The sequence below is a fragment of the Chryseobacterium viscerum genome, from assembly GCF_002899945.2.
GTDB lineage: Bacteria > Bacteroidota > Bacteroidia > Flavobacteriales > Weeksellaceae > Chryseobacterium > Chryseobacterium viscerum.
Genome location: NZ_PPEG02000005.1, coordinates 171,969 through 229,639, shown reverse-complemented (window position 1 = coordinate 229,639; position 57,671 = coordinate 171,969). Strand labels below are relative to the sequence as shown.

Genomic DNA, 57,671 nt, shown 5'->3' with positions numbered 1-57,671 from the left:
TCCTTTTACCACTTTTCCATCTGCCTGAGCAAGACCGATCCACTGAGATTCTTTAAGCTCTCCTCTTGTTACTTTTCCGATTGCAATTCTTCCTAAGAAAGAAGAGAAATCTAATGAAGTAATCTGCATCTGAAGATTCCCTTCAGTTATTTTAGGTTCAGGAACATACTGTAAGATCCCGTCTAATAACGGCATAATATCTTCAGTTTGTTCTAATGAAGTGTTGAACCATCCTTGTTTTGAAGATCCATAGAATGTAGGGAAATCCAACTGCTCTTCTGTAGCTTCAAGGTTGAAGAACAAATCAAATACCTTATCATGAACTTCGTCAGGACGACAGTTTGGTTTATCTACTTTATTGATCACCACTAATGGTCTCAATCCTAATTCCAATGCTTTCTGTAGTACGAATCTTGTTTGTGGCATTGGTCCTTCGAACGCATCCACTAACAAAATAACCCCATCAGCCATTTTCAATACTCTCTCTACTTCTCCACCAAAATCGGCGTGACCAGGAGTATCAATTACGTTAATTTTTGTGTCTTTATAAGTAACAGAAATATTCTTGGATAAGATTGTGATCCCTCTTTCTCTTTCAAGATCGTTGTTATCCATAATTAACTCCCCACTTTCCTGATTTTCTCTGAAAATATTGGTAGCGTGAATGATCTTGTCAACCAAAGTCGTCTTTCCGTGGTCAACGTGTGCGATAATCGCAATATTTCTAATGTTTTGCATAAAAGATTTTTACGGGTGCAAAAGTAGTGATTTTTAATGAAAAAATATTTACTTATCGAAATATTTAATATTTTGTTTAAATAACTTATTTACAAGATTATAAAAAAGAGTGTTAAAAAAACACCCTTTATTCTATTTATATACAGATTTGTACATCACATGGATCTACTGCAGGCGGTTCTCCACATATAATGTCAAACTCACCACAGTTACTGGAGAATCCGGTTCCCCACCCCCATCTTACGGCACATGTATCGGCATCTTTACATCTTACCATTCCCTTAACAATTCCTCCATGAACTGATTTCATTTCAATTCTGGAAATTTTTTTGAGATTTTTCATGTTGTTTTGTTTATTTGTTATTAGCATGATAAAAATATAAAAAAATCACAACAACAACTATTTTATTACCATATTTAACATTTAACGAAAACAATGTAACATTTTTTATATCAATGCCTTATCAATCGGTAAAAAAGAACCAGATTAATTAAAACCACAATGAAAAATTTTACAAGAAATGATTTTTTTGAAACTTTATGATTGAAAATAATCATTCCGGAGGCTGCCCCTACAACCCCTATAAGAGAAAGCCCCAAAAGAGTATTCTCGGAAATTCGCCACTGTTGTTTTTTGGCTTGCCATTTATCAAAGCCGAAGACTCCAAACGTAAATAGGTTAGTTATGAACAGGAAAGGAAGCATTTTAAAATTATTTTGCAGCAAAAGTAAAGTTTAATTTATATATGGGAAAATTTCAAAAATTTAATCCAAAACAAGGAAAATATTTGTAGTGCTATCCGAACAAGATTTTTTTACATTTGCCATTCATAAAAACAAATCAATGACAGTACAGGATCTTGCAGGAAGTTATTCTATCGAAGGAAGCAATCAGGAAGAGTCTTCACAGGCTTCTTATCACGGCATATTAACCTTGTCCATTGATGAAAACAACCGAATTATTGCCCAATGGCTTATTGGTGATCATCTGCAACATGGCACAGGGTTTTATAAAGACCATATTTTGGTGATCAACTTCAACTATGAAGGGGAAGATCATAACATTTATAAAGGAGTTGCGGTATACCGTTGCTTGAGTAAAGATGTGCTGGATGGATTCTGGTCTGAAAAACATGGTAATCCTTTGTACCTTGGAAGTGAATATTGTGTGAGAATTCAGAATTCGGGGATTTGGAATTGATTTCTTTTATCGTATTAAATAAAGAAAAACCGAAAATAAAATGAGCTGCCTTTATCAAGACAGCTCAGTAGTTATTACCATTTGAATAACTTATTTTTTAGCTTTTACATCGATAGCAATCTCGATATCTTTGCTGATCATCCATTCTGCAGGGTCTGCTTCAGAAGTACCGAATTTGATTCCCCAGTCTGCTCTGTTTACTGTAAATTTAGCCTGAACAGCTGCTGAGTTTTCTGTTACATCTACTTTAGCAGGGAAAGTAACATTCATTGTTTTTCCTGATAATGTAAGATTTCCGCTTACTGTTTTATTAGCTCCTGCTACTGCATCTTTTGGTGCTTCTTTCAAATCTGAAACACTTGTGATTTTGAAATCTGAAGTAGGGTTTTTCGCTACATCAAAGAAATCAGGATTTTTCAGGTGAGCTTCAAGATCTGCAGGTTTTTTATCTTTTTCTGTTACTGAAGCCGGATCTACTTTGATAGAGTTCATATCAATCACAAAGTTTCCAGCAGAAACCTGACCTCCTTCAACACTGATATCTCCTGATTTTACAGTAAGTGTTCCCCAACGTGGAGCCATACCTCCTTTGTGAAATGCTTTCCAGTTTACTACTGAAGCTGCTGCATCTACTGCTAATACTTCACCTTTGCTCTCAGCTACTGTTTGCTCCTGAGCCGTAGCTGCTGAATCTGCAGATTTTTGTTTATCACATGATGCTAAAAGCAATCCTACTCCTACTAATGCAATTACGCTAATTTTTTTCATATTGAACTGTTTAAAAAGTTTGTTTGAATTTTGTTGTTTTCGGGTACAAAAATAGAAAAACCTATTTGGAAGCACCTTATCATACATCAAGAAATACAAAATTCTATATTATTTGCAATTGTAAACCCATTTACGAGACACCTCTCTTCTATACTGCGAGTCATAACTGCTGGAGAATTCCTGGTTCTTTACCGTTTCATTTCTAAAGCAATCTGCAGCATTATCTTCCTGAAGATCTCCTTTGGCAATCCATCCTGTATCGGAGTAATCTGTATAGCTGCCATCATGTTCATTTTTTAATAGAACAACGCGTTCATACTCTTGTACCCTACATTTGCATATTTTAGGTTCTTCAGGCTCTCTTTGATAGCAAGATGCTAAAAAAGAACAGCAAATCAATAATGTAAATATTGTTCTCATGTTATTAGTTTTGATATTAAGAGAACATAAATAAGTAAATATTTAAATACAAAATCACAGTAAATAGAAATTTAAAAATTAGTTTTTAATCACTTAAGATTATATTCATAAAGACCAGGATGGGTTTTTAAATTATTTAATTGGTGATTAAGCCATATTGCTATTTCAATAACTAAAAAGATGGGTTTTTTGAAAGAATTAATGAGTCTAAATCTTTGACTTTTTTATATTTGTTAATTTGCTTGGTAGCAAACTTATCCAGCTCTTTACTTTTATAAACATACAAACAATTTCCAAATACAGATTTTCCTGCTTTTGCTTCAGAAATCTTGCCGATAGACCCTAATGAATCTTTCTTCATTTTGCTTATCTTGAAAGTTAAAAAAACATCTATCCCATCATCAAACAAAGCTATTGCAATGGGGTTATAGAGTGTTTTATCAATACTGTATATTTTATTTACCAACTCTTTATTTTCATACCCTTTTAACAGACACTTCTGAAAAGTTCTATCCTTGTAATTTTGTACTGTTAACTCTTCCTTAAAATTGCTTTTATTAACTGTGCATGAAACTAAAAAACACCCTGAAATTACAATTGCTATTTTTTTCATATGATTTTAAATTTATTGAAAATAATAAAGAAAATATTCAGAAACGTCCAGTTACTGTCTTAAAATATATCAAGAAATGATTTTTTTGTGCTTGGTAATTGAAATAACTTCTTCTGAGAAATAAATATTTACATTTTATTCTTTCATAGAATTATTGGTAACTGGAATTTATTTTATTTTTTAATTTCATTTATTGATCATGCCTCACTTATAATTTGAGGAAAATTTGGATGCTGAATATAAATCTCACCTTTTCCGTCAGAAAATTTAAATTCTATTTGTGATACCCTTTGTTCATACAAATTTGTTTTTCATTATGTGTGTTGAATTTAAAGTTATTTAGCTTTACTGGTGTAAATATATAAAATCATTAAATTATTCAATACAGGAAACCATAAACTTCCTCCTATGATTTGTCTAAACTCAAATCTTTATATCATCCTCATTGTTTTATATTTTCATTATTGCACATCACAATAAAAATGTATTTTTGGCGCTTCGTAAGAAAAACGCAAATTTTAATGGAATATGACAAAAAAACTAATAACACTATTAGCAGTAAGTACGATCTATTGTCTTAATGCGCAAACAAAGGCTGAAGAAGCTCTTAAAACATTTGAACAGAAATATCCTCAGGAAAAAATACATATATTACTGGACAAAAGTAATTATATCGCGGGGGAAAACCTGTGGTTCAAGTCTTTTGTATTTGATGGTTACACTACATCTGCTATTTCTACTACCTTATTTATAGAGTTGTATGACAGCAGCAAAAATCAGATCAGTAAAAAATTAGTCCCATTAATTAATGGAGAAGGAAGCGGAAACATTGCTCTTCCCGCTTCTTTGAAAGAAGACGTTTATTATATCAGGGCTTATACGGGTTGGATGGCTAATTTCAATGAAGATTTTCAACTTATAAAACCTATTGCTGTTTATAATCCCTCATCACCGGAAAAATTAATAGCCAACCCTACTCCATGGACTGTATCTGTATATCCGGAAAGTGGAAGTTTTATAGACGGAATCACTACAAAAGTAGCGGTACGACTACAATCCAACGGAACAGCACCTTCTGACTGGGAAGGATATGTCGTAGATTCTGATAATCCTGATACAAAAATCATAACATTCAAAGGGTTTGACCAAAATATCGGACTATTCAGCATCACTCCAAAAAGCGGAAAGAAATACCAAGTGATTGTCCAGGATAAAAACGGACAAAAGCAAAACATCATGCTGCCTGAAGTGTTTTCATCAGGGATAAATCTACAGGTGATAAGTGATAAAGACAACGTAAAGTATACTTTAAAGTCCAAAAATCCGGCTCAGGAATCTCAGTATTATACTGTTCTTGGAACAATTAATAATCAACTTGTTTACAAAGCGAAAATCAGCAAAATCAATAACGAGACTCAATATTCAATTTCCAATAACCAACTTGTCAGTGGAATTTTGCAGCTTACTATTTTTGATGATAAGGAGAATGTTGTTTCCAACAGACTTTCTTTTGTTCAGCCTCAGGTATTGCAGTTCAAACAACCAACACTGCAATCTCTTTCATTACGAGATGCACCTCGTGAAAAAAACTCATTTAACATTCCCAGAGATGCCAATTTTTCCAATTATACTGTTTTGGTGCTTGATGCCAATACAAAGAGTACCGAAGAAGATCAGAGTTTATTGAGTTCTTTATGGCTAACCGGAGATATTACCTCATCCATCACCAATCCTGCCCAATATTTTACGAAAACCCGCAATACAGACGCACTGGATGCATTGCTGATTTCAGAAAAATGGAAACGCTTCGAATGGAAATCCATCATGACAGGAAACTACCCGATGATCAAATATCAGCCGGAAAGTTATCTTTCTTATAAAGGAAAAGTAAATATTCAGGGGAAACCAGCTCCTAATACTGAAATAAATTTAATTTTCGGTTCGGAACCCGGATCCAGAATGTCTCAGATCAAATCTGATAACAATGGTTTCCTGACCTTGAATAATCTGGTTTTTGAAGACTCCATGAAATTCTTTTATCAATTAAATTCTGAGCCCAAGGATATTAATAATAATTATTCTGTTTACTTCCAGCCAACGTTTAGTTTTATTCCTTATAAAAAGAATCTGCCATCATCCTCTTATAAATTGGTTCAACGTCCTGCAGATGATAAACCTTCTGATGAAGTCAGCCGATCGCTTACAGCACTCAATGCCCAAAAAGTTATCAGTGAGAACATCACCAATATTGAAGAAATAAAATTGAAGGGAGAAGTCAAGAATAAGACAAAAAAATTAAATGAAGAGCTGAGCAGCCCATTATTCAGAGGAATTGATGAAAAAATTTATGATTTCATCAATGATTCACCAAATATTGTTGTAGGTGATATGCTGCGCTGGATACAAAGAATAGGTATGGGAATAAGGGTTCCTGAACGAGGCGCTCCTACCTTGAAAGGTCAAACAGTAAATTTATATGTTGATGAAATGCGGGTTGATGCTGGCCACCTTGAGAATATATCCACATCAGAAATCGCAATGGTAAAAGTAATAAGAGGATATTTTGCAGGAGGTTTGGGAGCTGTAGCAATTTATACTAAAAGAGGAATCTCTTCAGGAAATACTATAGACAAAAGCCTACCATCAAAATTAAGACAGATTACATTAACCGGATATGATAAAGAAACTCCATTTGAAGCTCCTTCTTATGAAAATGAAAAATTTAAAGGCGTTGCACAGGATACACGAAGTGTTCTTTATTGGAATTCCTTTCTTGAAGCGCTGCCTGATGAGTCATCAAAAGTACAGTTTTACAACAATGATGATGCGAAGAAGTATAAAGTAATTATAATAGGATATGATAAAACCAATGATACTCCGCTTTATTATAATGAAGTACTGCCTTAATTAATTTCAAGTTATTATACAGCCTGATTGCATTTTGTTATAATCAGGCTTTTTTTATTTATTAAGCATCAAAAATAACAGTATAATTTTGGTAAAGAATAAATCACTATCTTCGTGATTAATCACAGCAACTAATTTATGGAGATACTTATCATACCTGTTGTGAATTGCTTTCAAAAATTATTATCTTCGTGATTAGTCACAGCTACACAAACAATGGTGTTCTTTCACTATTCGTTGTGAATTGCTTTCAAAAATTATTATCTTCGTGATTAGTCACAGCAAATTGGATCTTTGCTATTTAATCTTTGAAGTTGTGAATTGCTTTCAAAAATTATTATCTTCGTGATTAGTCACAGCCGCTAAAATTAGTTTTAATGTCTTCATTGTGTTGTGAATTGCTTTCAAAAATTATTATCTTCGTGATTAGTCACAGCGACGGAATATCAACGGATGTTTTTTAGTTAGTTGTGAATTGCTTTCAAAAATTATTATCTTCGTGATTAGTCACAGCTTATTATTTTAATGACACATATCCAGTGCCGTTGTGAATTGCTTTCAAAAATTATTATCTTCGTGATTAGTCACAGCATTACCGGGATAATTCAGATGCTATTGCTGGTTGTGAATTGCTTTCAAAAATTATTATCTTCGTGATTAGTCACAGCAGAAAAATTATATTCGATATCACATTCTCTGTTGTGAATTGCTTTCAAAAATTATTATCTTCGTGATTAGTCACAGCGAGGTTGGAGAATTGGAAGGACTCCAATGAGTTGTGAATTGCTTTCAAAAATTATTATCTTCGTGATTAGTCACAGCGACTTCAAAAGTGATCTGGTAATTAATACAGTTGTGAATTGCTTTCAAAAATTATTATCTTCGTGATTAGTCACAGCCTGATTGTCATGTAGTTATGTTTTTATGTTGTTGTGAATTGCTTTCAAAAATTATTATCTTCGTGATTAGTCACAGCGAATGCGAAACATAGAGTTAGTAGTGTAGAGTTGTGAATTGCTTTCAAAAATTATTATCTTCGTGATTAGTCACAGCTGACAATGGAAATATCAGACCCTTATGATCGTTGTGAATTGCTTTCAAAAATTATTATCTTCGTGATTAGTCACAGCATCTTAAGGGCTTTTTCGTGTGTAGTCATCGTTGTGAATTGCTTTCAAAAATTATTATCTTCGTGATTAGTCACAGCTGATGAATATATTTATTTACCTAAAGACTAGTTGTGAATTGCTTTCAAAAATTATTATCTTCGTGATTAGTCACAGCGCCGGTGGCAACTTATACCCGGGGTACTGAGTTGTGAATTGCTTTCAAAAATTATTATCTTCGTGATTAGTCACAGCTTTTTATATTGTTTACCATATCTGAATATTGTTGTGAATTGCTTTCAAAAATTATTATCTTCGTGATTAGTCACAGCTACTCTCAACAATGAAATATCATCATTTACGTTGTGAATTGCTTTCAAAAATTATTATCTTCGTGATTAGTCACAGCTCTTGGTGAAAACCTAAAACAGATCAGAAGGTTGTGAATTGCTTTCAAAAATTATTATCTTCGTGATTAGTCACAGCTCTTTGATTAATGAGATGTTGAAAGATGTTGTTGTGAATTGCTTTCAAAAATTATTATCTTCGTGATTAGTCACAGCTTAAATGGAAAGTAGTCATTGATAAAGTTAGTTGTGAATTGCTTTCAAAAATTATTATCTTCGTGATTAGTCACAGCTTTATAATACTTTTTAGTCCATTCAGGATAGTTGTGAATTGCTTTCAAAAATTATTATCTTCGTGATTAGTCACAGCTTCAAGCCTAAAGTAACTTTTAATGATTCTGTTGTGAATTGCTTTCAAAAATTATTATCTTCGTGATTAGTCACAGCACTGATATTATTGTTGATAACACTGTTGAGTTGTGAATTGCTTTCAAAAATTATTATCTTCGTGATTAGTCACAGCAGAACAAGGATATCATATTTCTTGCTTTTAGTTGTGAATTGCTTTCAAAAATTATTATCTTCGTGATTAGTCACAGCCTCAAAAAACAATCTACTGAAAATCAGCAGATTGTTTTTGCTTTTAGGATTTAAAAATTTAGAATAATTCAAGCTGTTGAAAGGTTGGAGGTGGCTCTTCTTTATTTCTGGCAAAGAATATTTCAATATCACCAAACTGCTTGTCAGTGATGCACATAATGGCAACTTTACCTGCTTTTGGAAGCATCAACTTCACTCTTTTAATATGAACCTCAGCATTTTCACGACTTGGACAATGTCTTACATACATTGAAAACTGAAATAATGTGAAACCATCATCAAGTAAAGATTTACGAAAGCGGTTGGCATCTTTCATATTGGCTTTAGTTTCTGTCGGTAAATCATATAATACTAAAACCCACATAATTCGGTATGCATTAAACCTTCCGGCATTCATATCAGTTCAGGATAAGAGATCAGGCGTTTTTCCCCCGTATAACATTTATACAGTGATGTGGCGGTTGTTTTTACTGAAACCAACAATGGTCTGGTTTTATCATCTATTTTTACATCTTTGGTTGCAATCTGTAAAATGAAAGCTTTAAATTCTTTAGTTAATTCTTCAGTTTCAGGATTGACGGTCAGCCATTGCATGACTAATAAATCAACAAAAGGGCGATAAGGTTCCATCAGGTCATCGGCCAGACAGTAAGGGTTGTATTTATTTTTATGGAAAATTCCGAGAACAGGAAGTAATCCGGTCTCTACGATTGCTCTTGCAACAATGCTTCTTAGAACTGAATATCCGAAATTAAAAAACTGATTGGGCGAATCTCCAAAACGTTGCCTCAGAAAATCCAGACTAATAAGGTACTTCCAGTAATGTTGTGCAGCAATACCTTCCATATTGGTCATATCACCGCTTTTCACATTATTCTGATAACCTGTCATTGGTTCATGATAATTCCCTAACCGTTTTAAAACTTCTTTTTGGTTTTCAATTTTACATTCGACAGTTTGTTTCCAAAGTTGTTTTTTGAGGGGTTCACTGGCTTCTAATTGGTCTTTAATTCGATCTGAGTGCTCAGTATGTCCATACAGTGGAAGCATAATTCCGTGCGGTAAATGATGATTATCACAACTTACCACCACCACATTATTTCCCATCATTTTTTGAATTAACTGATGTGAAATCGTAATCTGAAAATGATCCAACATCAGCAACCCCAAATCTTCCACCGGAACTTTACCTTTCATTTCTTTAGTGGAAGGTTCTAAAATATACATTTGCTCATCTTTAAGTTTAAGATAAGCGGGATTGCCGATGTAGATGGAACGGGTGATCATTGGTTTAAATTTTTTGATAAAAATTATTCATTAGTGAACTTTTTAAGATCTTTTTCAATGTTATTTTTAATATATATTATTTATGCTTTTAAAACTTTTCCTAAACGGTCTATTTTCAGCTTGATACAACTTTCTTTTACCATTGATCCATCAATTGCCCGTTCCATTTTATTTAATGTTGAAAACTCTCCTTTATTAACAACTGATATAGCAATATCATGTCTTAAAAAAAATATCTGGCTTCCCGAAAAACTTACAACCTTATAAATTTTTTCATTTTGCTCTTTTGTCAAATTTTTAAATTCAATATTGCTTCCACTTTCAATTTCATCCCCTGAGGGAATATATACTAAATCATTCGGGCAGAGGAAAAAATCATTTGTACCTTTTAAATCAACAACAGATAATCCTTGTTTTTGTCTTTCAATAACTTCATTCAATGGAATAGTTTCGTAACTTCTCTTTCCATTTTTATCCTCATAAACCGCAAAAAATAAATTAGTTCCTTTAGCTGCTTCTACATATTTATCTTTTTTATTTCCGGTTTGGCCAACCTGAAATTTACTTCCTAATTCAAAAACCCTAACCTTACTGATAGGTTGGTGAGGTTTTCCATCGTTATATTTTTCGATATTTTTATTCATGTCTTCAATTCCTTCAGGCGAAAATGCAAGTTCTAAACTTCCTTTAAATTCCAGATAATTTTTAAGAATTTTCTGAATCCCGGTATCAGTAATTGAAGCAATTGATTTTAAATCAAAAGATGTATCCAGACTTTTTCTGGTTGCGGTTAAGATTTTTCCTTTCGGAACTTTTACCCAAGGCAAATCAATTTTTCCGGAAACAGTTTCTTTATGCATAGGCTTTCTTATTGCCCAATTCGTACCAGTCTGCTCTACTTTTTCTTTCACCTTCACATCATATTTTTCAACATATTTTTCATAATGATTTGTAGCTTTATTAATTACACGAAGATTTTGTTTAAAGCTTACAATGATTTTCTCTAAATTATTTTTAACTTCAACAGTAAAGTTTTCCCAAGGCTTCAAAAAATGTTTCGGTACTTCCCTTTCTATTCTTTCATTAGTTTGGGAATGATTATACACTGATTTTTCAAATTTCATCAGTTTCTTTTTCAAATCATATCGTTTCGTGTCTGATTTAGCCGACTGATTATTGAGTAAATTTACATGATCTTTAGTAGCACAAGCAATTACTAGCGCATCTAAAGCATGATGGCGATGATCTATTCTTTTTTTTGAAAACCCCTTTGAGAATTCTATCGGAACCGTTGGTAAAAATTTCTGATAATTTTCATTCCAGGTAGTAAAATCAGTTGAATTGGTCAATTGATTCATCCTTTCAAAACGTGGCAAGATCAATTCATTCCAAACATCATTCAGACCCCAATCTTGTTTTAATTGGGATGTTATTTTCCCATTTCCAGGCACAACATTTTTGGAATTTACTCCTTCATCTGTACCATCTTCTACTCTCACAATATTGGAAAGAACCCTTGAAATATATTTACTGATGTGACGTGTATCATTAAGCTGACGCTGAATCATTTCTTCTGGAATATCTTCTAAAAGTAGCTTATTCCTTTTCCCTCTATTATTGGCATAATGCTTTTTAACGAAATCTACATATTCTCCGGCTTCAAAAACTTTTACACTTTTTCCAAAACCACATTCAACGATCGTTCCTCCAAAATGTTTAATAAATCCTAAACCGATATAATTATCCTTTAGTTTATTAACCGCCGATTCGCAAATAATTTTATTGCTAAAACTGTCATCAAAATATCGGCTTTGTGGAATGATATGTTCAATTTCATATTCCGTTGTAAATAATTTATTTAATGGAATGATCTGTCCTGTATAAGGCGATTTATACTTCTGTTCCAACCAAAGTTTGTATCTCTTTAAATCAGATAACGAAGGTTGCGCTGTTTTGCTTATTTTGAGAATATCATCGTCAATTTCGATGTCTGATTTTAAAATTCCATCTTCATAAATTTTCAAAATCTCTTGCTGCATCGGAGAATAAGGACGAACATTTTCAACAGAATGGTCATTCATCATTTCGGCCAATAAAGCTTTGATGCGAAGATTGGTATTTTCATTTTCCGTTATTCTTTTTGTGGCATCTGCTCTTTCATCTTTTGTTTGTTTCATTTCTCTTCCTAACTCAATATGAATTTCATTGAAGAAATCTTTAGCTCCGTTTCCGTATTTCAACCAGATATCTTTTACCACACGAAGCGTTTCTATAATTACCTGTTCTACAATTGGGTTGCGAAGTGAATGTTGTTTAAATTCTTTTAGGAATTCCTCTAAATCATCTGCGGAATTCCATTTTCCAATCATTGATGCTTCTGAATGTCTTCCGTAAACAATGTATTGGGCCAACCATAATTGTAAACCCTGGAAATCATTTTCAGCCGTAAGATGAATTGCTTTTTCTCTCACTTTATCTTTGATATTTTCATCAAATTCGCCGGTAATAATTTTCTGAATCCTATCTTTTGAATGCTCATTGATATTTTCGTAATTCCAATATTTTCCTAGTCTCATTAAAGGCAACAATTTCTTAATGGCTTTTTCTGAAAAGGAACCGTATTCACTTTTAAAAGGAGGAAACTTTTTAAATGCTTCAAAGAAAGAATTTTCATCAAGATTATTTTTTCCTGCAAAAGATCTTAATGCTTTTTCATATTCTGTTTTGTCATTTACGGAATAGATGATGTGCCAGGTTTTCTGTTCGATTTCTCTAGTCAAAAAGTCATAAGAAATATTTTCCACCTTTTTCAATCTTTCATAAATCATTGTTTTCGTTTCATTACAAGGATATTTTTTGTCTTCAACGTAATTCCAACGATGCGTTTTCTCATTTAATTTAAAATATTTGAGTAAAGCTTTTTGATCAACTTCTTTTCTGTTATTTAAAAACTCAAACAGATCTTCAACATCTTTAGTAGTGTTTAAAAATTCTTTCGTAACATTATCATCATTATCCTTTTTATATATATTCAGATTAAAAATCCATTGCCAGATTCGGAATTCCTGATAATACGGATTGGATTTCGGAATGGCTTTTAAATATTGAGTGTATTCAACTCCATTTTCATCTTTGTATTTTCTAAACTCCAAAGTACAATTTGAAATAGACGATTTTTGACTTCTCAAAGGTCTTTGATAAAAAATAATATCCTCCATAAAAAGATGAACGAAATCTTTTTTGCTCAAAGTGAATTGATGTGCTTCATTATTCTTATATAACTCCCGAATGCAATCGTTGTAGAAATCATCACTTTGCAATTCATAGTGAAATTCTTTCTGCTTTTCTAAAATCTGTCTAAGCTCTTCTTTATAAAACTTTCTTTCTATGGTACGAACCAGTTTTCCTTTGATTTTCTGTTTAGGATCTTTAAGAAGAGTTTCGTAAATGTATACTCCAACGGTTTTGTGGGATCTGTCTATCTCCTGTTCAGTTTTAGTTTTTATTGCAATCCAATCTTTCTCTGAATCTACAGTTTTAAAAGTTCTTTTTATATCTCCATTTTTTAAAATAGATTCTGTAACAATAAATTCTTTCGTGCGCCTGATCCAATCTTCAGTTTTTACAATTTGCTTTTCATATTTCCAACCATTTTCAAAATACACATCATAAAGAGTTTTTCCTTTGACACTTTCTCCAGAATCAACAACCTTATCTACTTTTAACTTTACAAAAGCTTTATCTTTTTCTTCCTCAATATCTTCACCGCGCAATTGATAATATCCACGTTTTTGATTAAAATTCAAAAGAATCCAGGCCAGTTCTTCTTTTTCTATTTTTTGAGAAAGTGCTTTTTTACGGAGATAATAGATTGTCCAGTCGTATGGAACTTTTAAATCCTGTTCATTTGCCTTGAAATCTTCAAGCATCTCGTTGAAAGAGGTTTGAAATAGAAATGAAAATTGTCCTTCAATATTTTTCCAAGCAAGTTTTGGTTCGGTTTCAACTTTGAATTTTCCGAATCGTTTCACAAAATCAATCTGCGAAGCATAATGCTCTGGAAGGAAGTTCAAAACGTTTAAAACTCTATGAAGTCTTTCTCTTCGCAATAAAAATCTTTCACGCAGTCTTCTCACTCCTCTGTAATCAGTTCTTCCAGAAGTTTGTGAAACAGAATTTCCTTTTCCGAATTCGCCTAAAATATCCTGCGACATTGGGATTATCCGGCTTCCCATCCCAAGAATTTCGCCATACTTATTTTCAAAATCTTGTTTTATCAATGCCCACCCAATAGAGTTCGTTCCCAAGTCTAATCCAAGTATATTTTTGACCATCATTCTAATTTTTGATACTACATAAAAATAGAAATAAAAAAATCATTCGAATTACGGATTTCCATAATTATGATCAAGATTTTTTCTTCTATATTTGTAATAATAATTTTGAAAAGCAATTCACAATAAGGGTTATTCCGTTGTGAAAACATTCAAGGCGGGGTAACTCGCCTTTTTTCTTTTTAAAAACCCTATTTTAGCTATCCGAAAACAGAACAATGACGACCGTAGAATTTATACAAAAACAGCTCAATATTTCTGAAAAGAGCATCAACAATACTTTACAATTATTGGCAGAAGACTGCACTATTCCTTTTATTTCCCGTTACCGAAAAGATAAAACCGGAAATCTTGATGAAGTACAGATCGAACAGATCTCAAAAATCAGCAAGCAGTTTGAAGACATTGTCAAGAGAAAAGAATCTATCTTAAAATCTATAGAAGAACAGAATGCTCTCACTCCCGAGCTTCAGCAAAGAATTGAAGACAGCTTTGATATTCAGGAGCTGGAAGATCTATATCTGCCTTTCAAAAAACGTAAGAAGACCAAAGCTGATGCTGCCAAAGAAAAAGGACTTGAGCCTTTAGCCAGGATCATTATGAGTCAGAAAAATAACGACATTCTGTTTCTCGCTTCAAAGTATCTGAACAATGAGGTTGCCTCCGAGGAAGAAGCGCTTCAGGGTGCCAGAGACATCATGGCAGAGTGGATCAATGAAAATATGTATGTCCGTAAGAATCTCCGCAGACTCTTTCAGCGTAAGGCAGTTGTTACATCCAAAGTAGTAAAAGCTAAAAAAGATGAAGAAGATGCCCAAAAATTCTCTCAATATTTTGAATGGGAAGAAAGCCTTAGCAGGACCCCTTCTCACAGACTTCTCGCCATGTTAAGAGCTGAAACGGAAGGATTTGTAAAAACGAACATAGGAATAGATAAAGAAGAAGCCATTGATTTTATTGAAAAGGCTATTATCAAATCTAATAATGAAAGTTCGGACCAGATAGCACTCGCTATAAAAGACAGTTATAAAAGACTTTTAGAACCCGCTATTTCGAACGAAGCACTACAGGAAGCCAAAGAAAAAGCAGATCAAAAGGCCATTGAGATATTTTCCGGAAATTTAAGCCAACTCCTTCTGGCTCCCCCATTAGGACAGAAAAGAATCCTGGCTATTGATCCCGGATACAGAAGCGGATGTAAAGTGGTATGTCTGGATGAAAAAGGAGACTTATTACACAATGAAACCCTCTACCCTCACGCTCCGCAGAATGAAAGCGGAATGGCTATGAAAAAGATCCGTTCTATGGTCAATGCTTACAATATTGAAGCGATTTCTATTGGTAACGGAACGGCTAGCCGTGAAACTGAATTTTTCATTAAAAAGATTGCTTTTGATAAGCCTTTGCAGGTTTTTGTAGTTTCAGAAGCAGGAGCCTCGGTTTATTCTGCAAGTAAAATTGCAAGAGATGAGTTTCCTACGTATGATGTCACAGTGCGTGGTGCTGTTTCCATTGGAAGAAGACTTTCTGATCCATTGGCAGAATTGGTGAAAATTGATCCGAAATCTATTGGTGTTGGACAGTATCAGCATGATGTAGATCAGACTCAACTGAAAAATGAACTGGATTCTACGGTGATGAAGTGCGTAAACTCTGTGGGAATTAATTTAAATACCGCAAGTAAGTCTCTTTTAAGCTACGTTTCAGGAATCGGAGAGAAAATGGCTGAAAACATTGTCAATTACCGTGCTGAAAACGGAGCATTTGAAGACAGAAAGCAGCTTAAGAAAGTTCCAAGACTCGGAGAGAAAGCATTCCAGCAAGCAGCCGCTTTTGTAAGAATTACGAATGCTAAAAATCCGTTGGATAACTCTGCTGTACACCCTGAAGCGTATGGAATTGTAGAAAAAATAGCCAAAGACTTAGGAATTAAAACCGATGAACTTATCGCTAACAAAGAAAAAATAGCTCTGGTAAAACCGGAAAGCTATATCACAGGTGAAATCGGGATCTTAGGAATAAAAGATATTTTAAAGGAGCTTGAAAAGCCGGGTCTGGATCCAAGAAAAGCAGCTAAAGTATTTGAGTTTGACCCTAATGTTAAAAGCATTAAAGACTTAAAAGCAGGCATGATTCTTCCGGGAATTGTCAATAATATTACAGCTTTCGGATGTTTTGTAGATCTTGGAATAAAAGAAAGCGGACTGGTTCATATTTCCCAGCTGAAAGATGGATTTGTCTCTGACGTCAATGAAGTGGTAAAACTTCACCAGCATGTCCGCGTAAAGGTAACAGAAGTAGATGAAGCCAGAAAAAGAGTACAGCTGAGTATGATTTTGTAATTTAATGATTGTATTGTAAAGTATAAACCACAAAATATTTGTTTTGAGTACAAAGAACTTAATTTTTGACCTGGATGGTACATTATGGGACCCAAGAGCAACCATCATCAAAATATGGAATCAGGTATTGGTCAAACATCAGCTGATCCAAAGAGAATTGAAACCCGAAGATATGGATCAATACATGGGATTATTGGCTCATGATATTATGAAAGATATGATTCCCGGCATTTCTGATCTGCAGGCCCAGGAACTTCTTTCTGAAATTGTAGCCGAAGAGAATAAAGTCCTTCGCATACAGGGCGGAATTTTATATGAAGGGGTAGAAGAAACGTTGAAAAGCCTTGCTACTACTCATTCACTTTTTATCGTAAGCAATTGTCAGGATGGGTATATTGAATCGTTTTTAGAGTATTATCAATTCAACAACCTGTTTGTAGATTTTGAATCTCACGGAAGAACCCAAAAGCCGAAATCTGAAAACATACAGCTTCTGATGGAAAGAAACCAATTATCCACAGAGGATTCTGTATATATTGGAGATACCCAGACTGATTATGATTCCGCAGGTTCCAATAGATTACCTTTTATTTTCTGTAAATATGGTTTTGGTAAACTAAACAATTCTCTTTATGAACCATCTATTCTTACATTTTCAGATTTAAGAAACTCTGTTTCTGATACTATACAATAATGAAGATATCTGAGCTTAAAGAAAAGAGAATTATTCACAGACCTACCCGACATTTTGATGAATTGGGAAACAGGATCTATAACGAATTCGAATATGAGTTGCCTTACGTTCCTACTCATAAAGGAAATGAAACGGAACGCCTTTTTTCCAAAGTGATTGATATGATTCCGTTTTTCATGATATTCGTATTCATATTTCATCTGCCTGTCTTTTTAGGTATCGTCCTTTCCATTCCTTGTGTGATTATATCGGGAACATTTTGTGAATGGTATTTTGGAACCACTTTAGGCAAGAAAATTTTTAAGCTTAAAATCCTTGATGATCATGGAAATCAGCCAGGTTTTATAAAATCATTGTTAAGAAATATTTTGTGCCTGGCCAACTTTTGCCCGATTTTAACAGATTACACGCCTCCTCCCAGTCATACCTGGGAAACACAAGGCACTCAAATGAACTTCAGCATGCATTTGAATAATAAGATCTGTAAAACCCATATTGTGAAAGAAAATAAGATAAAAGAAATAAGAGAACTGCTTCAGCAGGAATCTAAAAAGGCTGCCCTTTAGGCAGCCTTTTTTATACTATTTAACCCTACTCTTAGAATAGAATTTTATTTATAATCCTTAGAGCTCCTTCTAGGCTCTTTTAGTTCCGGCCATTTTACCGTATCTCCTTTCTCGTCCTGAGGCATTACTCTTTTTTCTCTGTTGCTGAATTCTGGATCTTCAGACGCCATATATGCTAATGCAGCCGTTAGAATCACATTATTTTTCACCTCATCGAAAACGATTTTGTCATAGGTATCTTTTGTCGTATGCCATGTATATCCGAAATACCCCCAGTTCAGCGAACCTAAAGAAATTCCGGGTACTCCTGCTGCTACAAATGAAGCGTGGTCAGAACCACCGCCCCCCGGCATTCCTGGGAAATCAGTTTTAATATGGCTTTTTACCGCTTTTGGAACGCCATCAAGCCACTTCCCAACATAATCATACGCTTTTACAAATCCCTGACCGCTGATATTCACAACGCGTCCTGTCCCGTTATCCTGGTTAAAAGCAGCCTGTACTCCTTTTATAATCTGAGGATTATCTGCAACAAAGCCTCTGGAACCATTCAATCCCTGCTCTTCACTTCCCCAAAGTCCGATCACGATAGTTCTCTTGTTATTAGGATAATATTTTTTAAGAATCCTCATGGTTTCCAGCATGGTAATTGTACCGGTTCCGTTATCTGTAGCTCCCTGAGCTCCGTCCCACGAATCCAGGTGAGCGGATAGAATGACATATTCATCAGGCTTTTCTTTCCCTTTGATCATCCCGATTGTATTAAAACTTTTGGCTTCAGGAAGTATTTTTGACTGGGCATCAATTTTGATTTTAGGCTGAGCTCCTTTTTCTGCCATTCTGTAAAGCATTCCATAATCTTCTACATCAATATCAACCATAGGAATTTTGGTTGTTTTTGCTCCGAATATTCTGTTTGCCCCCATGATTCCAGTCCAGTTTGAAATAGCAATTCCTGCCGCTCCTGCTTTTTCCAGAGCATCCGGAAGACTGTTATTATCATATCCGATGTTCTTTACATAAGCTGTGAAATCTTTAGCAGCCTGATCTTTTTCTGCTTTAAGCTTTTCATACAGTTCCGGAGTAGCAAATTCTTTGATCTGCTCATCAGAACGTCCTATTTTCTGATATTGTGCCATCAGCACTATTTTTCCTTTTACAGAAGGAAGCCATTGCTCAAACTCAGCTTTTGAAGATACTTTAGGAAGAATAATTACTTCTGCTTCAATCGCTTTTTTAGTAGCCGGGCTCCACGCAAGCTGCGTTGCAGATAGAGATTTCATCCGTGGATAAGTCATATCAACATGAGTGGTACCTCTCTGCCATCCCTTCCATGTTCCGAATTGCTGAAGATTGGCATCTACTCCCCATGAACGAAGTTTACCTGCACTCCACTCGTTTGCGGCAAGCATTTCAGGAGTTCCTACAAGACGGGGACCAATACCGTCCAACAGCTCGTAGGCAAGATTTTCCAACTGGGAATTATTATTTACTTCATCTACAAAACTTTTTACGATAGGGTTTAACCTTTCTTTGGGGTCAACCTTTACCTGAGCCCAGGAAAACTGAGCAGCCAGCACTACGACAGGCACTGCAAAAAATCTATTTATCCTCATAATATATATTGATTGGTTTAAAGATAAAAGAAATTAGGGAGATGGTGAAAGATTGAGCCTAAAAAAGAGCCTTTTCATAGATATTATTAACTTTTTCATCCCTATTAAAGAACAAAAATCAAAGAATAACTATAATCCATAAAAAAAGACCATCAATAAGACAGTCTTTATGTATTTTTCTGAAGTCGAGTTCTTATTTTCCTTTAAGAAATAACTGTTCTTCTTCGGAAAGCAATGTTGTTCCCTTTTTTACCTCTTTTAAAGGTATATTATCCCAGATACTGATCTTAAAAAGTACAATTTAAAAAATTTCGCCCTATTTCAGATTCGGCAGGGGATAAAAAAACCGGCTTCAAAAGCCGGCTAAAGGTAAATTATTTCTTAGCTTCTTCTACAGAAACTTTTCTGAAATCTTTGAACAATTTGCTTAGTTCTAAAGCTGCTTTACGAGCTCTTGTACCAGCTGCTTTGTTTCCTTTTTCCGCTTGTTGGTTTGCCTCAGTTGTGAACGCCTCAAATTCTGCGTTAATTTTTTCAATTAGTTCTTTCATTTATTTAAAAATTTAGGCTGCAAATATAGGTTTTATGGTGATTCCAGCCTAATTGTGTTGAAAAAAAATAGTGGTTTTGATTATTTTTTTTGAGTCTTTCTTCAATTCAATTTAATTTTTAAAATAAAATCAAATGATGGCAGGAAATCGGATACCAATTTCAATCTGAAAACAGAATCCATTTTAACCCATTAAGAATCAATTAAAAACCTGTAAGAATTGAAGAAAAATAAGTCAATCATTCATTTAAAATTCATCTGATTTCTTACCCGTTCTTACTAACTTCATTATTCTTATGGGTTTACAACAATAGTTCCTTTGCTTTTCGTCCCGCATTTTCCAATAAAATAATGCTTTCAGAAGTAATTCGTTCTGCAAAAACAATCCGGAAATGATAGTGGTATTTATCCGTAAAAGAAAAGGTATCTCCGGGAGTAAATAAAATCTGATGTTTCTCACAATACTGATAGAATCTTTCCTTATCTATATTTGCTGGAAGTTGTCCCCAAATACTGTATCCACCCTGAGGTCTGTGAAAATAGGAATCTTCAGGAAAAGAATTTCTTAAAGCGTCCAATACCTGAACTGCCTGCTGGCTTAGCTTTTTCCGGAATGAGCGCAGATGCCTTTCATAGCTGCTCCCCTGCAGGAGCTTCAGAACCAGTTCTTGATAAATAGGAGAAACAGAGCGTCCCAAAGCAAATCTTGCTCTTTCTGATTTTGCATAAAAATCTCCTGCATACAGCCATCCTAACCGAATTCCAGGCGCTAATGTTTTTGAAAATGAGGAATAGGTCATTACTACCCCATTTTTATCAAAGCTTTTTATACTGCGTGGTCTTTGTTCCCCAAAATAAAGATCAGAATACATATCATTCTCAATGACACATAGCTGATGGAATTCTGCAATACTAATGATTTCTTTTTTCATTTCATCACTCATCATCATTCCTGTAGGGTTATGATAGTTCGGAGTAGTGACAAGAGCCCGGATATCATTTTCTTCACAGACTTTCCGCAGGTATTCCGTATCAAAACCACTTCTATAATGTATAGGAACCTCCAGCACTTTCAGGTCCAGATGGGCAATCACCTCCAGCACAGAAAACACACACGGACTATCAACAGCCACCACATCCCCAGCTTTAGTGACCGATTTTAAAGCGATTGTGAGTGCCTGCAAAGCGCCATCTGTAATAATGATTTCATCAGGATTGATGGTGCCGCCGTAAGCTCCCATTTGTTTTGCAATATGTTTCCTTAATGCTTCCAACCCGTTGGAAGGATAATATCTGAGCAAGGCTGCTCCTTTTTCACGAATCACTTCCTGCATAGTTCTCAGGACAAGCTTCTGCGGAATGAGCAAATCTCCCGGAACCGCTGTATTGAAAGAACTGAATTCTGAAGTTCTTTTGGAAGTCAGCATCATATTTTTCATAAACACCTCATCCCTCACAACCGCAGGCAGCGTTGTCTTCGCCTCCGGAATATTTTCTTCCTGAATTTCTGTAACAAAATAACCAGACCGAGGATTGCTCCTGATCAACCCTTTGATCATAAGATATTCAAATCCATTTTGTACTGAGCTTTTACTCAGCCTGTATTTTTCTTTAATCTCCCGAACAGAGGGAAGTCTTTCATTTTTTTGTAGGATTCCGTTGCGGATCTGCTCCTCTATTACTTTCGTAAAAACTTCATACTTATAAGGTTTCATCATAACACAACAACTGTACTGAACAAATTTACAAAAATACCTTTCTGTACTGGTTATATTTTAGCGAACTGTATCCCTTTTGAAAGGATTAAACTTATAATTTTGAATAAAAAAAAAGCCCCATGGATATCATTTCAAAATTTAAGGTAGGTTCTGAAGAGGGAATTTCTGATCTTATAACCATTATGGATTCTTCAATTTATACATTGCACAAGGAGTTTGTAAGTGAAGAGGACATTAAAAAATACATTCACCATGAAATAGATCCAAGAAAGATGATCAATGAACTGAACAATCTTTCTAACCAGCTCATTATGACCTATGCTGATCAGAAACCCATCGGGTACAGTATTATAAAAAGTGGTTCTCTGCATCCCGGAATACCTGATGGAAAAAGGGCTACAGAAATCAGTTTTGTCATTCCTTCAGAATTTGATTCAGCGGAGGTAAGGCTGTCGCTTTGGAAGAAATGCAGATCGGCTGTGAGTTTTACAGATATTATCTGGATCAATATGCTGGATCACGATCCGCTTCAGGAGTTTTTAAAAGAATCTGGTTTTATGTCTACAGTCAGTTCAAAGGCGGGTCCTTTTCAGCTTCCATCGCATATTTTAGAATTGGAGATTAATAAAAATTAGATTTTCAACTACAGATTTCTCAGGTTTACACGGATGTTTCTGTATATTTTATAATAAGTAAGACCCTTTTTAATATTGATATTATTGAAGTAAGCTATAATTCTCATTTTTATTATTTCACTTAAAATTAATGTAAGTGAACACGAGTTTGTTTATCTTTGATTTTTATAATTTTTACTTATGAGTGATCAACTGGAAACTATAGAAGACTATTACAGACGTATCCGTAAAAACGAGGTCAAAATGTTTGATTCGGAGGAGTTTGAAACAGGCAAGTCCCATTTCAATATTTCGATGCGGAGATATTGCAGCTTCAAGAGTCCCTATAACCGCCGTGATTATTATAAAATAAGTTTTATCATAGGAAAGGGCACCATTCATTATGGTACGCATCAGTTGTATATTGACCGTCCGGCTCTATTTTTCCCTTCTCCAAGTATCCCGTATTCCTGGGAATGTGAGAGTGATTTTCAGGAAGGGTATTTCTGCCTTTTCAATCAGGAGTTTTTTAATGGAAATTCAGAATTTAACCTGTTTAAAAAAACTTCGATGTTCAAGGAATGGAGCAAACCGGTTGTTTTTCTGACGGACGAACAGACCGAGCTGGCTACTCTTTATTTTGATCAAATCTACAGGATGAATAATTCTTCCTACCCTTTCCGTTGCAGCAGTATCAAAAGCAATCTGGCATCTGTTATGCATCTGGCACTGGAAAACCGTTTAGAAGATATCAATCCCAATGAGCTCCCCGGGAACGTACGACTCTATAAGCTATTTGACGAATTGCTCAATAAACAGTTTCCTTTGGATTCTCCTGCTTATCCACTCGCGTTAAAAAGTCCTTCCGACTTTGCCGATCATCTCAATGTGCATGTCAATCATTTGAATTCTTCCGTAAAATCTGTCACCAATCTTACTACAACACAGATCATTAAGGAAAAGATGTTTGAAGAGTCTAAAAACCTGCTGAAGTATACCAATTGGGATATTGCTCAGATAGGCTACACTTTAGGCTTTGACCAGCCGGCCCATTTTAATAATTTCTTTAAAAAGCATGCCCAGACTTCACCCTTAAAATTTAAGAATTTATCTTAATATTTGATTTTTGTAATTTTTACTTTGTCTTTTAAAATCCATATTTATATTTCTTGAGCTATTTTTGCATGGTAAAAAATGACTGAATATGTTGAAAGATGCATCTGAAAAAAGAATCAGATTAATTACTATTATGGCTTTCGTGTCAATTCCGCTTTCCGGGTTTGTCACGGATATTTATTTACCATCATTCCCTTCTATGGCTAAAGAAATGATGGTTTCAGAAAAAGATATCCAGATCACTTTAACTTCATATCTTCTGAGCTACGGAATTTCACAGTTATTTGTAGGAGGGATTCTGGACAGTATCGGCCGTTATCGTCCCAAATTGATAGCGTTGTTCCTATTGATTCTGACCAGTATTTTAATTACCATGACCAACAGTATTTTACTGATCTGTCTGCTTCGTATTCTTCAGGGAGCGGCTGTTTCTGTTCTTGTAGTGGCAACCCGTGCTATTTTTGTAGATCTTTATGATTCGGAGAAAGTGAAACATTATCTGAGTTATTTTACGATTGTATGGTCGTGCGGACCCATTCTGGCGCCTTTCTTAGGGGGCTATCTTGAAAAACTTTTTAACTGGCATGCTAATTTTTATTTTCTTGCTGCGTACGCCGGACTTCTTTTCCTCTTCGAATGGTTCTTCAGTGGCGAAAGTCTTCCTCAGAAAAAGAAACTGGATCTGTCAGAGAATATCAGCCTTTACAAAATGATGCTTAAGAACAGAATTTTCATGCTTGGAATTTTCATTTTGGGATTAAGCTACTCTATTGTGATGTTGTTTAATATTACCGGACCTTTTATTATTGAAAATACCTTTCATTTTACTCCGGTAGTCATTGGATATTGTACCTTGATTTTAGGTTTTTCCTGGATGATCGGCGGATTTATCGGAAAACGCAGACTGACTCTTGATTTTAAACCAAGAATCTTACAGCCTATCCTTCTGCAGCTGATCCTGATTGCAGGTTTGATCATCACCAGTTATTACGCACAAAGTCTTTTCATTATGATTCCTTTTGCTTTTTTCATTCATATCTGTTCCGGAATTTTATTTACCTCATTTTTTACGACAAGTATGCTTTACTTTCCTAAAAATGCAGGAACTGCCGGCGGACTGATGGGAGGATTGGTGTATGTGATTACTTCAATAACAAGTTTTATCATTTCAGTGAGCGGAACGGTAACTGATCAAAAAGACCTTTCCTGGCGTTATCTGATCATCGCCTGTTTCCTATTGGGGATTATCCTTATTATGAATCAAGCCGTTAAAAAAGAAAAAGCAGAGAATTAGTCTCTGCTTTTTTTATTTGATACCTTCAAGGAATAATCGGATGACAGAGCCCTTCATCTTTAGCGGTCTAATAATGTGATTTTTTCCTGATCTTTATATTTGAAAAGCGACTGCCAAAAGGCAGCCGCTTGTTATATAGATAAATGAGTAATTCTAAAAAGGTTCTGCAACCGTATTGTTCATATTTACTTCAAATTGCACATCAGGAGTTAAACTGGTTCCATTCAGATAGATCCAATCTGTTCCTGATTTATTATAGACCTGCAGATAATATGTATTTCCAACTCCTGTCGTATCCTTGAAAGCGACAATATCCCCATTTTCAATACTTTTTGAAAAATTCCCTGCCTTTTTCTTTACAATCTGAATTCTTAGGTTGTAAGTAGTCTTTCCATATTTTGGATAAAAATAATAACTTCCACTGCCTGAAGAATACCAATACCAGAAATGGTTGAGCCTTTCACTGCTCTCTACTCTTACATATCCTTCTTTCAGATCAAAATAATTGTCAGAATCTCCGATATTCACAATATTAAACCAGGTTCTTGCATCACTTGGCAGTACAGAAGTAACAGTCAGCCAGTCATTAGGTGTTGATAGATTTGTACTGATGTATTTTCCCGTGGATACAGATTTTAGCGAAATACGGTCGTATTTTCTGAATTTTAAACTTTTTGTAGGCGTTTTCTGATCCGAATAGACATTCCCTTCTACAGGATAATGATCTGAGTATTCTGTCCAATGATATTTAATTCCAGCTATATTCGTATAAGTCATAAGATTTGAAGATACAGGATCAAATACAATATTTTGCCAAGTTGGAGGTACAAGATGATCATTGGAAACCAAAATATAATCAAGATATTCTCGTTTATTTTCCGGATAGGGGTAATGATAGGAAGCCATTATATTGGTTTTTGTATCCCATGAATATTTTAATCCTTTGTATGTAGGTGCATTTACATTAAGGGTTTGCAGCATACTGGAATATTCGGGAGTATCTTTTATAATATTGAAATCTCCACCATAGATTACCATTTCATCTTCAGGAATATTCAATCGGTCAACAAATGATTTCATCATTCCCAACTGCTGTTTACGGATTTCCACCTCTTTTCCATTGCAAGATGGCTGTGTAGACTGTGCATGAACTGCAATAAAGTGGATACGTTTCCCTTCTTTTAATATTCGGGCGTAAGCAAAACCTTTCAGACAGTATCCATCATAAGAACATCCTGCCGGAAAGATAAACTGATCCATTCTTTCTATAGGATATTTACTGGCAATCATTACTCCTCCGTCTTCGAATCCGCCGGAGATGATCTCACGCCAATGGCCGAAAGTGTTATTCCAACCATCTTTTGTTCGTCCTACTATAGGAGTCTGATAAGGAAAACTGGGAAGAAGTTTTTCACGCAGTTTATCGGAAGCTGCATTGTCAAAGCACTCCTGAAGCATCAGAACATCATAGTTTCTCAAAAAGGAAGCTTCACCAATTTTCTGTGCTCTCGCCTGCTGAGACCATTGTGTCATACCAGACACGGCGAGTTCTTTCAACAAAAATGTATTGTAAGATAATACTTTAATATTCGGAAAAGCACTTCTCATGGCATTTTCCTGTGTATTAGACAGGGTTTCATCTGGCTGAAACTGATCTGATCTACACGATAAAAGGGTAAGAAGACATAGTACCGAAAAAATCCGGACTATTGAAAACATTTGATTCATAAGTTTTTGAGTTAAAATTGTTTTGTTTTTTCTGCGGCCAAAGTAGGATTTACCCCATAAACAAAAATGAACCCAATGTTATCTAAATAATAATTTTCAGATTCATCATTTAACTATTAAAAATTATAATAATCTAACGACCCAATTAGTTTTAATTAAAACTAATTTTACGTATATTTGTTAGGATAAGATATGCGATAAAATCTTTTCGATATGTATCTTATCCTGCTCTAATATATTGTAAAAGTATGCCTGTACAACAGAATAATATTTCGGAACTGGCTCTGGAGCTAGGCCTGGCCATGAGTGAAATGAAAAGCCGCCTTCGACAGAAGATTCAGACCACCATTAATGAATATGATCCGGATCTTTCTTTTGAACTTATTGAGATTCTGGGATTACTTTCACGCAATAATGGCATCAATCAGCAGGAAATAGGGAGTAAAGTAAGCAAAGACAAATCAAGCATCACTTATCTTATCAACAGCCTTGTAAAGCGGGATCTGGTAGAACGGATAGCATATAAAAACGACCGGAGGAATAAGCAGATCTTTTTAACTGTGAAAGGGAAACAGATTGTAGAAACTGTTTATCCGTGGGCATTGGACCTTTATAAAAAAGCGGCTGGAGATATTGATGAAGAAGAGATCAGCAAAGCTCTTCTGCTAGTAAAAAAAATGACAGTAAATCTGGAAGAATCAGGATCAAAAAATGATATATTATGAGAACAATCCTTGTACCCATTGATTTTACATCAACTACGGAAAATGCAGTAAGAGTTGCCGCAGACTGGGCAAAAACCTATGAATATCAAAACATCATCTTACTAAAAACAGCGGGAGAATCTGAGTTTGATTATCTGCATATTGCAGAAGGGCATTCCTTTGTGAATGAAGAAAGTCTGAATAATCTGCTTCAAAGAACAGAATTATTATTTGACCAGTTAAGCAGTATTATTACAGAAAAACACCCTGACCTCAAGGTTTCCAGAGTACTAAGTGACTGGGCTCTTACCAGAAGCATCAATGAGCTTTTAAAGAACGAACCGTCTGTAGAACTGATTATTCTTGGGAGTGACGACCCAACCTCTTCCAATGAAAGCTTTGTTTCTGATAATATTATAAGCATTGCAAGAACCAGCCCTGTAAAGACCTTAATTGTTCCCAACAGCTATCACTACACTCCTATTAAAAATATATTTATTCCTTGTGATATAAAGGGAATCAAAAGATTACAAAGATTATTTCATCATAAATCTGTTATTCACAAACAAGATGTCCGGTTGTTGTTTTTAAATATCAAGACCAGTGAAAAAGAGGATGAGGATAAAAAAAGGGAGCTGGAAGACTATATCCGCGAACATTTAACGGAAATTCCGAGCAGTATTCATTATTCTTATGATAAAGATGTTATTAATGGTATTCTGACTTTCGCCACCTCCAATGCTGCCGATCTTATTATTGCATTACCAGGCGAGCACAGCTTTTTGTATTATCTGGCCAGCAGAAGTATTTCTGAAGGAATTTACCAAAATACCCATCAGCCTGTACTGATCTTAAAATAAATCACTGAAAACTAATAATAAATTTTAGAGCTTTCAATTTTAACAAGTTTCTGTTCCTCCATTTTTTTGACATATCTGATCACCGTTTCTACCCGAAGACCGGTAAGAGTAGCTATTTGCTGTCTGGTATAGGGAATCAGGAATGAGTAAGCTTCTTCAAAACCGAAATAGCTTTTAATATGATCAAAAAGCTTCCTAAGTTTTATAATGGGATCCGAAATGGCCAGAAAACTGGAAATTAAATACCGGAAATGCATTCTGTCGGCTGTATATTTATTGATCTCCAGCATTAATGCAGGGTTTTCCAATAATAGCGGCAGGAATTTGGTTTTAGAAATCTTAATCACTTCACAGCTGGTAACTGCAATCGCATTGACTGCATAATGATGGTCTGTAAATAAGTAACTCTCACCTATGCAATGACCATCAAAGGGAAGCCCGTGAACAAATTCTTTTCCATCTTCTAAAAAAGTATTCAGTTTTGCAGTACCATACTTTATCTGAAAATAATATTTTGCCGCAGTTCCTTCCTGAAAAATAGCATCTCCAGCTTCATATTTTTCCAGACTGGCTCCCCAGGAAAATAATAAGTCTTCGCATATGATCATCTTATCATTATTAATTGATTAAAAGCATAATGAATGGTGCAACTCATAAAATACAGCAAAAGACACAGTATTTCATGGCACCCACCTACTCTTCTATTGTGTTATCAGGCTGTAATTTTCTTTTTATGTTTTACCCCCCAATCAGCCAGGGCAGCAATCACATCTTTCAGTGATTCACTGTATTCTGTAGGAATATATTCTACCAAAACGGGCTTATGATCGCTGAGAACTGTTCTTTCCACCAAATGGTTGACCTCCAGTTTTTTTAATTCGCTGGATAACACTCGTGCTGAAATTCCATTGATGGTCCGCTGTAATTCATTGAACCGCGTATGTCCGCCTAAAATAGCAATCATGACCCGGATCGTCCATCTCCCGCCAAGAACGTATAAAGCATCCTCAGTTGCAGACAGATGAGTGCTGCATTGTGGCCGTGAATACACTATTTTTTCTTCTTCCATTCTATTTTTTTCTATTGTTACTAACCTAAATGTTATTACTAACCTTTTGGTAACTACTATCTTTTTATTAGTAAATATAGATAATTTTGAAATATCAATTTTAAAAAATAAAAAAATGAAACAAGTACTTCATATTATCTCAAGCCCAAGAAGCGAATCATCAGTCAGCAAAAAACTGGGAAATGCTGTTGTAGAAAAAATTACCGCAAAATACCCTGACAGTATTTTCAAAAAACGTGATTTGACCAATCCTCTTTTTCCTCATTTGGAAGAAGCCCATATCAATGCATTCTTCACCCCGGCTGAAAACCGTACTTCTGAGCAATTGGAAACTGTAAAGCTCTCTGATATGGTAATTGCTGAGCTTCATGAGGCTGATATTATCATTATTGAAGCTCCGCTTTATAACTTCAGCATCACTTCTACACTGAAGTCATGGCTTGATCATATTGCAAGAGCAGGACAAACTTTCAGTTACAGTGAAAACGGTCCTGAAGGTCTGGTGAAAAACAAGAAAGTATATCTTGCTTTTTCAAGTGGCGGTGTTTATTCTGAAGGCGAAAGGCAGGCTTATGATTTTGTAGTTCCTTATTTAAAACAAACTTTAGGATTTATGGGAATGACGGATATTTCTGTTGTCCGTGCAGAAGGGCTTTCTGTTCCGGTTATTCAGGACACAGCATTGCAAAAAGGCATTGAAAGTATTGTTGTAGAGTAAAAAATTAAAAATGCTGTTCTTTTTGAGAACAGCATTTTTTATATAAAGTAAGCTTCTTTACCAGAAGTTTTGTTTAAATAGATCGTATTACAATAAAAGGTTAGTTGCTATTAAGACGCTCTATAATTAATGATGAAAAGCATTTCACTCCGGTTCTGATGCTTTCCTCGTCCACCTGAAAATTAGGAGAATGATTCATTGCAATCACTCCTTTTTCAACATTAGAACCACCAAGAAAGAAGTAAACTCCCGGTATTTTTTGTTGAAAATAAGCAAAGTCATCATTAAAAAACGGAACCTGCCCATAAGCTATAGCAACTGTATTTTTCCCAAACATATTCTGAAGGATTTCTGTTGCTGAACGGGTTAATTTTTCATTATTGATAACAGTTGGATTTCCCTGCGTGAATGAAACAGAGAGAAGTTGGTTTTTGTAACCATTATCCTCGATAATCTTTTGAACTTCTGGAATTATCTTATCTACATTAGATAAATTCGTCTCATATAGATAGTTTTCAAGAAAAGATTCATTATTTTTAGAATAAGTGGCAAATTTTCCGTCTATGAAAAGATAATCTTTGAAAATAGTATTCGGATTTGTCAGCCCGATTTTAGGATCAACCATAGAATGTATTTCCCATGGCTTACTTCCGGAAGAAGCACGAAATAAAGAATTGCTGATTTTTTTTGTTAATTCATTTGTCTGTTCTTCTGACAATTCATTTTTCAACTGAATCCTTATTCTCTTTTGATAGGCAAACATTTCATTAGGTTTCACCATGAGCTGTCCAGCCGGTATTGCAGTTACATGCAATCCATAAATTTCTTCAGGATGTATTCTGGAAAGCAACCCGTTATTCAACATTTCTTTTGCGCCTTTGAAAGTTTCCTCTTCAGGCTGAAATATGAAATAAACAGTTCCTTTTAATGACTTTTTATTTTTGGCAAGAACTTCAGCAATTCCTAGTCCAACTGCCATATGAATATCGTGGCCACAACCATGCTGAACACCTTTTACTTTCGATTTGAATGTCTCCGGATCCGGATAATCATTGGGTAATGCATCCATATCCGATCTCCATGCTATTTTTTTTCCTTCCTTATCCCCTTTCAGAATTCCTACAACACCATATCCATAAACATCCGTTTGAACTTCCAATCCTAAATCAAGCAGATACTGTTTAATCTTTTCCTGAGTTTGCACTTCCTTGCCTGCCAGTTCCGGATTTTCATGAAAATCTCTTCTGATAGTAACCAACTTATTAAATATCCTGTCTGTTTCGAGCTGAACAGATTGATGTATTGACTGTTCTTTTAGATTTTTGGACAAATGAGAAGCGGTTTCTTTTTTATCCTTCAGTCGTTGTGCAGATAAGGCAAAAGAGATCAGACATAGTATGGTTAAAGTAAGTTTTTTCATGGTCAGAATTAATTGATTTTTCTTTGGTAATTATTTAATCAGCGGCTTGCATCTATCTATTAGACACTTAAAACTATACTTTCGTTACACCTTAATTAATCATACTTCAAAGAATGTGTAATCCATAAATACAACAGATGCTTGTCAATGACAAGCATCTGTTTACTAAACATGATTATATTAAAATTATTTCACTTTCAATAAGTAGTATTATTAAATAATTCTTTTCAAAGAAATTCCAATAATAGTATTAGATGCGGCCGTGTTAAAAGCTGCATTTGTGGAATAGGCTACAATGGACATTCTGTAATACTTACCATCAGGAAAAAGTATTTCTACAAGATCCTGTTCCATATATTCATTGCTTGTGTATAGCCAATCATCACCATCAATTCTTGTACTGTAATAATTAGGAAGAATGGTCATATTGGGAGAATTCTGTAATGGGTTGCTTGTAGACAATGTTGCATAAGATATAGTAATATTAGAATTGGTTGTGTTAAAAAATCTTGGTCTTAAAACAGTATCCTCACCAGCTAAAACATCAATTCTTATTCCCTCAAAAAAAGGAAGCTCAGCAACATTCACAAATTCAGACAGAGCTTTTCTCTGAATTACCCCTGTTTGGGAAGCTGCTCTTCCTGTCATTTGATTTTTATTGGTATTTCCTGCAGAATTTTGAAATGTCCCTGTTACTACAAACCGATAACCTCTTTCTTCTCCCACCTGGAAATTTCCACCCCCATCAGCAATGCTTAATCTCGTCCATTTTGCTCCATCCCAATAATAATAACCTTTAGTTGTTAAACTTCCAGCTCCAGTGTTAAAAACAAAAAGCCCCGTGGCCGGATTGGGAATGGTTACAATATCTGTAGTAGAATTAAGGTTTATCCTAGGAGGCAAAAATCCTTTGTTGGAAGCTGTTAGATCCAAAATAGCCGAAGGGTCAGGATTGGGTGTTCCTATCCCTACATTTTGCCCAAATATGACTGATGTTACTAAAGTAGTGAATAAAAATAGTGCTTTTCTCATCTGTGTTTTTTAATAATGCAAAGTTTAATAATTTAAAAAGCCTACATATTTTTAGAAAGCCCAAATAAATATTGTTAATAAGTTCAGTACTTACATGATGAATCAGATAACAAAATATTGGGAATCAATACATCAGTAAATCCAACATATCCTACCACATTATTTAAATTAATTCTAAACTAGGTGAAAACAAAACTTCCACAAACCCTTTCGTATAAGGGATTATGTAAAAATTCACAAACAATAACTACTATAAATTACGTAGAAATACTGAATCTTATCTAACAGGATCTGATTAATTTCGATGTAACAAAAATTGATAACTATGGATCGCTTGAAAGACATGCATTCATTTCTGAAAAAAGAGATGGTATCTGAAAAATCCGGCAGCTGTAGATCAATCAGCATGAACATCTCCTGTTAAAAGGAGTTGAAGATATCTAACCCAAATTTTTAACGAAATGAACATTATTAACAAAATCCTCAACGTCGACGATTACTATTTCGACGTGTTTATGTCTATCTCGGAAGCGCTTGCCGGATTTACGGTCAACGAATTACAGTCTACTGGCTTGGCAGAAACCTATTACACTTACGTTCTCAAAAGCTTAGATGCTGCTACTTTTGTAGAATTTCTTACTGTTTCTAAAAATATTCTTGAAAGCTCTTCCGATAAAGATCAGTTAAAAAAAGCCATTCAATCCGAAATTATAGCAAAACCAGGGATGAATGATATTGCTGGGAAAGTCATTACAATGTGGTATCTGGGAACCTGGGAAGGAGCGTATATCAATGATCTTTCTTACAAAGAAGGCCTTGTCTGGAACCTGATGCATTCTCATCCACCCGGAGCAAAACAGCCTGGCTACAAATCATGGAATATTAAACCTGTAACAACAACTCATGAATAAGATCAACCATAAAAAAGATGTCATCATCGTAGGAACAGGGATCGCAGGATCTCTTATTGCAAAACTGCTGACCGACCACGTATTTGATGTAACCAAAGGAAAAATGATCCACCGTGCAGATGCAGGAAAATCTGACAACATCCGCGAAATATCAATCCTGATGTACGAAGCTGGATTAGAAGCCGGTCTGGAGCTGGATTCTGTGTCTTCAATGACTACATATAATGAGTATATGCGTACTTTTTATATGGAAGAAGCCAAAGTTCCCAATTCTCCTTATCCGAATTTAAAACAGGCCCCTTCTCCGAATGTACTCGATATGGAGCATATTATCCCCCCATTTCCTGATAAGAAAGGATATCTGGTTCAGTTTGGGCCAATGCCGTTTGCCAGTGATGCCATCAGAGTGGGCGGAGGGACTACCCTTCACTGGCTGGGAACTACTCCAAGGATGCTTCCGAACGATTTCAAACTTACAGAGAAATACGGAATTACAATAGATAAGCCGGATTCGAAAGAAAAAACACCCATTAACTGGCCTATAGACTATGAAGAACTAAGGCCTTATTATGAAATGGCAGAGTTTGAAATAGGGGTTTCCGGAGATGTTTCAAGACAGGAATATCCTATTTCTGAGAATATGGAAGAATATTACGGAGATTATGTGTTCCCGATGGAAGAAATTCCTCAGAGTTATATGGATCACAAGATCATTGAGGGTCTTAAAGGGACAAGTGTAGCGCTAAGCTCAGGAGAAATTCCGTTATTGATGGTACCATCTCCACAGGGAAGAAATTCTATTCCGAATCCCAAATACGGAAAAACAAAGATCATCAAAGCTGAACCTAAAGAAACGGGATACAAACTTGTTTTAGACAGCTCAGAAAAGGAAGAATACAAAGCTCTTGGTTCTGTATGGAATCCTTATATGGGAGAACGCTGCGAAGGAAATGCATCCTGTGTTCCGATCTGTCCGGTTCAGGCAAAATACAATGCTTTAAAAACATTGAAAAAAGCTTTATATAAAGTTAATGAGAATGAAAACCTTAAGCGCAATCCATACATGCAGATTCAGGCTCAGAGTGTGGTTTATAAATTAAGTGTGGATCAGGATAATCAAGATAAAATTTCCAAAGTTCATCTGAGAAGATATACTTCAAGGGAGAAAACTGATTTTGTTGAAGAAGCTATTGACACTTCAGACTCTATCGTAATTCTGGCAGCCAATGCTTTTGAAAATCCAAAAATTTTATTGAACTCCAAATATACCGTTAACAATGTTGTAAAAACGGCTGCTAACAGCAGTGACCAGGTAGGAAGAAACCTGATGGATCATATGGTAATGCTTACGTGGGGACTTTTCCCAGAACCGGTATATCCGTACAGAGGTCCTGGTTCTACCACGAATATTTCGTCTTTCCGTGACGGAAATTTCAGAGGTGAATTTTCAGCGTGGATCTCTCCGCTTGACAATTGGGGCTGGGGCTGGCCTGCATTTTCTCCAGGTTCTGATGTGGCCTACTTTATCAAAGACAAACGTTTTGGAGCAGAATTAAGAGAAAAACTTACCAACAGGCTTTCAAAGCAGGTTTTGTTCCATTTTGAGATCGAGCAGCTGCCAAACCCTAATAACAGAGTAACTATTAATGATCAATATCTGGATGTTCTTGGTATTCCACGTCCTGTTATTCATTATGAGCTGACTGACTACGAGAAGAGATCTATGGAACAGGCAAAAAGTGCTTCGGACCAAATGTTCAAAAGATTAGGGATTGAGGATTTTACAAAATATACTGTGGAAGACAAAAACTCTGTGATCTACAATGGAAAAAGATATTCTTACAACGGTGCAGGCCATATTGTAGGAACTCACAGAATGGGTTCTACAGCAGAAGATTCTGTAACCAACAGCTATTGCAAAGCCTGGGACCATTCTAATTTATATATCGTAGGAGCAGGAAATATGACAACACTGGGAACTTCAAATCCTACTTTAACATTATCAGCATTCACAATCCGTTCGGTAGAATCTATCCTTGCTGATCTTGAAATTCAACTTAAAAAATAAAAACATGAGACAAAGACTTATCAATAAAACAGAACAACCACAGGAAACATTATTAAAAGGATCCAATCTGGCAGGCAGAAGTGCTGTCGTAGCAGAGCCTATTTCATTGCCTACTTTATTGTTTGATTCAACGCTCAGCAAAGAAGATTGGGTTGAAGGAGTAAAACATCACAGCAAAATGATGACAAGCCTTTTGCTCAATGATCAGATTAAGGAATTTAATGCTTATCTGGAATCTCAATCAGGTTCAGGAATTTCAGAAGTAAAAAAAGGCTTAGCCGATGTGGATTACCGCCCGGTTTTACAGGACCTTTTACAGACAGCAATTCTTATCGAACACTCTACCATTCCTCCTTATCTTACTGCTTTGTATTCAATAAAGGATGGAACCAATGCTCTGGCTTCCCAGATTATCAGAAGTGTTGCGGTGGAAGAAATGCTTCACCTGATTATGGTTTGTAATGTCCTGAACGCCATCGACATCCAACCCTCTGTCAACCAGCAGAAGAACTACCCTACCTATCCTATGAAATTACCTATGAATGTTAATTTCTATGTTGGGCTGGAAACCTTCTCCTCAAACAGCATTGCAACATTTATCGCTATAGAAAGCCCAAGCAATCCTTTGGTAAAAGCTCCTAAATATGATCATGAAACTGATTCTTCAGCCTTCTATTCTCAAAGAGCTGCAGTATCGGAGAACAATTTCTGGACTCTTGAAAACATGAAAGGTTTTATTATGGAAGACGTACATACCATCGGTGAATATTATGATATCTTATTCTTCTATATTGTCGTTTTCCAAATCAGTGCTTATTACAAAGAACATGGAAGCCTTCCTAAGAATTTCGAGGAACTCAATACAGGAGGAATTTTCACAGGAGACTCTACAAAGCAGATCCGCCCTGAGCAATATTACGGAAGCGGCGGGAAGCTACACTTTGTAGAAGCTCTGGCTGGAGTAATTGCCGTTTTCCAGGAAATCAAAGGACAAGGTGAAGGAGCTGACGATTCTATTTTCGATGTGGACCCGTCACAGTTTGAAGAAGGTGTGGAGTTGGCTCATTATTTCAGATTTAAAGAAGTTTTCCATGAGCATTTTTATCTTGGAGGAAACTACGAACCCTTTATGGATGAAAACGGCATGATGCCTGTCACTACGCCACCCACAGGAAAAGATTTACCTGTAGACTGGAATCAGGCATATCCGATGAAACCTAATCCTAAGCTGGCAGACTATAAAGAGAACAAAGAACTATATGCCCAGGGCGTTGAGTTTAATAAAACCTATAAGCGTTTATTAGATGCTATTCAAAGTGCTGTGGAAGGAAATCAAAGAGAACTGGAAAAATCCATTATGTACATGTATGCCCTGAAAGAGCAGGCAGTAGGTCTGATGAAACAACCATTGGATTCTCAGACTAATGCAGGTCCTACTTTCGAATACATCAATTTATAACCCTAAAAAAAACGATACATCATGCTTAAAAGAAAAAAAGAAAGTCCCGAAGCGGGAGGTGAACAGTTATTCCGTAAAATGCCAGGTCAGAACCAGGAATCTTTGGCAGAATTAATGGACGGATATTCAAAACTTCTTATCGATGATCCGGTAAGACCGTTTAGAGAAGAAAATCTGCAGGCAATAGAAGATAGTGTAGACTATGGAATTCTTGAAGCACTTGACGGAACCTGGGTAAGTTATAATGTAAATTACAATAAAGACATTACCAAACCTTCATTAGCGAGCGGAGTGCATACTACCATTATGCCTTCTCCTGGTACCAATTCCGGTACCATTCCCGGTAAATTTGCTTTTGACAGTGAAGAATATATTGAGAAGCTAACATTTTCTATCGTTCCCGGTGGAGTTCGTAACCGTGGTGGTGCAAGTGAGCTTTTCTGCGGAGCTGTTAAATACGAGCAAAGTATCAAAAGTGTGAATACTGTAGAAGGACAAGACGCTTTAAAGTACACCCCTATTCATGAAGAAAACGGGATGTATCTATGGCTGAGTGATGTCTACAATCATGCTGCAACGAAGGAATCTATTAAAAGAGACCGTGGTATTCATGCTTTTTCAACAGAAGATGCTGAAAAGTATGGATATACAGGGGAATACAGAGATGAACCTTTGGTAAGGGTAACACCAGACGGGGAAGAAAAAAAGTATATCCTTCTGAGCCAGCTGGAACCGGGACAGCCTTATTATGAGATTATTCCGGCACAGGAAATAAAGCCGGGAGCAGGAGTTGATGGTCCTTATTTTATTCCGGACTACTCTATTTCGCGAAGTGGTGTCATTCCTCATGGAAGTACCATTACTTTACTGGGAGATATTGCTGCTCAAAGAAATTCTGAAGGTGACACCATTTATTTAATTGACGGTTCCCCTAAATTCCCTTATGGTAAAGAAGCATGGGACACTAACCATCTCGCCATTTCACGCACGATGGGTAACGCGGGAGTAACACCTGACGATATCATTGATCTTGATAAGCCTGCACCGGACTGGGTACATGAGACTTTAAATGATAAAAATGATCCGGGTTCAAACAAAATTTATACCCAGAGAATATTGGCAGACGATTTATATCCTTATTCTGTAAGACCGGATCTAAGGCTTAGAGATACATTAAGAGGTCAGGAAGTGAGCAATTACGTTCACGTTAAGATGTCATCCAAAATGAAAACCGGAGCGCAGGGAGGAGTTTTAAACGTTCCTTTTGTGAATCGTTTTGTTCCTACTGTTGAAGTGGATATGGATATGTGGATTGAAACGGTAATTGAAGACGGAAAAGAAATTCTTCAGCTTCAATACGAGCAAATTGTATTTTTCGAATTTGATTTCGGAAACGACGGAGGTACTACAAGCTGGCCTCATATCCAGGTAAATACGCTTCGTAAGCTGAAAGATATTCCTGAAGACCAGAGAAAAGTAATAGAAGATCAGTTCTTTGCTCCTGCCGGAACTTCTCATGCTGCTTCGGGATGTCCTTATCATAAAGGGTAATATTGAAAAAATTTGTGGTATCTAACTGCATCAATATCCGGAATAAAAAATAGGAGGCCTTTGTGGTCTCCTATTTGTGTGAAAAACCTCTTCGTATAGGATTATTTACCTTTACAAATACCATTTTCCCCATATCAAAAAATAACATAAAACCATGATTTACTGCCTGTTGATTTCAGATCGTTTATAGCATTAGCACTACGGTTTGAACGGGTAGTAAAAAAAAATAGATTACTTCAATCTAATTTTTATATTTGCAGAGTTTGATTTTGGATTTCAAGGCCCATTTTAGCCTCGGAAAGATCAGATACAAACAAAAAAGACTACCCAACTATGAACAAAAAAATAAAAAATGGATAAGAGTAATTTATTAATTATTGTGACAGTGATCTCTCTGTTCGTTTCATTTTTTCTTGCATTTTTTCTCATTACAGTCAAAACAAAGCATAAAACGAGCAATTATCTTTTGGCGTTTTTTCTCATCATCACTGCAATAGACACCAGTGAACCTTTATTGAGTTTAATAAGTGATGTTCCTTCCAATCTTGGAATGTTCAGAAATACGCTTGCCTTTCTACAGATTCCCGTTTTTTATCTGTATGTCGTATCAGTTTGTTATTCTGATTTTAAATTTAAACCTAAATATCTTTTACACCTGCTTCCTTTTTTAGCCGCAAACATCGCTTTGATCCCCCGTTTTTATTCAGTGGATACGGCTTCTAAAATTGATTTCATTATGAATCGTCAGCATATGATAGAACTCCAGTTCAATCATATTCTTTTTCATATACAGGCATTTACCTATTTTACTGCCGTTTTTATACTTTTGAGAAAGGCAAAAAAACTATATCTCGAGAATTACTCCGGTACAAGCATCAATTCCTATAGCTGGCTGTTCCAGTTTACCAGTGTACTGGCTGTTATTTATTTAACGGTGCTTTTAAAAAACATTTTAAAATTTTCAGATTATCCATACCTCTCTGAGCTGATAAAAATTGGCATTCAGGTCGCCCAGCTGTTTATTGTTTGCTGGTATTTATTCAAAGCACTCAACAATCCCGGTTTATTCAGAAGCATTAATTCAAAATTAAAGCTTGTCTCCGATATTGTTTTAGAGGAAGAAAAGAACGAGCCTGAAGCGGTACAGGAAAAAGAATACAATGAGGAGCTGTCTAAATTAAAGAATTATATGGCCGCAGAAAAACCGTTTCTGGATCCTTCTATCACAATCCAGAATATTTCTGATCATATTGGAATTCCTACCCGTGAATTGTCTGTTTTGATCAATCATAAGCTGGGACAGCATTTTTATGATTTCGTGAATACCTATCGTATAGAATATGCTATGGATATTTTAAAAGATGCTACAAAAACTAAGGTAACGATTCTTGAAATCTTGTATGAAGTGGGTTTTAATTCAAAATCTTCTTTTAATACTGCTTTTAAAAAACATACTGGAAACACCCCGACCACCTATCGTAAAACATTACAAAACAATACGTTGTAATTACTCGTACTTTTTTTTCAAAGTATCCGAACTCATTTTTCTGATCAAATCCGCCCGATTGCATGTACTCGGTCGCATAGGATAGGCTTCTTTCTCACATTTGTATCATAATAATGTTTAACCATCAATAACGATACAATGAAAACTTCATTCAACTTTTTAGCCGTGCTATTATTAAGCACTTTTACTTTTGGACAGAATATAAACCAAAAGATAGATTCATTAATAAAGGATAATTTTCAAAAAAATCCTGACGTAGGAATCAGCGTTGGTCTGATCAAAAATAACGAGAAATACTTTACCGCCTATGGTAATCTGAATGCAGAAACGTCTGCTAAAATTGATAAAAATTCCTTATTCGAAATTGCATCCATTACTAAAATTTTAACGTCTAATTTAATTGCACAAGCTGCTCTTGACCATAAAATAAAATTGGATGATTATATAGACAATTATCTTCCCAAAGACTATGTTCTCCATAAAAACCTTAGAAATAAAATAAAAATTTCAGATCTGGCTTCTCATCAGTCTGGCTTACCGGATGTTGATTTTGGAAAACTCGTAGAGCTTAATCCACAACAACCTGTCAGTAGCGTAACTCAGAAAACATTAGCCGATATTATCAATAATTGCAGTGAACTTACCGATTATGGCAAGTACCGCTACTCTACTATTGGATATACCCTGCTGGGACAAATAGTAGAAAAAGTATATGGCAAGAGCTACGATGAAATCATCAGAATGAAAATAATAAAACCTTTACAGATGAATACTACCTTCACTAAAGATTTTGATGTAAAAAACAGAACTGTGGGGCATAATCCTGAGGGCGGTATTCAGGAGTTCTTCAAATGGAACATTACAGCTCCTGCCGGATTGGTAAAATCCAACGCTTCTGATATGCTTCTCTATTTAAAAGGGATTCTCAATAAGGAAACAACCATCGGTAAAGCTGCCATCCTTACAGAAAAGATCTTCTATAAAGATGAAAAAAGAGAAATGGGACTAGGGGTAAGTATTTCTACAGATGACGGTGACACCCTTTATTTAAAATCCGGAGATTCTATGGGACAGTCTTCAATTATATGCTACAACAGAGCTAAAAACTGGGGTTTCATCATTCTTCTCAATCAAAGAAATTCAAAAATGAGACAAAACCTACTGGCTAAAATAAATGATATCCTATTAAAATAATAAATGAAATGAGTGATTATTCGTCAACAATTGTTCGTCAATTACTCATCAATGATACAAACTAAGGGGCAGATGACTGCCTCTTTTTATTTTCTTACAGCATAATACCTTTCCAAATATTACAATCCCTCATACGTTTGATCTACCATAAAAGATATTGCTTTTTTAATATTAGCACGTCCTTCTGGCGTGTTGACATCTATTCCGCAAAAAATACTGCCATTCAGGGAAGCAAACATATTCAGATAATAAAGCCCTGAAACCATAATGGCCATAATAGAACGATACACTTCCATATTTTCTTTGAAACGGGATTCCATCAATAATTTAAAAATATATTCGCCGTTTTCTTCCTGAGTATCGATCAGTTTTTTTAATGATTTTCGGGGTTCAGATATCGTCCACAATAATAATTTCTGAGCTTCTTTATTAGTGTACACATAATCAAATTGTGACAGCAGCATATGCTCAATAAACTGTCTTCCTCCGTCTTCAAGGTTCGGCTTCATTTTTTCAACTTCTTCACTTGTTGCTTTCACCCAAAAATCTTGTGTACGGAGATATTCGTCCATTAGGCCATCCATTCCGCCAAAATATGTATAGATCATCTTTTTATCTACCCCAGCTGTCGCAGCAATATCATTGATTTTCAAACCTGCATATCCTTTCGTCTTCAGAATTTTCCCAACGGCATCTAAAAACTTCTTTTTACTGCGTTCTTTATTCCTAATACTCCCCGATGCTGACTTTCTTTCCATAATTCAAGTTTCTATCATACAAGTTTAAGAATTTTTTTTATCATTTTAGACACCAAGCAGTGTCTAATTACATCCAATTGTATATATTTGCACAAACTAATAACCATTTTATATAAAGTGATGATTGAAGTTGCATGATTAAGAGAGTTCAGATTGTACCGTTAGTTCCCTCAGTTTAAAATATTTCGAACATTAACAACTGAGGTAACAACAGAACCCAACGGCATCATTTTCTATAGCGATGCCGTTTTTTTATTTTTTGAAGAAAGTAAATAAATCTTTTAAAAGGATATTGTAAGCAACATGTGCTTTTTTGTGAATGAAATTGATATTTCAAGACTTAAAAAGACCTCATTATGTTGTTTTTGGGGATGTAAATGGGGAATTATTACCCGATATAAAGAGGTTTTACTTTCGATATTAAAAATATTAATGCTGAAAATCAATGATTTAAATATAAATTTAAAAAAAATGTCATTTTGGACACTTTATAGTGTCTTATTTATATATATTTGTAGAAACTAAGACCATCTATATATTAAAACACTATTCAGGTTGAAAAAATAAACAATTTAAATTGTATTATTATGTTCCCTTACTTTAAGACAATTTCGAACACGAAACAACTAAGGTAGAAACACAACCCATAACAAGCCATTAGATTTCTAATGGTTTGTTTTTTTTACCCTAAAAACTTTCCTTCTTTACGATCTCCATTCCTATTAGCCTGAACATTACAGGTTTTCATATGTATGGTCTAATAAAAAAGAAATCGCTTTTTTGATTTTATCCCTTCCTTTAGAGCTGTTGACGTCTATTCCACAGAAAATACTACCGTTTATAGCAGCATACATATTCAGATAATAAAGCCCTGAAACCATGATAGCCATAATAGAACGCACATCTTCTGCATTTTCTTTGAAGTGGGAATCCATCAGGAGTTTAAAAATATATTCACCGTTTTCTTCCTGTGTATCGGTCAGTTTTTTCAATGATTTTCGGGGCTCAGATAAGCGCCATAAAAGTAATTTTTGAGCTTCTTTGTTTTCGTACACATAATCAAACTGGGAAAGCAGCATATTTTCCATAAATGATTTGCCTCCATCATCTAATTTGGGTTTTATTTTTTCAATTTCTTCGATAGTTACTTTACTCCAATAATCCTGTGATCGGATGTATTCATCTATCAAGCCATCCATCCCTCCAAAATAAGTATAGATCATTTTCTTATCTACCCCGGCTGTAGCAGCAATATCATTCACCTTCAATCCAGTATACCCTTTTGTTCGAAGTATCTTTCCCACGGCATCTAAAAATTTTTTTATACTGCGTTCTTTGTTCCGGATACTTCCTGCTACTGACTTTCTTTCCATGGTAAACTTTCAATTCTACAAGTTTATGAAATTTTTTTCGTTTTTAGACACTTTTTAGTGTCTAAATTTATATATTTGCAAAAACTAATAACCATTTTTATTTAAAGTTACGATTGAAGTTGCATGATTAAGAGAGTTCAAATTGTATCGTTAGTTCCCTCAGTTCAAAATGTTTCAACATTCAATGACTGAGGTAAAACATTACTCAAGCAGCATCATTATCAAGGTAATGGTGCTGTTTTTATTTCTGAAAAGCTTTTTTTCGGATTTATAGTCAATGAACACCTCTACATTTCATTTTTTTTGAATTAAATCTATTTTTTTTTAATTCTGAAATCTGCTTTAAATACCTTCTAACATTGACTTTTATCGATGGGACGAAACACTAATTGAAATTTTTTTTCATTTTTTTTCATTTTTAGACACTACATAGTGTCTTAATTTGTATATTTGCTTCAAACTAATAACCATTTTATATAGAAGCACTATTTGAGTTGGAAAAAATGAAAATTTCGAACACAAGCAACTAAGGTAAAAACATTAAATGCGGCAGTATCATTAGATCTCTAATGATGCTGTTTTTAAATTATAGAGGTCATTAATATTGTAAAACCTAATAATCAGAGAAGAAAATCATGAAAAAAATTGTAATAGTAGCCAGTTTGATATTTTTAACTGCCTGCTCAAATCCTACCAGTAAAAAATATAATGAAGCGACAATAACTGAGGATCTTAAAGAAATCGGTGAAAGCAAAAAATGGAATGAGAAGGAGGCAGGATTATTTGCAGGATGGCTGATAAGAGCTAAATTAAAAGGCGAATCATTGGAAAACAAGACGTATCAGAATATCCTGGATGAAGCCAAAAAATTCAAAGCTGAAGAGGATGCTTTAGCAGAAAAAGCAAAAAAGGAAGCTGAGGAAAGAAAGCAGAAAATGAAAAATGCTGTTACCGTCACTATTTTTGCCAAAGAATATGTCCCAAGTAACTTTGATGCCGGAAGATTGGAGGATTACAATCTATTCAAATATGCTCTCCAGAACAAATCATCCAAAGAGATAAAAGCGGCGAAGATCAGTTTTAAGATTTTTAATGCTTTGGGGGAACAGATCGGAGATTCTTACAGCATGGATTTTACAGATGACAGAATTGCGGCAAATACTACTTTTAAAGGCGATGCTGCTTTCGATTATAACCAATTCTCCAATGATGATAAAAAAATAGCGTCTGCAAAATTTGAAGATTTAATTTTTGATTTTGACGTACAGAAAGTGGTATATACTGATGGTTCCGTGTTGGAATAACTGAGATATTCTTTTATACATTACCAAACATTTAAAAATTCCATGAGGTCCTGATATTGGGACGTTGTGGAATTTTTATTGATGGATACTAAAACTACTGTTTACTTATTCATCCATATTCTGATAACTTTAAGATTAATACATCATTACATAGGAAAAAATACTACTTTTACCCCACTTAATTGATAACAATGAACAAATTGTGTTTTATAATTGTAGTTTTTCTTATTTCAATCGGACAACCCCTTCATGCACAAACAGACAGTATCCAGAACTATGTAGTGAAAGCTCTTGATATTATGAAGGCTAAATCTGTGAATAAAAACCGTGTTAAATGGGATTCTTTATATTCTGACAGCCGCCGCAAAGCAAAGGACCTGAAGAACATCAAGTCTACCTATCCCATCATCAAAGATGCACTAAACGCCCTGAAAGACGCTCATTCCAATTTCTATCCTCCAGAATTGGTTAAGGCTTATGTTCTTGGATACAGAGCCACCGGTCAGGAGTTTCCTGTTATTGAATCAAAAATAACGAGCGGAAAGATTGCCTATATTAAAGTTCCCCCTATCGCCTGTTATAATTTCAAAGAATGGGACGAATTTGTAAATACATTTTATACAAAAATTGAAGAATTGGCCCTTCAAAATCCTAAAGGCTGGATCCTTGATCTCAGAGACAACTATGGCGGAATGCTTTATCCCATGCTCGCATCCATAGCTCCTATGCTGAATCAGAGCGATGTAATAGGAACTATAGATGCTACAGGAAGCCGCTTTTTTTTCAATTATAAAGACGGAAAGTTCTCGGAAGGAAAAACAGTTACCCACCAGTTTACCGTCAAAAAAGCACCCAAACCCATCACCCAGCCTATTGTTGTAATGGTCAATAAAAAAACGGCAAGCTCCGGAGAATTCTGTGCGATTGCTTTTGTAGGACAGAAAAATGCAACAATTATTGGGGAGAAAACCCAGGGATTAACATCCGGAAATCAGGAATACAAACTTTCGGACGGAGCTTTTATCGCACTGACTATAGGCAATACGATTGACCGGGATAAAAAAGAATATGATAAAGTAGGAGAAGGCCTGAAACCCAAGATCACTCTTGAAGACACCTCAGATACAGGATATATGGAAATGGCCGACAAAATAATCTTTAAAAAGTAATATCATCTTATATAAAAAACCCTTACAGATTTGTAAGGGTTTTTATTTTTAAAGAGTAAAGGCGATTACCCTTTTGCTTTTTCGTCTGTAAAAAACTCAAATCCTTGCTTTCTGTCAATGAGCTGCAGTGGATATAATGCGGGATTGTATTCCCCGTTTAACACTTCATTCAATGCATGTTTTTTGGATTCACCAAATGCGATAACCAGAATGTTTTCTGCTTTATTGATCAACGGTGCAGTCAGAGTGATTCTGAACATTTCCTGAGGTTTCAGATAATAGGCAGATACCCATTTTTCTTTTTCCTCCAAAACGGCTTCACCAGGGAATAAAGATGCTGTATGACCATCATCTCCCATTCCTAAAAGGATAAAGTCAAAAACACCTTCATCACCAAGAACATTTCTTATCTGCTGTTCGTATGAAGTTGCATAATCCTCAGGAGTTATTCCTTCAGCATACATAGGAAAAACATGAGCTTTATCAACAGGTACCAGACTGAGAAGCGCCTCATCCGTCATTCGGAAGTTGCTTTTATCGTCATTTAAAGGAACCCATCGCTCGTCGACCCAAAAGAAGTAGACTTTATTCCATTCAATCTGTTCAGCATACTTTTGGGTCGCCAATAGCTTGAAAATGGCTTTGGGAGAAGAACCTCCACTTAGCGCCACCACAAAACGGTCATTTTTCTGAATAGATTTTTTTGAAAGGTCAACAAAAGTATCTGCTGCCTTTGTGTACAGTTTTTCCAAGTCGTCAAATACTGTAATATTCATTTTTTTCTGTTTAAATTTTTATATTATACCCAGCTGTGTCCTTGTCTTTCAACCAAGGCATTACTATCTTCCGGACCCCAGCTTCCCGCTTTATAATTGGGGAAAGATAAATCTTTATTGTTTTCCCAGGCTTCCTGTATTGTTGTGACAACATCCCACGCCTCTTCCACCTGATCAGAACGCATAAATAGAGTAAGATCTCCTAAAAGAGCATCCTGTAAAAGGGTTTCATAAGCTTCCGGAGTATCATCCTGGCAGGCAAAATTATCAAAAATCATTTCTGCTGGTTTCAAATCTAATGTCAAGCCCGGTTTTTTTGTCATGAACTGCAATCTGATATCCATTGCCGGCTGAATGTTAATAATCAACCTGTTAGCTGACAAATGGTGCGGACTATCCGAAAATGTTGAATGAGGAAGCGGTTTAAACTGAATGGTAATATAAGAGTGCTTTTCTTTCATTTTCTTTCCGGTACGAACATAGAAAGGAACATCCTGCCACCTTTCATTATCCAGATAGAATTTTATGGCCGCAAAAGTTTCTGTATTGGAATCTTCTGCAATTCCGGTTTCCTGGCGGTATCCTTTTACTTCCGCTCCGTTTACGATGCTTTTCGCATACTGGCCGCGTACTGCATAATGATCAACCTGATCCGAAGAGATTCTGCGAATACATTTCAGAACATCAACTTTACGATCTCTGATCTCACCTGACTGCAATGATGCCGGTGGTTCCATAGCTACCATACACAGGATCTGTAACAGGTGATTCTGAATCATATCCCTCAAAGCTCCTGTCTGTTCGTAGAAAGCTCCCCTTGTCTCAACCCCTACTTCCTCCGCCACAGTAATCTGTACAGATTCTATATATTTATGATCCCATAATGGTTCAAAAATAGAGTTCCCGAATCTAAAAGCCAGGATATTCTGTACCGTTTCTTTTCCTAAATAATGGTCGATACGATAGATTTGTTCTTCTTCAAATGTTTTTGCCAAAAGACTGTTAAGCTCAATCGCCGACTGTTTATTATGACCAAAAGGTTTCTCGATAATAATACGGTCTCTTTTCGGATCAGAAGCTAATGATGTACTTTTGATATGGTTGGAAATCGTTGAAATGAAATTAGGTCCGATTGATAGGTAAAACAATCTATTGGCTCTTGTTCCGTAAACGGCATCAAAATCCTGTAATTTCTGCTGAAGAGACTTATAAGAATTCTCCTCATCCAATTGATGCTGGAAGTAAGTAATATGAGCCTGAAAACCAGCCCAATCTTCAGAAGTCACTTTCTTTCTGGAGAAACTCTCAAGATTTTCTTTGACGTAGTTTCTGAAATTCTCATCGGTATTCTCTGCCCTTCCCAAAGCAATAATATTGAAGCCTTTGGGCATTCTACCGTCGATATATAAGTTATAAAATGCCGGAAAAAGTTTTCTTTTTGCCAGATCTCCTGTAGCACCAAAAATAACAATATTTGTTGGCTGCAAGACTCTATTTTGATTCATTTTCTCCGAATTTTATTGGTTTGCAGTTTGCCAAGATGTATGGAAAACTCCTTCTCTATCAATACGTTGATAAGTATGAGCTCCGAAATAATCACGCTGAGCCTGAATCAGATTCACTGGTAGTGATTCTGTAGTGTAAGCATCAAAATATCCCAAAGTGGTTTGAATTCCTAAGCTTGAAATTCCATTGGCAGCAGCATAACTTGCTGTTTTTCTCAGGGCTTTAATTTTTGATTTTACAAGTTCAGAAATATCGTGGTCAAGAAGAATATTAGACAGATTAGGGTTTTGTGTATAGGCAGAATAGAATTTTTCCAATAATACCGAACGGATAATACATCCTCCTCTCCAGATTTTTACCACATCTTTCAATGGAATTTCAAAACCGTATTCTCCAGATGCTTTTACCAATAAAGATAATCCTTGTGCATAGCTGATCAATGTAGAAAGGAAAAGAGCATCTCCTACTTCCTTAATAAACAATTCTATATCTTCCGGTTTTGTTATTTCTTTTTCAGCGTATATTTTGGAAGCCTGAACTCTCTCTTCTTTATATGCTGATAAAATTCTTGAAGTTACCGCAATATCAATCGTAGGAATAGAAACTCCGATTTCCATAGCTTGCTCAGAAGTCCATTTTCCGGTTCCTTTTGCTCCTGCTTTATCTAAAATCTGATCAACAAGATATTGGTCTGTCAATGTATCTTTTTGTGTGAAAATATCTCTGGTGATCTCAATCAGGAAAGAGTTCATTTCACCGTTATTCCATTCTTTAAAAACCTGATAGAGCTGATCGTTATTTAAGCCTGCTCCTCTTTTAAGAAGATCATAAGCTTCACTGATAAGCTGCATGATGGCATATTCAATACCGTTGTGTACCATTTTCACATAGTTCCCTGCAGATCCTTTCCCCATATAGGCTGTACATGCTTCGTTGTCTACTTTTGCAGCAATCGCTTCAAGCATGGGTTTCAGAAGTTTGAAAGCTTCCAGATCACCTCCGGGCATGATACTGGGACCTGTTCTGGCTCCTTTCTCACCTCCGGATACTCCCATTCCCATAAAGTGCAGCTTTTTTGATGCCAGATCGGCAACACGTCTGTTGGTATCTTCGAAGTAAGAATTTCCTGCGTCAATCACGATATCACCTTCATCCAAAAGCGGGGTAATATTTTCCAGGACTGCATCTACAGGCTTTCCTGCAGGAACCATAAGAATAATTTTCCTTGGGGTCTCTAATGCTGATACAAAATCTTCTAAAGAGCCTGTACCTTTTACTTTCATTTCAGAAGCAGCTCCCTCTTCTAATTCTTTAACTTTCTCCTGATCTAGGTCGAATCCTGCGATTGAGAACCCGTTGTCAGCGATATTATAAAGAAGATTCCGCCCCATTACTCCAAGGCCAACCATTCCATAACTATATCTATCCATTATATTGGTATTATATGTATTTTGTTATACAGACAATAAAATTACGTAAATGCGAATAAGGAAAAAAATAAAAGAAAAGAAAAAATTCATTCTACCTCTGTTTCACCCTCATTTATAAGCTACTAATATTCACATTTTCATATACTTTTCCTTCAGAAGAATAAAATTCAATCATTATTATGGGAATGATCTATTAAAACAGTCTGTTTTTTGGCATAATTAAACTTATATTTGCGAAAATTTAAAAGTAATGCACTATAAACTTGAACTCAACACTCAGGAGCCAAATTCTAAAATTGTTTTTAATACCGTCATATTTGATTCGTTCAAGATTAATATAGTTGAAAGATATATCGGGTCAATGAGGGCTCGTCCAACATTATGTGAAGTTTTATTTAAAGTCAGAACTTTAGATAACGTAATTGTCAACAGAAGAGATGGTAATGTAAGAGTAAAGATAAAAGGTGATGATTTTGAAACGTATCAAAGATTATCCAGAGACCTGAATTCTTATGAGTACAAAAACAGATTGATCAACAGAAAAGACGTAGAAGAAAACTATGTTCACTTTATCCTGAGTTTAGTGATCGCCAATTATCAGCTTAATTAAGCTGTTCTGAATTATTATCCCTCTATAATTTTTTAGAGGGGCAATTCTCAAAAATGGTATTGCGCTAAAAACATACCGTTTTCAATATCTTAAATACTGAGAGTAACCCGGAGAAGAATATTTTATTTTCCAGCACTTGCGGCCTGAAAAATGGTTACAAAGGAAAGTTTAAATCAAATTATTTGTGATTACGTAGGATATTGCTTCTATAATATTTTTCACTCCAATTCTTTCAAACAATTTGCTCCCGTGAAACTTCACTGTACCAGGTGACACAAACAATTGTTCTGCAATTTCTTCTATTTTTAATCCCTGAAGATAGAGTCTTATAAATTCAATTTCTCTTATTTTTAAGGTAATTTTACATTCTTCAGACCATTTAATGGTCAAAAATTCATGCATATTTCTCCTCTAAGAAATTAATGATCGGTTTTCACTGGTAGAACTATTTCAATAATTTAGAAAACCATACGTAGATATCCATATCACCGGGAATATTCATTTTTTTTCGCAGATTGTATTTCTTGGTCTGAACAGTCCTTATTGAAGTGTGGGTATATCCGGCAATATCTTTTGTAGAAAAGTTCAGATAAATATAGGCACAGAACCTTATTTCTGAAATTTTTAAAGGAGAAATCTTAAGCAGTTCTTCGGAAAAACGCGGACAGTATTCGCTGAAACGAGTTAAGAATTCCGAATTATTTTCTTTGGCAAGCTGTATAACCTCATTAAAAATACACTCCTGTACCGGTGACTGATGAGGTATATCAATTTTATCCAGATTTCTGCTTTTATATTTTCTATAGTAATATAAAAAAAGGAATATGAAAAAAATACAAATTACAATACTGCTCAATAATATCAATATAAGTTTTTCTGTCAATCTCTTCTCATTCCTACTTTCAAGATCATTTTTTTTATCTATACTATCATTTAAATCATAACTTTGCTGTTCTTTGGCAGTTTGAATATTCAATAGTGCATTCGCATAGCAATCCGCACTGTCTTTGTCTTTCATTTCTTCATACAGATTCTTAAGCTCATTGGCCACAGATTTCTGATGGTATTCATCCTTAAAATAATTATTCGCAATTTTTTTACAGATCCACAGGTAGTACTTTACATTTTTAAAGTCTTTTATTGCTTTATAATATTTAGCTGCATGAAACGAAGTAAAAAACAACAAGCCTTTATCATTTATTTTTTGAAGATTAACAAGAGACTCCTTTACATATATTTTTGCTGAATCCGGTTTCCCCAGATCAACATATACCGCAGCTAAATAAGGAGTCGTCATATAGCTCCAGGCTACTTTGGTCTTATGTGTTTTGTATTGATTATTTTTATTTTCTCGGTATATTTTAGAATATTTATAGGCAATTTTAATTTTCTCCAATGCTTTTTCACTCTTATTCATTTCATTATAGAAACCTGCATACTGCCAATTGATCAGATAGGTATAGTAAGCATTTTTTTGCTCCACAGTCTTTTCATAAATTTCATCCACCTGCCGTAGTGCAGTAACCCTTTCTCCTAAATTATAATAAAGCAGTGATTTTAAAAGATGGAGATACAAGACAACTTCAAAATCTGTTTCTTCACTGATCAGGTTTTCTTTCTCTACTTTTTCGATATAATAAAATGCTTTTTTAATATCATTGTTTTTATTGTAAATATTGGCAATCTTAAGATATCCCAATGCAATACAATCCTGATAGGAATTCAATCGGCAAATCGTTATAATATTTTCAATTTTCTCTATTTCTTTTGAACCTGAGGTACAAAATTCAATATCAAAAAGAATATTCTTCAGCTCTTCTTCAGTTTGTTGTGCATAAAAAAGTGAAGAAATTAAAAAAAGCAGAAAACTTAGATTTTTTATCATTATTACCACATACTATTCAATGCAATATTAATACTATAATAATTCATAAAAAGACAAAACACATACGTATTACATACACAATAGATAAATATAACAATTAAACGCTATTTAAATTATACAATTAACAATTACTTTTGACCGAAAATCATTTCACTATTTAACTCTACAATAGAAAATTAATAACATCTTAATTCAATATATACCACATAAATTTTATGAAAAAATTACTACCTTATTTGTTTTTGTTCACTGCAGTATTTGTAAAAGCACAGAATGATAACTGTACTGGAGCTACTCCAATTACCGTGGGAACAAATTTTGTATCGGGAGCAGTCACTTCCAATAATACTGGTGCTACTACAGATGGTAATCTTCCTTCTTGTAATGCTGACGCAGTTGAAAATGTTTGGTTTAAAGTGGTTGTTCCGGCAAGCGGAAACTTAACCATAGAATCCAAATCAGCTTCAAATTCTCCGTTTGATGATTCTGTTATTAGTATTTATAATGGAGACTGTAGTTCTTTAACGGAAATTGCTTGTGATGATGATAGTGGAGAAGATTTATTTTCAAAAATCAGCGTAACTGGTCAGACTCCCGGAACAACTTTATATGTGGGTGTTTGGAAATATAGTTCAAGTACAGAAAATGGTGAATTTCAGGTTTCTGCATATGAAGTTTCTCCTCCTGCTAATGATAATTGTACAGGTGCGGTCTCTCTTACATTGGGAACAGATTTTACCTCAGGGGCCATCACATCCTCTAATCTGGGAGCTACTACAGATGGCAATCCTCCTTCGTGTAGTGTGGATGCCATTGAAAATACATGGTTTAAAGTAGTTGTTCCCGCAAGCGGAAAATTGACTATTGAAACCAAATCATCGACAAACTCTTCATTTGATGCCTCCGTGCTTACTGCTTATACAGGAGACTGTAATTCTTTAACAGAAATTGCTTGTGATGAGGAGAGTGGAGATGGTTCTTTTTCAAGGCTCAATTTAACCGGCAAACTCCCGGAGCTACCTTATATATAAGTGTTTGGAAACGTAGTTTAAGCACAGAGAATGGTGAATTCCAGATTTCTGCCTACGAAGCTACTCCCCTTATCAATAATAATTGTGCAGGAGCAGCATTGCTGACATTGGGAACAGATTTCGCTTCAGGAGCAGTTACATCTTCTAATCTGGGTGCTACTACAGATGGTAATCTTCCTTCTTGCAGCCCGGATTCAGTGGAAAATGTTTGGTTTAAAGTAGTTGTTCCGGCTAGTGGAAACTTAGCTGTAGAAACCCAATCGGCTTCAAATTCTGTATTTAGTGATTCTGTTATTAGCATTTATAGTGGAGATTGTAATTCTTTAACAGAAATTGCTTGTGATGATGATGGTGGAGAAGGTTCTTTTTCAAAAATCAACTTAACCGATCAGGCTCCTGGCACCACATTATATATAGGCGTTTGGAAGCGTAGCTCAAATACAGATAACGGAGAGTTTCAGGTGTCTGCCTATGAAATTTCCCCTCCTGCCAATAATAAATGTACAGGAGCGACATCGCTGACAGTAGGAACAGATTTTGCTTCAGGAGCAGTCACTTCCTCAAATTCAAACTCTACTACAGATGGTAATCTTCCTTCATGTAATCCGGATGCTACTGAAAATGTTTGGTTTAAAGTAGTTGTTCCGGCAAGCGGAAACTTAACCGTAGAAGCTCAGGAGGTTTCAGGCTCTTCATTCAATGCTCCGGTAATTTCAGTTTATAATGGAGCATGTGGTGCCCTGACAGAAATTGCCTGTGACGTTTACAGCAGTCCAAACTCTTTACCATTGATTTCATTAACAGGTCAGACTCCCGGAAATACGTTATATATAAGTGTTTGGAAATACGGATCTTCAACAGACAATGGAGAATTTCAGGTTTCTGCATATGATAATACAGCATTATCTACCCATGAGATTGTGAACAACAAAAATAATATCACAGTATATCCTAATCCGTTCAGTGATATTCTCCATATTTCAGACATCTCAAAAATCAAATCAATTGTTGTTATTGATGCATTGGGAAAACAAGTTAAAACAATTGAAAAACCGTCATCTCAGTTGTATCTGAATGATTTAAAATCAGGATTATACCTGATTACTTTAAAAATGATGGACGGAACTACAAAAACGATTAAAGCAATTAAAAAATAACATTTTTTCAGAATCATAAAATAGTTTTTAATATTTAGGATATCTTCTATCTGCAGGTTTGTGTTATTTTCCTGCAGTTTTTTTTAAAACTTTGAAAGTTCAAAACACATTATACTTTTTCACATTTGCACAGAGGCTATTTCATGAATGAGATAGCCTCTGTTTTTTATTGACAATTGTTATTTCAATAATTTGGAAAACCATACATAGATATCCGTATCAGGAGGAATATTCAGTTTTTTTCTTAAATTATATTTCCTTGTCTGTACAGTTCGCACTGAAGTAAATGTATAATCCGCAATTTCTTTGGTAGAAAAATTGAGGTATATATAAGCACAGAACCGTATTTCTGATATTTTTAAAGGGGAAACCTTAAGGAGTTCTTCAGAAAAACGCGGACAGTACTCATTGAAACGTGTTAAAAATTCAGGATTATTTTCTTTGGCAAGCTGTATGACTTCCTTAAAAACACTCTCCTGAACAGGTGACTGATGAGGTACATCCATCTTATCCAGATTTTTGCTTTTGTGTTTTCTATAGTAATACAGGAAAAGAAAAATGAAAAGAATACATACAGCAACACTGACTGACAATATAAAAAAGAGACTTTTCGTTTCTTTTTTTCTTTTGCTGGTTTCCAGTTCGTTCTGTTTATCAACCGTATCATTCAAAGTCTGGTATTGCTCACTGCTTGAAGACTCTATATCCAGCAGCCATTTAGAATAGTAACCAATACTGTCCTTTTGTCCCAGGCTCTCGTATAAAGCTTTAAGCTCATCAGCAACAGCTATTTGATAATTTTCGCTTTTATAATAATTCTTAGCAATATTTTTTGAGATCCATAAATAATGCTGAGCCTGCGAAACATTTTTAACGGCTTTAAAATATCTTCCGGCATAGAAAGCCGTAATATACTGTATCCCAATATCATCTACCTTTTTTTCATTCTGAATAGCTTCGTCAATATAGATCTTTGCTGAATCCAATTTATTAAGATCAGTATATATGCCTCCAAGATAGGCTGATGTCTTATAACTGTTACTCAACCTATTTTTGTCTATCCTATAACGCCTGCCTTTATTCTCTCTGTAAATTTTTGAATATTTATAAGCTGTTTTGTTATACTTTAATGCGAGATCCTTTTTTTTTAATTCATCATATTTACTGGCATATTGTCTATTAATCAAATAAATAAAATAAGCATTATCCGTTTTCATTGTGTCATCATAAATCTCATCCAACTGCTTAAAAGAAGCTACTCTCTCTCCCAATTTCTGGTATAAAAAAGACTTCTGCAAATGGAGGTAGAAGATGACTTCAAAGTCTGTATTAGAATTGATGAGATTTTCTTTCTCTATTTTACTGATATAATAGAAAGACTTTTTCGTATCATTAAGTTTATCATAGATATTGGCAATCTTAAGATACCCTAATGCAGTACAGGTATTATAGGAACTTTTTTTACATACCTGAATAAGACTGTCAATTTTTTCTATTTCTTTAGGTCCGGCTTTAGAATAATCTACATCAAAAAGGACATTCTTTAGCTCTTCCTCTGTATGCTGTGAGTACAAAAAGGAAGAAATCAAAAAAAGTAAAACAATTAGTCTTTTTACCATAATTCCACTAAAATATAAATATAATATTAATAACCGCATTATCGCAATATCACCTAAAATACATACGTATTACATACTACACATAACAAAACCCCAATCAAACATCGTTTGAATTACAAAATTAGCAATTACTTTTGACTACTCGAATTTTATATTCATTCTTCAAATACCATTATTAAATACCTAAATTTTTAAAATGAGAAAAACTCTATTATCATTATTTTTGATATCAGGCTTCTGTCTTTCCAATGCCCAAAGATGGGAACCTGCTTCACAGAAAACATCAGACATCAGAAGAGAGGTTAAAATCAAATTTGCTTACAAAACTGATATTAATGCATTGATACAGTTATTAAAAAATGCTGAAGAAACCGGGGCTAATGCGCAAGCTGTGACAATACAGCTTCCCACTGCGGAGGGGACCATAGAAAAGTTTGCCGTATACAGCAATCCTGTCATGGAAAAATCTATGGCAGAAAAATATGGATTAGGATCTTATGTAGGGATTGGAATTGATGATCCGTCCAAATATGTAAGATTCAGTACATCGCCTACAGAAATTCAGTCTATGATTATCAAAGATGGTATTTTCCAGTTTATAGAACCCATTACAACGGATAAAAAAACCTATGGAGTATTCTATAAAACAGAAAGAACAGATTCTGAACATGGCTTTAGTTGTAGCATGGAAGGGAAAAAGGAACTGGATATTAAATCTTTAAAAAAATCCGGGAAAAACAAACTTGCCGGAATCAATATTACCGGAAGACCTGCTGCATCAATGTACAGAACTTATAGGCTGGCTTTGTCTGCAACTGGCGAGTATACAACGCTTTTTGGAGGTGTTGCAGGTGCACTTGCCCAGATGAATAATACCATGACCCGTGTGAATGGTGTTTTTGAAAAAGAATTTGCCATTCATCTTACTATACAGAATCTTCCCAATATCATTTATGCTAACGCAGCAAATGACCCTTACACTAATGATTTGAATGGGCAGCTTCAACAAACCTTAACTGCCCAGGTAGGTAATGCTAATTATGATATCGGACACGTCTTTAATGCGGCTGGAGGAAATGGAAATGCAGGCTGTATAGGCTGTATATGTACCGATCCAACAGCAGCAGAACCATTAGGTAAAGGTTCTGCATTTACCCAAAATCAGAATCCTGTGGGAGATACATTTGATATTGATTATGTAGCCCATGAGATGGGACATCAGCTTGGGGGCAACCATACATTTTCTACGGTTACGGAAAGCTCGGATGTTAATGTAGAACCTGGAGGAGGTACAACAATTATGGGATATGCGGGAATCACTGCCAATAATGTTCAGATGAACAGTGATGCCTATTTCCATTATTCATCAATCAATCAAATCCTTACCAACCTAGAAGGTAAAGTCGGATGCGGTGCAGCTGAAAACATTGCCAATAATGCTCCTGCCATCACTCCGCTTATTTCTTATCATATTCCTAAAGGAACAGCGTATTACCTGGATGCCAATGCAGTTGACGCCAACGGAGATCAGTTGACTTATAACTGGGAGCAGTATGACAGTGTGGGCTCAACCAGTTCAATATCAGGAGATAGCGGCTGGGGCTTCAATCCTGAAGGATCTCTTACCCGCTCTTTTCCTGCAGTGGTCACCGGAAGAAGATATTTTCCAAGTCTGCCTATTGTAATGGGTGGTAAATTAACCAACAAAGACACCTGGGAGACAGTTTCATATATCCCTAGAGTCTTACATTATGCTGTATCGGTGCGTGATAATAATGCGAATCACCCATTAACTATTTCTGCTGAAAATACGGTTACGGTTGGAAATGACGGACCCTTCAAATTTAAAGGACTAAACGCTTCTTCTACTCTGTATAATAATGCTTCCAATACGATTTCCTGGGATGTAGCCAATACAAACCTGGCCCCCTATAACGTTGCCAATGTAAAGATTGAATATACAGCTGATCTAAATAATGGATCGGCATGGACGGAACTGGC

The 57,671-nt window shown here is 35.2% G+C and carries 48 protein-coding genes and 1 CRISPR repeat array (2 of these 49 cut by a window edge); of the genes, 23 read left to right on the top strand and 25 right to left on the bottom strand.

What is annotated here, in order from left to right:
• The 3 genes from typA to C1634_RS12920 form a co-directional block, all read right to left on the bottom strand.
• Nucleotides 1-738 carry the beginning of a translational GTPase TypA gene (typA, locus tag C1634_RS12930; protein ID WP_103232727.1) on the bottom strand. The gene continues 1,068 nt to the left of window position 1, outside the view, so 738 of the gene's 1,806 nt are visible here — the first part of the coding sequence; the start codon lies at nucleotides 736-738; its stop codon lies beyond the left edge, outside the window.
• A gap of 136 nt (nucleotides 739-874) precedes the next feature.
• Nucleotides 875-1,081 (bottom strand): bacteriocin-like protein, encoded by a 207-nt coding sequence (locus C1634_RS12925; RefSeq protein WP_103232728.1) that lies wholly within the window; start codon nucleotides 1,079-1,081, stop codon nucleotides 875-877.
• Nucleotides 1,082-1,191: 110 nt separating this feature from the next.
• Complete coding sequence (locus C1634_RS12920; protein ID WP_103232729.1) at nucleotides 1,192-1,443, bottom strand: DUF1294 domain-containing protein; 252 nt, start codon at nucleotides 1,441-1,443, stop codon at nucleotides 1,192-1,194.
• Nucleotides 1,444-1,582: 139 nt separating this feature from the next.
• Here C1634_RS12920 and C1634_RS12915 point away from each other — a divergent pair, with 139 nt between their 5' ends.
• Nucleotides 1,583-1,939: a hypothetical protein gene (locus C1634_RS12915; RefSeq protein WP_109738540.1), complete on the top strand. Its 357-nt coding sequence runs from the start codon at nucleotides 1,583-1,585 to the stop codon at nucleotides 1,937-1,939.
• Nucleotides 1,940-2,029: 90 nt separating this feature from the next.
• Here C1634_RS12915 and C1634_RS12910 read toward each other — a convergent pair whose 3' ends face one another.
• The 3 genes from C1634_RS12910 to C1634_RS12900 all read right to left on the bottom strand — a co-directional run bounded on the left by C1634_RS12910 (nucleotide 2,030) and on the right by C1634_RS12900 (nucleotide 3,740).
• Complete coding sequence (locus tag C1634_RS12910; protein ID WP_109738665.1) at nucleotides 2,030-2,707, bottom strand: YceI family protein; 678 nt, start codon at nucleotides 2,705-2,707, stop codon at nucleotides 2,030-2,032.
• A gap of 108 nt (nucleotides 2,708-2,815) precedes the next feature.
• Entirely contained in the window at nucleotides 2,816-3,127 is a 312-nt protein-coding gene (locus C1634_RS12905) for a hypothetical protein (RefSeq protein ID WP_109738539.1), read from the bottom strand.
• Between the two features lie 172 nt (nucleotides 3,128-3,299).
• Nucleotides 3,300-3,740, bottom strand: coding sequence for a hypothetical protein (locus C1634_RS12900; RefSeq protein ID WP_103232732.1), 441 nt, complete (start codon nucleotides 3,738-3,740; stop codon nucleotides 3,300-3,302).
• 528 nt (nucleotides 3,741-4,268) lie between these two features.
• On the opposite strand from C1634_RS12900, the gene C1634_RS12895 reads away from it, so the two are divergent.
• Nucleotides 4,269-6,647: a hypothetical protein gene (locus C1634_RS12895; protein ID WP_109738538.1), complete on the top strand. Its 2,379-nt coding sequence runs from the start codon at nucleotides 4,269-4,271 to the stop codon at nucleotides 6,645-6,647.
• 159 nt (nucleotides 6,648-6,806) lie between these two features.
• Nucleotides 6,807-8,700: a CRISPR direct-repeat array (repeat unit 47 nt; unit sequence GTTGTGAATTGCTTTCAAAAATTATTATCTTCGTGATTAGTCACAGC).
• 58 nt (nucleotides 8,701-8,758) lie between these two features.
• Here C1634_RS12895 and cas2 read toward each other — a convergent pair.
• The 3 genes from cas2 to cas9 form a co-directional block, all read right to left on the bottom strand.
• On the bottom strand, nucleotides 8,759-9,097 hold the full coding sequence (gene cas2, locus C1634_RS12890; protein ID WP_103235327.1) for a CRISPR-associated endonuclease Cas2: 339 nt from the start codon (nucleotides 9,095-9,097) through the stop codon (nucleotides 8,759-8,761).
• Nucleotides 9,094-9,987 carry a type II CRISPR-associated endonuclease Cas1 gene (cas1, locus tag C1634_RS12885; protein WP_103235328.1) on the bottom strand — a complete coding sequence of 298 codons (894 nt, stop codon included), beginning with the start codon at nucleotides 9,985-9,987 and terminating at the stop codon, nucleotides 9,094-9,096. Before cas1 ends, cas2 begins: the two co-directional genes overlap by 4 nt.
• Before the next feature lie 80 nt (nucleotides 9,988-10,067).
• A complete protein-coding gene (gene cas9, locus C1634_RS12880; RefSeq protein WP_109738537.1) occupies nucleotides 10,068-14,324 on the bottom strand; it encodes a type II CRISPR RNA-guided endonuclease Cas9 in 4,257 nt (1,418 codons plus the stop codon).
• A gap of 215 nt (nucleotides 14,325-14,539) precedes the next feature.
• Between cas9 and C1634_RS12875 the strand changes: the two genes are divergently transcribed.
• The 3 genes from C1634_RS12875 to C1634_RS12865 are packed head-to-tail and all read left to right on the top strand — an operon-like array spanning nucleotide 14,540 to nucleotide 17,923.
• Entirely contained in the window at nucleotides 14,540-16,663 is a 2,124-nt protein-coding gene (locus C1634_RS12875) for a Tex family protein (protein ID WP_109738536.1), read from the top strand.
• 43 nt (nucleotides 16,664-16,706) lie between these two features.
• Nucleotides 16,707-17,357 carry an HAD family hydrolase gene (locus C1634_RS12870; RefSeq protein ID WP_165835325.1) on the top strand — a complete coding sequence of 217 codons (651 nt, stop codon included), beginning with the start codon at nucleotides 16,707-16,709 and terminating at the stop codon, nucleotides 17,355-17,357.
• The gene (locus tag C1634_RS12865) at nucleotides 17,357-17,923 is read left to right on the top strand and encodes an RDD family protein (RefSeq protein ID WP_103234580.1); all 567 of its coding nucleotides are present in this window, start codon (nucleotides 17,357-17,359) and stop codon (nucleotides 17,921-17,923) included. Before C1634_RS12870 ends, C1634_RS12865 begins: the two co-directional genes overlap by 1 nt.
• 44 nt (nucleotides 17,924-17,967) lie before the next feature.
• On the opposite strand, the gene C1634_RS12860 is transcribed toward C1634_RS12865, so the two are convergent.
• From C1634_RS12860 to C1634_RS12850, 3 genes are all read right to left on the bottom strand, one after another.
• On the bottom strand, nucleotides 17,968-19,539 hold the full coding sequence (locus C1634_RS12860; RefSeq protein WP_109738535.1) for a M20/M25/M40 family metallo-hydrolase: 1,572 nt from the start codon (nucleotides 19,537-19,539) through the stop codon (nucleotides 17,968-17,970).
• A 374-nt stretch (nucleotides 19,540-19,913) separates the two neighbouring features.
• The gene (locus C1634_RS12855; RefSeq protein WP_047377485.1) at nucleotides 19,914-20,090 is read right to left on the bottom strand and encodes a histone H1; all 177 of its coding nucleotides are present in this window, start codon (nucleotides 20,088-20,090) and stop codon (nucleotides 19,914-19,916) included.
• Between the two features lie 301 nt (nucleotides 20,091-20,391).
• Nucleotides 20,392-21,807 carry an aminotransferase-like domain-containing protein gene (locus tag C1634_RS12850; protein WP_103234578.1) on the bottom strand — a complete coding sequence of 472 codons (1,416 nt, stop codon included), beginning with the start codon at nucleotides 21,805-21,807 and terminating at the stop codon, nucleotides 20,392-20,394.
• 119 nt (nucleotides 21,808-21,926) lie between these two features.
• On the opposite strand from C1634_RS12850, the gene C1634_RS12845 reads away from it, so the two are divergent.
• The 3 genes from C1634_RS12845 (at nucleotide 21,927) to C1634_RS12835 (ending at nucleotide 24,831) form a co-directional block, all read left to right on the top strand.
• A complete protein-coding gene (locus C1634_RS12845; protein WP_109738534.1) occupies nucleotides 21,927-22,442 on the top strand; it encodes a hypothetical protein in 516 nt (171 codons plus the stop codon).
• A gap of 180 nt (nucleotides 22,443-22,622) precedes the next feature.
• Nucleotides 22,623-23,537: a helix-turn-helix domain-containing protein gene (locus tag C1634_RS12840; RefSeq protein ID WP_109738533.1), complete on the top strand. Its 915-nt coding sequence runs from the start codon at nucleotides 22,623-22,625 to the stop codon at nucleotides 23,535-23,537.
• A gap of 88 nt (nucleotides 23,538-23,625) precedes the next feature.
• Nucleotides 23,626-24,831, top strand: coding sequence for an MFS transporter (locus tag C1634_RS12835; RefSeq protein WP_103234800.1), 1,206 nt, complete (start codon nucleotides 23,626-23,628; stop codon nucleotides 24,829-24,831).
• A gap of 153 nt (nucleotides 24,832-24,984) precedes the next feature.
• On the opposite strand, the gene sph is transcribed toward C1634_RS12835, so the two are convergent.
• A complete protein-coding gene (sph, locus tag C1634_RS12830) occupies nucleotides 24,985-26,550 on the bottom strand; it encodes a sphingomyelin phosphodiesterase (RefSeq protein WP_165835324.1) in 1,566 nt (521 codons plus the stop codon).
• Nucleotides 26,551-26,807: 257 nt separating this feature from the next.
• Here sph and C1634_RS12825 point away from each other — a divergent pair, with 257 nt between their 5' ends.
• Both C1634_RS12825 and C1634_RS12820 read left to right on the top strand, forming a co-directional pair.
• Nucleotides 26,808-27,284, top strand: a complete 477-nt coding sequence (locus tag C1634_RS12825) for a MarR family winged helix-turn-helix transcriptional regulator (RefSeq protein ID WP_103234802.1) — start codon at nucleotides 26,808-26,810, stop codon at nucleotides 27,282-27,284.
• Nucleotides 27,281-28,123, top strand: coding sequence for a universal stress protein (locus tag C1634_RS12820; RefSeq protein ID WP_103234803.1), 843 nt, complete (start codon nucleotides 27,281-27,283; stop codon nucleotides 28,121-28,123). The genes C1634_RS12825 and C1634_RS12820 overlap by 4 nt, the downstream gene beginning before the upstream one ends.
• Nucleotides 28,124-28,134: 11 nt before the next feature.
• Here the strand turns inward: C1634_RS12820 and C1634_RS12815 are convergent, their stop codons facing one another.
• Both C1634_RS12815 and C1634_RS12810 read right to left on the bottom strand, forming a co-directional pair.
• Nucleotides 28,135-28,731, bottom strand: a complete 597-nt coding sequence (locus C1634_RS12815; protein WP_103234804.1) for a Crp/Fnr family transcriptional regulator — start codon at nucleotides 28,729-28,731, stop codon at nucleotides 28,135-28,137.
• Between the two features lie 104 nt (nucleotides 28,732-28,835).
• Complete coding sequence (locus C1634_RS12810; protein WP_103234805.1) at nucleotides 28,836-29,192, bottom strand: winged helix-turn-helix transcriptional regulator; 357 nt, start codon at nucleotides 29,190-29,192, stop codon at nucleotides 28,836-28,838.
• 115 nt (nucleotides 29,193-29,307) lie between these two features.
• Here C1634_RS12810 and C1634_RS12805 point away from each other — a divergent pair, with 115 nt between their 5' ends.
• Nucleotides 29,308-29,910, top strand: a complete 603-nt coding sequence (locus C1634_RS12805) for an FMN-dependent NADH-azoreductase (protein WP_103235658.1) — start codon at nucleotides 29,308-29,310, stop codon at nucleotides 29,908-29,910.
• 100 nt (nucleotides 29,911-30,010) lie between these two features.
• Here C1634_RS12805 and C1634_RS12800 read toward each other — a convergent pair whose 3' ends face one another.
• Entirely contained in the window at nucleotides 30,011-31,330 is a 1,320-nt protein-coding gene (locus C1634_RS12800; protein ID WP_109738531.1) for a M20 metallopeptidase family protein, read from the bottom strand.
• 213 nt (nucleotides 31,331-31,543) lie between these two features.
• Complete coding sequence (locus C1634_RS12795) at nucleotides 31,544-32,362, bottom strand: hypothetical protein (RefSeq protein ID WP_103235314.1); 819 nt, start codon at nucleotides 32,360-32,362, stop codon at nucleotides 31,544-31,546.
• Between the two features lie 461 nt (nucleotides 32,363-32,823).
• On the opposite strand from C1634_RS12795, the gene C1634_RS12790 reads away from it, so the two are divergent.
• The 6 genes from C1634_RS12790 to C1634_RS12765 all read left to right on the top strand — a co-directional run bounded on the left by C1634_RS12790 (nucleotide 32,824) and on the right by C1634_RS12765 (nucleotide 41,052).
• Nucleotides 32,824-33,273, top strand: coding sequence for a hypothetical protein (locus C1634_RS12790; protein ID WP_123921443.1), 450 nt, complete (start codon nucleotides 32,824-32,826; stop codon nucleotides 33,271-33,273).
• The gene (locus tag C1634_RS12785) at nucleotides 33,266-35,341 is read left to right on the top strand and encodes a GMC oxidoreductase (protein ID WP_109738530.1); all 2,076 of its coding nucleotides are present in this window, start codon (nucleotides 33,266-33,268) and stop codon (nucleotides 35,339-35,341) included. Before C1634_RS12790 ends, C1634_RS12785 begins: the two co-directional genes overlap by 8 nt.
• 4 nt (nucleotides 35,342-35,345) lie before the next feature.
• Complete coding sequence (locus tag C1634_RS12780) at nucleotides 35,346-36,800, top strand: ferritin-like domain-containing protein (RefSeq protein WP_123921441.1); 1,455 nt, start codon at nucleotides 35,346-35,348, stop codon at nucleotides 36,798-36,800.
• Between the two features lie 21 nt (nucleotides 36,801-36,821).
• The gene (locus C1634_RS12775) at nucleotides 36,822-38,351 is read left to right on the top strand and encodes a peroxidase, FMP-type (protein WP_103235479.1); all 1,530 of its coding nucleotides are present in this window, start codon (nucleotides 36,822-36,824) and stop codon (nucleotides 38,349-38,351) included.
• Between the two features lie 352 nt (nucleotides 38,352-38,703).
• A complete protein-coding gene (locus C1634_RS12770; protein ID WP_109738528.1) occupies nucleotides 38,704-39,858 on the top strand; it encodes a helix-turn-helix domain-containing protein in 1,155 nt (384 codons plus the stop codon).
• A gap of 138 nt (nucleotides 39,859-39,996) precedes the next feature.
• Nucleotides 39,997-41,052 carry a serine hydrolase domain-containing protein gene (locus tag C1634_RS12765; RefSeq protein WP_103233274.1) on the top strand — a complete coding sequence of 352 codons (1,056 nt, stop codon included), beginning with the start codon at nucleotides 39,997-39,999 and terminating at the stop codon, nucleotides 41,050-41,052.
• A 119-nt stretch (nucleotides 41,053-41,171) separates the two neighbouring features.
• Here the strand turns inward: C1634_RS12765 and C1634_RS12760 are convergent, their stop codons facing one another.
• Both C1634_RS12760 and C1634_RS12755 read right to left on the bottom strand, forming a co-directional pair.
• The gene (locus tag C1634_RS12760) at nucleotides 41,172-41,810 is read right to left on the bottom strand and encodes a TetR/AcrR family transcriptional regulator (RefSeq protein WP_103233273.1); all 639 of its coding nucleotides are present in this window, start codon (nucleotides 41,808-41,810) and stop codon (nucleotides 41,172-41,174) included.
• A 734-nt stretch (nucleotides 41,811-42,544) separates the two neighbouring features.
• Complete coding sequence (locus C1634_RS12755; protein WP_103233272.1) at nucleotides 42,545-43,183, bottom strand: TetR/AcrR family transcriptional regulator; 639 nt, start codon at nucleotides 43,181-43,183, stop codon at nucleotides 42,545-42,547.
• Nucleotides 43,184-43,818: 635 nt separating this feature from the next.
• On the opposite strand from C1634_RS12755, the gene C1634_RS12750 reads away from it, so the two are divergent.
• Nucleotides 43,819-44,487: a hypothetical protein gene (locus C1634_RS12750; protein ID WP_109738527.1), complete on the top strand. Its 669-nt coding sequence runs from the start codon at nucleotides 43,819-43,821 to the stop codon at nucleotides 44,485-44,487.
• 191 nt (nucleotides 44,488-44,678) lie between these two features.
• Nucleotides 44,679-45,656: a S41 family peptidase gene (locus C1634_RS12745; protein ID WP_109738526.1), complete on the top strand. Its 978-nt coding sequence runs from the start codon at nucleotides 44,679-44,681 to the stop codon at nucleotides 45,654-45,656.
• A gap of 65 nt (nucleotides 45,657-45,721) precedes the next feature.
• Here C1634_RS12745 and pgl read toward each other — a convergent pair whose 3' ends face one another.
• The 3 genes from pgl to gndA are packed head-to-tail and all read right to left on the bottom strand — an operon-like array spanning nucleotide 45,722 to nucleotide 49,368.
• Nucleotides 45,722-46,432: a 6-phosphogluconolactonase gene (pgl, locus tag C1634_RS12740; RefSeq protein WP_109738525.1), complete on the bottom strand. Its 711-nt coding sequence runs from the start codon at nucleotides 46,430-46,432 to the stop codon at nucleotides 45,722-45,724.
• A 23-nt stretch (nucleotides 46,433-46,455) separates the two neighbouring features.
• Nucleotides 46,456-47,937: a glucose-6-phosphate dehydrogenase gene (gene zwf / locus C1634_RS12735; RefSeq protein ID WP_103233268.1), complete on the bottom strand. Its 1,482-nt coding sequence runs from the start codon at nucleotides 47,935-47,937 to the stop codon at nucleotides 46,456-46,458.
• A gap of 12 nt (nucleotides 47,938-47,949) precedes the next feature.
• The gene (gene gndA / locus C1634_RS12730; protein ID WP_109738524.1) at nucleotides 47,950-49,368 is read right to left on the bottom strand and encodes an NADP-dependent phosphogluconate dehydrogenase; all 1,419 of its coding nucleotides are present in this window, start codon (nucleotides 49,366-49,368) and stop codon (nucleotides 47,950-47,952) included.
• Nucleotides 49,369-49,618: 250 nt separating this feature from the next.
• Here gndA and C1634_RS12725 point away from each other — a divergent pair, with 250 nt between their 5' ends.
• Nucleotides 49,619-49,978, top strand: a complete 360-nt coding sequence (locus C1634_RS12725; RefSeq protein ID WP_103233266.1) for a prevent-host-death protein — start codon at nucleotides 49,619-49,621, stop codon at nucleotides 49,976-49,978.
• Nucleotides 49,979-50,146: 168 nt separating this feature from the next.
• Here the strand turns inward: C1634_RS12725 and C1634_RS12720 are convergent, their stop codons facing one another.
• Both C1634_RS12720 and C1634_RS12715 read right to left on the bottom strand, forming a co-directional pair.
• On the bottom strand, nucleotides 50,147-50,380 hold the full coding sequence (locus tag C1634_RS12720; RefSeq protein WP_103233265.1) for a response regulator transcription factor: 234 nt from the start codon (nucleotides 50,378-50,380) through the stop codon (nucleotides 50,147-50,149).
• Between the two features lie 43 nt (nucleotides 50,381-50,423).
• Nucleotides 50,424-51,863, bottom strand: a complete 1,440-nt coding sequence (locus C1634_RS12715; RefSeq protein ID WP_109738523.1) for a helix-turn-helix transcriptional regulator — start codon at nucleotides 51,861-51,863, stop codon at nucleotides 50,424-50,426.
• 215 nt (nucleotides 51,864-52,078) lie between these two features.
• On the opposite strand from C1634_RS12715, the gene C1634_RS12710 reads away from it, so the two are divergent.
• Nucleotides 52,079-52,894 (top strand): hypothetical protein, encoded by an 816-nt coding sequence (locus tag C1634_RS12710; protein ID WP_103233263.1) that lies wholly within the window; start codon nucleotides 52,079-52,081, stop codon nucleotides 52,892-52,894.
• A gap of 107 nt (nucleotides 52,895-53,001) precedes the next feature.
• Nucleotides 53,002-54,051 carry a T9SS type A sorting domain-containing protein gene (locus C1634_RS12705; protein WP_165835323.1) on the top strand — a complete coding sequence of 350 codons (1,050 nt, stop codon included), beginning with the start codon at nucleotides 53,002-53,004 and terminating at the stop codon, nucleotides 54,049-54,051.
• 179 nt (nucleotides 54,052-54,230) lie between these two features.
• Here C1634_RS12705 and C1634_RS12700 read toward each other — a convergent pair whose 3' ends face one another.
• Nucleotides 54,231-55,670, bottom strand: coding sequence for a helix-turn-helix transcriptional regulator (locus C1634_RS12700; protein WP_103235118.1), 1,440 nt, complete (start codon nucleotides 55,668-55,670; stop codon nucleotides 54,231-54,233).
• Between the two features lie 196 nt (nucleotides 55,671-55,866).
• Here C1634_RS12700 and C1634_RS12695 point away from each other — a divergent pair, with 196 nt between their 5' ends.
• A protein-coding gene (locus tag C1634_RS12695; RefSeq protein ID WP_109738519.1) for a reprolysin-like metallopeptidase crosses the window boundary here: on the top strand, nucleotides 55,867-57,671 show its 5' portion. 1,198 nt of this gene lie beyond the right edge of the window; the window shows 1,805 of its 3,003 coding nt (coding positions 1-1,805); the start codon lies at nucleotides 55,867-55,869; its stop codon lies beyond the right edge, outside the window.

What these genes read in the sequence shown, in the direction of transcription:
- C1634_RS12925 (WP_103232728.1), bottom strand. Translation starts at nt 1,081, where the DNA reads ATGAAAAATCTCAAAAAAATTTCCAGAATTGAAATGAAATCAGTTCAT.
- C1634_RS12920 (WP_103232729.1), bottom strand. Translation starts at nt 1,443, where the DNA reads ATGCTTCCTTTCCTGTTCATAACTAACCTATTTACGTTTGGAGTCTTC.
- C1634_RS12915 (WP_109738540.1), top strand. Translation starts at nt 1,583, where the DNA reads ATGACAGTACAGGATCTTGCAGGAAGTTATTCTATCGAAGGAAGCAAT.
- C1634_RS12910 (WP_109738665.1), bottom strand. Translation starts at nt 2,707, where the DNA reads ATGAAAAAAATTAGCGTAATTGCATTAGTAGGAGTAGGATTGCTTTTA.
- C1634_RS12905 (WP_109738539.1), bottom strand. Translation starts at nt 3,127, where the DNA reads ATGAGAACAATATTTACATTATTGATTTGCTGTTCTTTTTTAGCATCT.
- C1634_RS12900 (WP_103232732.1), bottom strand. Translation starts at nt 3,740, where the DNA reads ATGAAAAAAATAGCAATTGTAATTTCAGGGTGTTTTTTAGTTTCATGC.
- C1634_RS12895 (WP_109738538.1), top strand. Translation starts at nt 4,269, where the DNA reads ATGACAAAAAAACTAATAACACTATTAGCAGTAAGTACGATCTATTGT.
- cas2 (WP_103235327.1), bottom strand. Translation starts at nt 9,097, where the DNA reads ATGAATGCCGGAAGGTTTAATGCATACCGAATTATGTGGGTTTTAGTA.
- cas1 (WP_103235328.1), bottom strand. Translation starts at nt 9,987, where the DNA reads ATGATCACCCGTTCCATCTACATCGGCAATCCCGCTTATCTTAAACTT.
- cas9 (WP_109738537.1), bottom strand. Translation starts at nt 14,324, where the DNA reads ATGATGGTCAAAAATATACTTGGATTAGACTTGGGAACGAACTCTATT.
- C1634_RS12875 (WP_109738536.1), top strand. Translation starts at nt 14,540, where the DNA reads ATGACGACCGTAGAATTTATACAAAAACAGCTCAATATTTCTGAAAAG.
- C1634_RS12865 (WP_103234580.1), top strand. Translation starts at nt 17,357, where the DNA reads ATGAAGATATCTGAGCTTAAAGAAAAGAGAATTATTCACAGACCTACC.
- C1634_RS12860 (WP_109738535.1), bottom strand. Translation starts at nt 19,539, where the DNA reads ATGAGGATAAATAGATTTTTTGCAGTGCCTGTCGTAGTGCTGGCTGCT.
- C1634_RS12855 (WP_047377485.1), bottom strand. Translation starts at nt 20,090, where the DNA reads ATGAAAGAACTAATTGAAAAAATTAACGCAGAATTTGAGGCGTTCACA.
- C1634_RS12850 (WP_103234578.1), bottom strand. Translation starts at nt 21,807, where the DNA reads ATGATGAAACCTTATAAGTATGAAGTTTTTACGAAAGTAATAGAGGAG.
- C1634_RS12845 (WP_109738534.1), top strand. Translation starts at nt 21,927, where the DNA reads ATGGATATCATTTCAAAATTTAAGGTAGGTTCTGAAGAGGGAATTTCT.
- C1634_RS12840 (WP_109738533.1), top strand. Translation starts at nt 22,623, where the DNA reads ATGAGTGATCAACTGGAAACTATAGAAGACTATTACAGACGTATCCGT.
- C1634_RS12835 (WP_103234800.1), top strand. Translation starts at nt 23,626, where the DNA reads ATGTTGAAAGATGCATCTGAAAAAAGAATCAGATTAATTACTATTATG.
- sph (WP_165835324.1), bottom strand. Translation starts at nt 26,550, where the DNA reads ATGTTTTCAATAGTCCGGATTTTTTCGGTACTATGTCTTCTTACCCTT.
- C1634_RS12825 (WP_103234802.1), top strand. Translation starts at nt 26,808, where the DNA reads ATGCCTGTACAACAGAATAATATTTCGGAACTGGCTCTGGAGCTAGGC.
- C1634_RS12820 (WP_103234803.1), top strand. Translation starts at nt 27,281, where the DNA reads ATGAGAACAATCCTTGTACCCATTGATTTTACATCAACTACGGAAAAT.
- C1634_RS12815 (WP_103234804.1), bottom strand. Translation starts at nt 28,731, where the DNA reads ATGATCATATGCGAAGACTTATTATTTTCCTGGGGAGCCAGTCTGGAA.
- C1634_RS12810 (WP_103234805.1), bottom strand. Translation starts at nt 29,192, where the DNA reads ATGGAAGAAGAAAAAATAGTGTATTCACGGCCACAATGCAGCACTCAT.
- C1634_RS12805 (WP_103235658.1), top strand. Translation starts at nt 29,308, where the DNA reads ATGAAACAAGTACTTCATATTATCTCAAGCCCAAGAAGCGAATCATCA.
- C1634_RS12800 (WP_109738531.1), bottom strand. Translation starts at nt 31,330, where the DNA reads ATGAAAAAACTTACTTTAACCATACTATGTCTGATCTCTTTTGCCTTA.
- C1634_RS12795 (WP_103235314.1), bottom strand. Translation starts at nt 32,362, where the DNA reads ATGAGAAAAGCACTATTTTTATTCACTACTTTAGTAACATCAGTCATA.
- C1634_RS12790 (WP_123921443.1), top strand. Translation starts at nt 32,824, where the DNA reads ATGAACATTATTAACAAAATCCTCAACGTCGACGATTACTATTTCGAC.
- C1634_RS12785 (WP_109738530.1), top strand. Translation starts at nt 33,266, where the DNA reads ATGAATAAGATCAACCATAAAAAAGATGTCATCATCGTAGGAACAGGG.
- C1634_RS12780 (WP_123921441.1), top strand. Translation starts at nt 35,346, where the DNA reads ATGAGACAAAGACTTATCAATAAAACAGAACAACCACAGGAAACATTA.
- C1634_RS12775 (WP_103235479.1), top strand. Translation starts at nt 36,822, where the DNA reads ATGCTTAAAAGAAAAAAAGAAAGTCCCGAAGCGGGAGGTGAACAGTTA.
- C1634_RS12770 (WP_109738528.1), top strand. Translation starts at nt 38,704, where the DNA reads ATGGATAAGAGTAATTTATTAATTATTGTGACAGTGATCTCTCTGTTC.
- C1634_RS12765 (WP_103233274.1), top strand. Translation starts at nt 39,997, where the DNA reads ATGAAAACTTCATTCAACTTTTTAGCCGTGCTATTATTAAGCACTTTT.
- C1634_RS12760 (WP_103233273.1), bottom strand. Translation starts at nt 41,810, where the DNA reads ATGGAAAGAAAGTCAGCATCGGGGAGTATTAGGAATAAAGAACGCAGT.
- C1634_RS12755 (WP_103233272.1), bottom strand. Translation starts at nt 43,183, where the DNA reads ATGGAAAGAAAGTCAGTAGCAGGAAGTATCCGGAACAAAGAACGCAGT.
- C1634_RS12750 (WP_109738527.1), top strand. Translation starts at nt 43,819, where the DNA reads ATGAAAAAAATTGTAATAGTAGCCAGTTTGATATTTTTAACTGCCTGC.
- C1634_RS12745 (WP_109738526.1), top strand. Translation starts at nt 44,679, where the DNA reads ATGAACAAATTGTGTTTTATAATTGTAGTTTTTCTTATTTCAATCGGA.
- pgl (WP_109738525.1), bottom strand. Translation starts at nt 46,432, where the DNA reads ATGAATATTACAGTATTTGACGACTTGGAAAAACTGTACACAAAGGCA.
- zwf (WP_103233268.1), bottom strand. Translation starts at nt 47,937, where the DNA reads ATGAATCAAAATAGAGTCTTGCAGCCAACAAATATTGTTATTTTTGGT.
- gndA (WP_109738524.1), bottom strand. Translation starts at nt 49,368, where the DNA reads ATGGATAGATATAGTTATGGAATGGTTGGCCTTGGAGTAATGGGGCGG.
- C1634_RS12725 (WP_103233266.1), top strand. Translation starts at nt 49,619, where the DNA reads ATGCACTATAAACTTGAACTCAACACTCAGGAGCCAAATTCTAAAATT.
- C1634_RS12720 (WP_103233265.1), bottom strand. Translation starts at nt 50,380, where the DNA reads ATGCATGAATTTTTGACCATTAAATGGTCTGAAGAATGTAAAATTACC.
- C1634_RS12715 (WP_109738523.1), bottom strand. Translation starts at nt 51,863, where the DNA reads ATGATAAAAAATCTAAGTTTTCTGCTTTTTTTAATTTCTTCACTTTTT.
- C1634_RS12710 (WP_103233263.1), top strand. Translation starts at nt 52,079, where the DNA reads ATGAAAAAATTACTACCTTATTTGTTTTTGTTCACTGCAGTATTTGTA.
- C1634_RS12700 (WP_103235118.1), bottom strand. Translation starts at nt 55,670, where the DNA reads ATGGTAAAAAGACTAATTGTTTTACTTTTTTTGATTTCTTCCTTTTTG.